Origin of the sequence: Streptomyces sp. NPDC059832, from assembly GCF_042731715.1 — a bacterium.
Taxonomy (GTDB): domain Bacteria; phylum Actinomycetota; class Actinomycetes; order Streptomycetales; family Streptomycetaceae; genus Streptomyces.
Genome location: NZ_JBHWIY010000019.1, coordinates 80,581 through 138,251 on the forward strand (window position 1 = coordinate 80,581; position 57,671 = coordinate 138,251).

A 57,671-nucleotide genomic window follows, 5' to 3' on the forward strand; every position below is an offset into this window, starting at 1 on the left:
GCGACGGAGCACACCTTCAAGCCGCCCGCGCCGTCGTCCACGGTCAGGGCCAGTTCTGTGGCGGTGCCGGAGGCGAAGGTGCTCCGGGCCACCCACTGGGGTGCCCCGCTGGTGGCGGGGACCGGGGGAGTGGCGGTGAAGCCGCCTCCCGCGACGGCGCGGAGTCCGTCGATGGATGCGTAGGCGGACGGCTCGGTGTCACCAGGCAGGTACTTGAAGCCGCCACCGGGGTTGAACTGCTGAGCGATGAGGAAGTCCACGGGTGTCCTGCCCGCGGAGGTGAGGAAATCGCCGGTCTGCGGGTTGATGCCGCAGGCGTTGAGCCCCGAGACGGCCCAGCCGTTGGAGTCGGTGTTGACGCCGAACATGGCGTTGAACGCACCACTGCCCGGCACCAGCTTGCTCTTGAGGAACGCCTTGGCCTGGACGATGTCCGCATCGGTGTTCGGGACGCCGGAGACACAGAGCGCGGCCATCGCGGCGCCGGTCATGTCGACATCGCCGGCCGAGCCGAGCTGTCCCGGATCACCTTCGGCCTTGCCGTAGTTCCAGCCGCCGTCGTTGTGCTGGTTGGCGCGGATGCGGGTGATCAGGGAGTCGCGCAGGGACTTGGGTATCCGCTGCGTTCCCGCCTGCGTCCGGGCGCCGCCGAGGGCGAGCGCGGCGAACACGGTCCCGTTGAAGTTCGCCGAGGGGCCGAAGTATCCGGGCTCGGCCTTCTGCCAGTAGCTGTAGATGTCGCCGATGAGATTGCGTGAGGCGGAGACGCGGGCCGGGTCGATGCCCGCCGCGTAGGAGTTGAGGGTGGCGCGTTCGTAGTCGGTGACCACCGGCGTCGCGGACGGCCAGCTGGCCGTCGACAGCAGGGTTCGGTACACGGATCTCGCGTTCTTCGTGGTGTCGCCGCCAGGTGTGACGTCGACGGCCGCGGTGCCGGCGGAGGCGAGCGCGCTGAACGCCCACTCGTTCGACAGTCCGGCCCCGGCGTAGGAACCATCCGACGACTGAAGGGACTTGAGGTACGTGACACCGTTCGTCCTCGACGTGGCGATCTGGACCGGTGTGGCAGTGGCAGCGGCCGGCAGGACGCTCAGACAGAGCGCCCCGACGGAGGCGGTCGCCGTGAACGCAAGACGACGTGGGATCAAAGGACGGGACATGGCCTGCTCCTGGGATGAGGGGCGCGCCGCCCTGGGCCCACGGCCTTCCCGGGCGGGAGACAACAGCAGGCAGGGCCGCCGCCCGAACGCGTGGACCGGCTTCCTGTGGTGCGTCGCCGCCTGGGCATTCGGGCTCGGAACGGCCCCAGCCGTCCCACACCGCTGCGCGTCAGCCCCGGACTCTCACCGGGTTCCCCCACGTGGCAGCGCAGGACGCTACCGGACGCGCTGCCGTCCCGCCAGATGCCCCTCAGGCGGCCCTTCCACGTCCCTGGCCGGTGTCTTGACGAGGTATCACTCTGCGTGCTCCAATCCGGCTCATACGCACTGAGTTCCAGGGGAAGCCGGTCAGAATCCGGCGCTGACCCGCAACCGTAGGCCCGGTAGCACCGGGCGAGCCGGAATGCCTGGAGCCTGATCTTCAGCGAGAAGCGCCGTCGTGGACTACGGCGTGGTCGACCAGCCCTGCCATGCGGTGAACCACGCGTGGCCGAGGCCGCCTCAGCCACGTTCATGTCCCCACGGAGACAGAGGCGAGGGGGCTGCGGTGGGGACCGCACAACGAAGAGACCGACAGGCGGGGAGCAGGGCATGCCTGTCCCTGAAACCAGTGGCATTCCTGTTGCTTGCCATGTGCGTGACACTCATCACCATCACCCCGGCCGCGGCCGACCCGCTCGGCGACTGCACAGCCACCAAGGGCGCGATCGTCGCTGTCGACTTCGGCCCCTTCGCAGGCAAGGTCGAGCGCGGCTGCGACACGACGCCGACGACCGGATACGAACTCCTCCACGAGGCGGGATTCACCACCGAGGGCACTCAGCACGACGGCCCGGCGTTCATCTGCCGCATCGGCCTCGGCTCCGGTACGCAGTACCCGACCACGGACCAGGAGTCCTGCGTACTCACCCCGCCGGCCACGGCCTACTGGTCGTACTGGATCGCTTCGCCGGGCCAGCACACGTGGACGTACAGCCAGTACGGAGCCATGGACCGCAAGCCGAAGGACGGCGACGTCGACGCCTGGGTGTTCGGCGGCACCGACATCGGCGGCACCACCGGCAAGCCGACGTTCACCCCCGACGAGGTGCGCGCCGGTGGCGGCACCGGGACTCCTGACCCCGGGGGCACGCCCACGGTCCCGGCCGGGGAGATCGACGTGGCGGCGGCGGCGACCTGGGTCGCCGGCACGCTCAAGGACGGCGAACGCGTCGTTGACGACGGCGCCGACACCCCCGCCTACCTCCTGACCACCGAGGCGGCCTACGCGCTGGCCGCGGCGGACGGCGACAGCGCGACTCTCGACAAGATCACCGCCTTCCTCGCCTCCCACACCGACGACTACACCTATCCGTCGGGCAAGGACCAGGCCCCCGACGCGGCGGCCGCGGCACGCCTGGCCCTTCTCGCCGAGGTCACGGGCGCCGACCCGCACCGCTTCGGCGGCCACGACCTGATCGCCGACCTCGTGGACAACATCTGTGCCGCGGGCCCCGACTCGGGCAGTCCCACCCCCGGTTGTACCGGCAAGGGCGATTTCAGGAACGCAACCTACGCGGACGGACAGGCACTTGCCGTGCTCGCCCTGCTCCGGGACGGCACCGAACCTCCGGCCGAGACCGTCGAGCGGCTGACCCAGTTGCAGTGCGACGACGGCGGGGTCACCAGCATCCTGATCCGCCCCGGCGAGAACTGCGACGGCGATCCCGCCACCACCGGCCTTGTGGCCCTCGCGCTGCATGAGGCGCACGGCCAGGACACGGCGGTGACGAAGGCCCGGACCTATCTCAAGAAGGCGCAGCGCGAGGACGGCTCCTTCCCCGGCTACACCGGGGCCACGTCCGGCAGCGTCTACGCCACCGGGTACGCCGCGCAGTCTCTCCGCGCTCTCGGCGACACCGCGCAGGCCGATGCGGCCGTCTCCTGGCTCTCGCGCGAACAGCTGGACGGCGGCGGGTTCGGCTTCGACGAGGGCGCCACCGTCGCGGCCCTCTACCCGACCGGCCCGGCGGTCCTGGCCGGGGCGGACACCGACCTCACCCGGCTCACGGCGAAGAAGCCGGACCCGACGGACCCGCCGACGACCGGACCGCCCGGCGGCCCGACCCTCCCGGCCAGCGAAGGCCCCGACCTGAAGAAGGGCGTGGGCTACCTCACCAGCGCGGCCAACCTCAAGCAGGGCCGGTACTACGCGGCCGGCCCAGGTGCCTCCCGCGCCGACTTCGGCCTCACCATCGACGGCGCCTACGCACTCGCGGCCACCGGACTGGACAACGACAAGCTCCGCGGCATCGTCGACTTCCTCGACGACGGCGGCAAGGACGGCGACGGCAGGACCCTCCAGGACTGGACCGGGACAGGTACGAAGTACGCACTCGGCGGCTCCATCGGCAAGGTCGCTCTGCTGGCCGAGGCCGTCGGCCGGGACCCGCGCTCCTTCGGCGGCAAGGACCTCGTCGCCGCTCTCGACAAGGCGGTGTGCACCGGGCCGAGCAAGGCTCCGGACCGCAGCTGTGCCGCCAAGGGGGCCTACACCTATGCCCCTTCCGTCTTCGCCCAGTCGCTGGCGATCATGGCCCAGTTGCGAGCCGACGAGAAGACAGCCGCCCAGAAGCCGATCGCGTACCTGGCGAGCCTTCAGCACGGCAGTGGTGCCTGGCCCAGCCTGATTCCCGCCACGGGGGACGCCGATGTCGACTCCACCGCCATCGCGGCCATGGCGCTGGACCTTGTGGGTGGTGAAAAGGCCGACAAGGCCGTCGACAAGGCGCTGACCTGGATCGCGAGCAAGCAGCTGTCCGACGGCGGCTTCCCGGGCGCGGCCGGCGACTCCGTCAACTCCGCCGCCCTCGCCGTCCAGGGGCTCGCCCTGGAAGGGAAGCGGTATGCCACCGAGATCGCCAAGGCCCGGAAGTTCCTCGCGGGCCAGCAGAACAACGACGGCGGGTTCAACGTGGCGAAGGAAGGGCAGCGCGGATCCGACCTGCGCGCCTCCACCCAGGCGGTCGGAGGGGCGACGGGTGTCTCGTTCGGCACCCTGGAGCGCAGCCTGACCGGCACCACGCCGCAGCCCACGCCCAGCCCCGGTGCCGCCACCCCGCAGATCGTCACCCCCGGGGACACGACAGGAGGGGCGGGCGGCATCGTCGACACCGACGCGGGCGGCTCCGGCGGGGGAGCGCTGGCCTCGACCGGCACGGGGATCGGTGCGCTCGTCGGTCTCGCGGCCGTGCTCGTCGGTGCCGGGTGGCGCGTGGTCGTCGTGGCCCGCCGCCGGGCAGCCACCGGGGGGCGGATATGACTGCCCCCGTGCGACGCAGGACCGTACAGGCGTCGGCAGCGCTCCTGCTGTCGACCGCCGTACTGACGGCCAACGCGCCGTCAGCGGCGGCGGATCCGCAGCCCATGGGCCGGTGCACCACCACATCCGGAGCCGTCCTCGCCGTCGACTTCAGCCACTGGGGCGGCCCGGTCTACCGCTCCTGCGGTACCACACCCACGACCGGCTACGAGCTGCTCAACCAGGGCGGCTGGCGCACCACCGGCACCGGCCACGACGGCCCCGCGTTCATCTGCCGCATCGGGTACAGCGGACACCGGGGCGGCAAGCAGTACCCGACACCCGAGCAGGACGACTGCGTCCTGACGCCACCCGCCTCCGCCTACTGGTCGTACTGGCACGCCGACCCGGGCGCGAACACCTGGGAGTACAGCCGGCTCGGCGCCATGCTCTACAAGCCGAAGCCCGGCAGCGTCGATCTGTGGATCTTCGGCGGCACCGACATCGGTGGCACCACGGGCCGGCCCGAGCTCACTCCCGACCAACTGCGCGCCCACAACACCCGGCCGAACGGCAACGCCGGGAAGCCCGCAGCGACCGACCGGGCTCCCGGGCTGCCACCGGGCACCGACACCGGACCCGAGCCGTCCGGGGACAAGAAGCCCTCACCGTCGAAGTCCGGTTCCGCCTCGGCGAATCCGTCGAGAAGCCCGTCGCCCAGCGCGTCGGCGTCCGTGTCGCCCAGCCCCTCCCCGAGCATCACCACACCCGTCACGGAGTCCGCGGGCCCCGGAACCAGGGTTGTCGACGCGGCCCCGACACCGGAGGCCGGGCACGACGCGGGTCCCCGCCTGCCGGTGGTGGTGGGCGGCTCGCTGATCGTGCTCGTCGGCGGAGCGGCCGTCCTGGCCGCCGGACGCCGACGCCGTACGGAGTAGCCGGGGTGTCGCACACCACTCCCGCAGCGACGACGCCCGCGTCCGGACGAGCACCGGACACGGGCGGCCGCCGCCTGCCCAGAACGCTTCATCCGGTCGCCTGGTGGATCTGGGCACTCGCCCTGGCCACCGCCGTCAGCCGCACCAACAACCCCCTGCTGCTGTTCCTCGTGCTCGCCGTTCTCGGTTACGTCGTCACCGCGCGCCGCACCGAGGCCCCCTGGGCCCGCGGTTTCAAGTACTACCTCTACCTCGCCCTCACCGTGGTCGCGATCCGCGTCCTGTTCCGGGCCGTCTTCGCCACCGGCATCACCCCTCACGACCACTTGCTCTTCTCGCTCCCGCACATCCCCACCCCCGACTGGTACGCGGGCATCCGGCTCGGGGGACCCGTCTCCCTGGAAGCCCTCCTCTCGGCCGCCACCGACGGGCTGCGCCTGGCCTGCATGCTCTGCTGCATCGGCGCGGCCAATACCCTCGCCAACCCCAAACGGGCCCTGAAGGTCCTGCCCGGTGCCCTCCACGAACTCGGCGTCGCCGTCACCGTCGCCATCAGCGTCGCCCCCCAACTCGTGCAGAGTGTGCAACGAGTGGCCCGCGCCCGCAGACTCCGGGCCGGGCGCGGCAAGGGGCCCAAGGCGCTGCGCGGCATCGTCGTCCCGGTCCTGGAGGACGCCCTCGAACGCTCGCTGCGCCTGGCCGCCGGAATGGACTCCCGGGGCTACGGACGCGCCGGGACCGCGACGCGCCGGTCCCGCCGTACCACCGGGGCACTCATGCTTCTCGGCATGTGCGGTCTGTGTACGGGGGCGTACGGGCTCCTCGACGCGACCACGCCCACCTTCCTCGGTCTTCCGGCCATGGTGGTCGGGGCTGTGCTGTGCATGGCGGGCCTACGTCTGGGGGGACGCAGGGTGAGCCGTACGACCTACCGGCCCGACCCGTGGCGGCTGCCCGAATGGGCTGTCACCGGAGCGGGTGTGTTCTCCGCCGTCCTGCTGTTCAGCAATGCGGGATACGACGCGTCCGAGCTCAATCCCTCCATCTACCCGCTCAGCTGGCCCTCGCTGCCGTTCGTGCCGACCTTCGCGATCCTGCTCGCCGGGACCGCCGGGTTCCTCGCACCGCCGCCGGCCCCGCCCCACCCGGTCGTTCCCCCGCAGCGCACCGAGAAAGCCGGAGCCACGTGATCACTTTCGATCAGGTCACCGTCCACTACGACGACGCGGCCGAACCCGCCCTGCGTGAGGTCGACCTCACCATCGAGGAGGGCGAGCTCTGCCTCGTCGTCGGTCACACCGGCGTCGGCAAGTCCACTCTCCTGGGTGCCGTCAACGGGCTCGTACCGCACTTCACCGGCGGCACGCTCCACGGCCGCGTCACCGTCGACGGCCGGGACACCGCCACCCATCCGCCCCGGGAGCTCGCCGACGTGGTCGGCGTGGTCGGGCAGGACCCGCTCGACGGCTTCGTCACCGACACCGTCGAGGAAGAACTCGCCTACGCGATGGAACAGTTGGCGATTGCTCCGGCGGTCATGCGCAAGCGCGTCGAGGAGACCCTCGATCTGCTGGGCCTGGCCGACCTCCGCCACCGCGCGCTGCACGAACTGTCCGGCGGACAGCAACAGCGGGTGGCGATCGGGTCGGTCCTCACCGCGCACCCCCGGGTCCTCGTCCTGGACGAGCCCACCTCCGCCCTGGACCCGACCGCCGCGGACGAGGTACTCGCGGCTGTCACCCGGCTCGTCCACGACCTCGGTGTCACCGTTCTCATGGCCGAGCACCGCCTCGAACGCGTCGTCCAGTACGCCGACCGCGTGGTCCACCTGCCGGGCGACGGGCGTGTCGTGCACGGTGCCCCCGCCGAGATCCTCAGGTCCTCCTCCATCGCTCCGCCGATCGTCGAACTCGCGCGTGCCGCCCACTGGCACCCGCTACCGCTGTCCATCCGCGACGCCCGCCGTGCCGCCGCCCCGCTCCGTGCCGCGCTGACCGGTGCGACGCCCGCCCCGGTACGTCCCGCCCCGGCTGCCGGCCGTCCAGAGCTGCTGATGGCCCACGGCATCACCGTCAGCTATCACGGCGTCCCCGCCGTCCGCGAGGTCGACCTCGCCCTGCGCGGCGGCGAGATCACGGCCCTGATGGGACGCAACGGTTCCGGGAAGTCCTCCCTGCTCTGGGCGTTGCAGGGATCCGGGCCTCGCAGAGCCGGGAGCGTGCGCGTCATCGGCGAGGGGAAACCGCGCGATCCGCACACCCGGTCCGCGGCAGAAGCGCGGCGGCTCGTCGGGCTCGTTCCGCAGACGCCCGCCGACCTGCTCTACCTGGAAAGCGTCAAGCAGGAACTCGGCCAGGCCGACAGCGAGTCGGCCGGCGGGAGCGGGAGCGGGAGCCCCGGGGCGCGGGACATCCTCGACCGCCTGGCCCCGGGCATCGACGACGAAACCCACCCCCGGGACCTGTCCGAAGGACAGAAGCTGGCCCTCGTCCTCGCGATCCAGCTCACCGCGACGCCCCAGGTGCTGCTCCTCGACGAACCGACCCGCGGGCTCGACTACCGGGCCAAGGCGGAGCTGACACGGATCGTCGCCGCACTCGCCGAGGAAGGCCGCTCGGTCGTCATCTCCACGCACGACGTCGAGTTCGCGGCCCGGACGGCCGACCGGGTCGTCGTCATGGCCGAGGGCGACATCGTCGCCGACGGGCCCACCGCCGAAGTCATCGTCGCCTCACCGGTGTTCGCGCCGCAGACCGCCAAGATCCTGGCGCCGCTGTCCTTCCTCACCGTCGACCAGGTGACCTCGGCATTCGGCACGGGCGGTGCCCCACTTCCTGACCGCGAGGACCGGCCATGAGCGCCGAAGGCACGACGGCCATCCGGCTCGGCCCCCGGGTCTCGCTGGTCATCGCCCTGGCCGCCTTCCTCGGCGTGGTGGCCTTTTTCTGGCCCTTCGTCGTCGCGCCCGGAAAATTCGGCTCGAACTACACCCCCACGCTCATCTTCGGCGTCCTCCTGGTCCTCGTGCTCTGCGTGGTGCTCTCCGAGATAGCCGAAGGCGGCATCAACTCCAAGGCCCTGGCCATGCTGGGCGTACTGTCCGCCGTCAACGCGGCCCTGCGCCCCCTGGGCGCCGGAACGGCCGGCATCGAAACGGTCTTCTTCGTCCTGGTCCTGGCGGGGCGCGTCTACGGGCCGGGCTTCGGGTTCACCCTCGGCTGCACCTCGCTCTTCACCTCCGCGCTGATCACGGGCGGTGTCGGACCGTGGATGCCGTACCAGATGTTCGGCTGCGCCTTCGTGGGCATGCTCGCCGGATTCCTGCCCCGCGCCGCCGGCCGTCGCGAGGTCCTGATGCTCGCCGCCTACGGATCGGTCTCGGGCTACCTCTTCGGATTCCTGCTGAACCTTTCCTTCTGGCCGTTCTCCCTCGACCCGAACAGCTCCATCGCCTACCTCCCAGGACTGCCGTTCACGGAGCAGTGGCACCGCTACCTGGCCTTCGACCTCGCCACCTCGCTCGGCTGGGACACCGGGCGCGCGGTCACCAACTTCGTCTGCATCACGCTGGCCGGCCCGGCCGTACTCACCACCTTCCGCCGAGCCGCCCGCCGCGCCCGCTTCCGGGCTCCGGTCCGCTTCGCGCCCTCCCGCCCGGCCGCACCCGACAGGAACCGGGGCCGACGGCGCGGAGAGCACGACCGGGGATGGCGACGGCGCTAAGGCGTGCTTCAGAAGTCCGGTCTGTCTCGCGGGGTCTGGCGCGCACGCTCGCCGCGTTGCCGAAATGCCCTGGTAGCTCCGCTACGAGGGCACCCCGGCGCCTTGTGATCGCACGCGCCGGACCCCGCGAGACCCGCCCTTTGGGCGGACGACGCTACTTCTGAAACAGGCCCTGGCCCGTCCCGCCTGCCCGCGAACGGTCCAGCCAAGGGCCGAACTCGCTCTCCCGGACCAGGCGGCCGAGCTTGCGGTACTCCTGGAGCACGGCCGAGACGATCTGCTCCATGCCGAGCGGACTGCCCGATTCCGCTGCCAGATAGGCGGCGGTCACCGCACAGGCACGGATCGATCCACCCGCCAGCTCGAAGCGTCCCGCGCAGAATTCCAGGTCGAGCCCGGCTTCGCGGGGGATCGCCGTCCCGAGGCAGCGGTCCCACAGGGCCAGTCGCTGCCGGGCGTCCGGCATGGGGAACTCCGCGATCACATCGAGGCGCCGGGTGAAGGCCTCGTCGAGATTGCCCCGCAGATTGGTGGTGAGCACCGCGATCCCGTCGAAGGACTCCATCCGCTGCAGCAGATAGGCCGACTCCACGTTGGCGTGGCGGTCGTGCGCGTCCTTGACCTGCGAGCGCTTCCCGAAGATGGCGTCCGCCTCGTCGAACAGCAGGATGCCGTTGACGTCGGACGCCTCGACGAAGATCCTTTCGAGGTTCTTCTCGGTCTCGCCGATGTACTTGTCCACCACGGTGGACAGATCCACGACGTAGAGTTCCATGCCGAGCTCCGACGCCACCACCTCGGCGGACATGGTCTTGCCGGTGCCGGACTCGCCCGCGAACAACGCGATGATCCCGCGCCCCCGGCCACCGCCGGGACGCATCCGCCACTGCCCGAGCACCTGCTCGCGGTGGCGTGCCCGCAGGGCGAGTTCGGACAGCTCGTGGCGGGTCGCGACGGGCAGCACGAGGTCGTCCCAGCCGACCGCCGGCTCGATGCGACGGGCGAGCCGTTCGAGCCCCGCGCCGTTCTGTGCCCGGACCGCCGTGCGCAGATCCTGCGCGTCCACCGGACGGTCCTCCAGAACAGCCAGCCGGGAGGCGACAACGGCGGCCTTGCGCACCTGCTCGGAGTCGAGCCGGTAGGAGGCGGTGGCCTCGATGAGTTCCTCGCCGGCCGCCACGCTCCCGGCGGGCAGCCCGACCGACGTGCCGGCCTCGGCGAGCGCCCGGCGCCACTGCCGTGCCACGCCTGCGGGGCCGGGGGACAGGACGTGGACCGGAACCGGGCTCTCCCCGGTCCACAGGGGATCCCAGTTCTTCTTCCCGTACGCGACCAGAGGAGCACCGCCGACCGCCGCACAGAGGCCGCCGAGCAGCCGGGCTCTCTCGGGCCGCTCTGGGGCGAGCGCTTCCAGTGGCCCGAGGACGACCCCGCCGCCGCTCAGCCGGGCCTCGGCCGCCAGGGTCCGTACGACCTCCGCCGGTTCGGGAAGGGCGGCGAGGGCCGCGATGTCGACCACCAGCGCACGACGTCCCGCGGCGAGAAGCGCCTCGACCGCCAGTCTGCCGGGGTCGCCTCCCCGGTCGAGCAGATGCACCAGGCCGCTGCCCGTGCCCAGTGCCGCCGCGACCCGCAGGGCCTCCGGTCCGGTGTCCGGCTCCGCCGCGTGCGCGACCGCCCGGACGAGGCCGCGCAGCCTCCCGTCGATCTCGTCGTCGCCGAGCAGGTGGGCGGTGATCCGGTCCGGCACGCGCAGCACCCGTGAGAGCAGCGGGCGGTCGGCCTCCAGGACCTCCAGCAGTCCGCCCGCGACCAGTGGGGCGGACGGCGAGAACCGGAAGCGGCCGGAGCTCGCGGCGGGCAGCCCGCAGAGGTCGAGCGCCAGGCCGATGGTGGGCCTGCGCCGGGTGAGGTCGTCGTTGAGGTAGCCGTAGAGCCGCTCGAACCGGTTGTCGATGTCCGGGGCCATCGCGACCAGCAGCAGGTCGATGTCCAGCGGCACCAGACCGAAGTCCTCGGCGAGTCGCCGGATCCGGCTCCCGGGCGGTGACTGCGGCGAAGGGTCGGAGCCGTGCGCCGGTACGGGTGCGAACGCGTCGCGGGACTCCACGATCCGCGCGGCCGCCTCGGGGGTGAGGTACTGCCCCCGGTACGGATCGTCCGGTTGCGGGTCGGCGGCACGCCGGAGAGCCACGGCGTTCCTGACCCGCTGCTCGACGTGGACCAACTGCTCCCAGAGGTCCTCGATGACCGCCGTCGGGGTGTCGGCCGGTTCGCGGACGGCACGGGTGCCCTGTGTCGTGGTCATCGGGCCGCGCCCCCGCGCCTGCGCCGGCCGGGCGGCAACTGCCGTTCCCGTTCCGCGGCGAAGCCCTGCGCGCCGGGGTCGGACGCCCCGTCGTAGCGCAGCCGGCGCCCCGGTCCCGCACCGTCGCCGTCCCGTCCGGGCGCGGTCCTCACCACCAGCCCCTCGGTGACCGGCGGGCCGGCGTCGGTCCGTTCACCGGCCAGCGGTGCCCACACGCGCAGGTCGATCGCGGCCTTCAGCTCACCGCCGAGCGCGGACCAGACGTCCGAGGCGGACGGCCCGTCGGTGCCCGGACCCGCCGCCTCGATCTCCACGGCCAGCCCGAGCTCGGCGAGGCTGCCCGTGTGCATGCGGGAGGGCAGGACGTCCGACCGCACGAGGCAGCGCAACACCTCGGCGAGCAGGCGGTGTTCGTCCTGCGGGCGATTGGTCCAGGCGGTCACCAGATAGGTCAGCTCGAACCAGCGCGGCGGGGTCCGCCAGCCGATGACCATTCCCTGGTCGTCGTGCTCCTCGGCCGTGCCGGTGCGGCGGCGGGCCGCGTCCTCACGGATGCGGTGGAGGAAGACACTGATCGTGGGAGCGTTGCGCCGGGCGGACCAGTCCTTCGTCGGTGCGTCGAAGACCAGGTCGACGCCGCTCTCCTGGAGGCCGGCGTCGACCAGCAGCAGCCGCAGCCCCTCGTCCACTTCGTGGATCATCGGCGCCCCACCTCGTCCGGCGGGACGATGGTGCCGGCGACCACCAGGAAGGGCGTGGTGACCGGGCTGAACCCCGGTCCGCTTGCGGTGATCGTGCGCGGCCCCGTCTGGTCCTTCGCCAGGATCAGCAGCTGCGCGATGAACGTACGGTCCCGGCGCGGGAAGGTGGGCGTTGCGGCTGCCGTGATCCCGGGCTTCCAGCTGAGCTTCACCGGTGCCCCGGGCGGGAAGTCCTTGCCCCGTACGGAGGTGACGAACCCGGGTTTGCCGACGGCGGGCACCGCGACGATCCGGGGCTGGAGGATGCGCAGCGGTTTCCTGGAGACGTTGTCGCCGGTGTCGGCGTCGGTGCCGGTCGTGGTGAGCGTTCCGGTGATGGTCGTCCTCAGCGCCCGGTCCGGCTTGAGCACGACACGGACGACCGTGGAGGCGCCCGGTGCCAGGTCGGGCAGCGTGCACACACCGGCGGCGCAGCCCGCCGGAAGCGGACCCGCCGGGATCCGCGCGGGCAGTCCGAGTCTCAGCCGCAGACCGGTGGCGAGCGCGTTCCGGCCGTTGCGCACGGTGTACGTCACCACCACCCGGCCGCCGACGAAGCCGGGGCTGGGCTGTGCCCGCACCGTGACGCCGGGCCCCGCCTTCGGCTCGGGCTCGGGCGCCGGAGGCCGGGGCGGCGAGGTCGTGGGAGAAGGGGTCGGCGTGGGTGTCGGAGGCACGTCCTGGACCGGCACGGTCGTCTCGGTGGCATTGTCCGTGGGGTTCGGGTCGACCACGGCCCCGGTCACCGACCAGCCGATCCGCTGGTCTCCCGTCGTCACGCCGGTCAGCCGAGCGGTGACCTCCACACTGGCCCCGGGCGGGAGCACGCCGAGGTCGCACTGGGGCGACTCGGTGGCACAGGGCCCGTCCGGGGTGGTGAGCTCCTCCAGACGGACGCCGGGCGGGGCGTCGACGGTGAGCACGGTGCCGGGCGAGGGCGCCGGACCCCTGTTGGTGACGGTGACCGTCACCGACACGGAGGAACCGACCTCCACCGCGGGTCCGGTGGGCGGTGCGGTCAGGGTCAGGTCGACCGACTGCTGGAAGGCGGGCTCCTTCTGCCGCCCGGTGAGTCTTTCGCCGAACGGCGTCAGCGTGCCGGAGGAGAGGTCGAGCATGGACAGCTGCTCCGGGGAGTTCGGCGCGAGCGCCCTGCGTGAACTCAGTACCAGCCGTCCCGCGTCCGGCGACCAGGCCACGTCGCGGGGCTGGAAGGGCCCGGTCCGCGAGGTGTCGGGGATGTCCTGGTGGCATGCGTCGGGGTTGTTCCGCTGGACGGACGGAAGCACGACCCGGCACTCGCCGCCGGTCAGCGAGGTCACGATGATTCCGGCGCGCTCGTTGACCTGGCCGCCGCCGTCCTTCCGGTTGAAGGCGATCGAGCTGCCGTCGGGGGAGAAGGCGGGGCTGTCGTCGATCTTCTTGCATTCACCGGGGCAGATGGTGACGCTGAGGTCCCGCTGCTGGTCGAGCGCCGCCACCGGCACGGTCCAGACGTGCTTGATGCCGCCCAGCCCCCGGATCACGTGGTTGCGGGTGAACGCGAGGGTGGTGCCGTCGGACGACCAGGACGGCTGCGCGTCACCTCCTGCCAACTGGCCTTCCGGCGGAACTATCCTGCCTTCGATCGCCCCTGTTGCGACGTCCGCGATGAGAATGCTGCTCGGCCCCGGCTGCCCGTCGACCCTGCCGGGAGAGGTCCTGGTGAACGCCAGCTTGGTGCCGTCGGGCGAGAACGTGGGGTCGGTGTCCCAGTCACGGGGACCGCGCCCGTCGAGCGGCATCGCTGCCTCATGGGTCCCGTCGGCGTCGGCCAGCCAGATCCGCTCGACGCGCTCCTTCTCCGGACCCTCGAAGCGGGTCAGGACGATGCGCCTGCCGTCCGGTGTGTAGTTCTGCCGCTCGGTCCAAGGGTCGTAGGCGTCCGCCGGATTGAACAGCGGGTCCTTGGCGGGGTCGGTGTTCGTATTGGCCTCCGGGTCCTCCTTCAGGATGGGGAGCCCGAGATCCCGCGGGTCCGAACCGTCCTGCCTGACGTCCTGGAGCGTCACGTCGTTCGCCTCGCGAGGGGTCCGCCGTGCCACGACGGTGGTCCCGGAGTCCGCGGGCCCCATCCAGGTGGGCGATTCGACCGCACGGTCCTCGCCGAGCGTCAGGCCCGGCTCGTTCCCGTCGAAGGCGGTCGTCCGGTAGACGTGGTCGTAGTCCTTGCACCCGCAGGTCGTGTCGGGGCTGAGGAAGAGCAGGCCGTTCCCGTCCGGCAGCCAGGCGGCCGAGCGGGTGCGCCAGTTCGCCTGGACACCGGCCAGCAGGGGACGGTCGGTCCCGATTCCCTCGGTCACCCGGAGCCGGGGTCCCGTCTCCTCGTCCGCGGTGAGGGTGTACGCCACAAGGGCGCGGTGGGAGTCGTCGTCCACCGGGTTCCACTCCGGCTCGGTCGCGTCGCCGGGCGGGCCGTCACTGATCACCCGCGCCGCGCCGCCGGCCACGGCCTGTTCGTAGATCAGGCCGGTCCGCCCGGGACCGGAGTCGCAGGAGTACGCGATCCGCGAGCCGTCCGGGGAGAAGGTCGGAGAGGTCTCGTTGTTGGGGGTGTCCGTCAGCCGCCGCAGGCCCGAGCCGTCGATCCCGACGGTCCACAGTTCACGCTGGACCACACCGTCCGGCCCCCGCTCCGCGGAGTCGAACACCACGGTCCGCCCGTCCGGGGAGAGTTCGGGGTGTGCGGCGTCCCGGCCGGTGGTGAGCTTGCGCACCGCTCCGCCCGCGTCGCGCACGTACACCTGCGGGCGCACGCTGTCGCGCAGGCTGGTGAAGACCAGTAACTCGCCGCGTGCGGAGGGGTCCTGGTCGTAGTGGACCGGTCCCGAGCCGAACAGCGGGGCGCTGGTGGCCGGGTCGGTGACCCGGCCGAGGCTGCGGTGTTCGGTGCCGGCGTAGGCGATGCGCCCCGCGTCCGCCGGCGTTTCGTCCGCCGCCGCGGCGAGCCTCGGCGCACCCTGCGGGGCGGACGCTGAACCCGCCACCAGCAACGGCGCCAGCAGCATCAAAGCGCCCGTCAGTCGGCCCAGCCGGGTATGCCTCGCAGGGCCAGCAGTGCCGGTCACGGCCCACCTCACAGTCCTGTTGATGACTCTCCAAGACAAGCATCGTGCCCCTGCGGCGCCAAGGACAGGTCCCAAGTACCCGGAGCGGGGGAAGCGGCTGTTGCCCTTTGCGGCGCCCTCCCGGCCCCTCGCCCGGCCGCTCCGGCCACGAACCCCGGCGGCCCCCCGCGCGGCCGCGTCCGCGACGCCGTCCGCACGGGAGCCCGGGGCAGGACTCAGATGAGTCCGTGTCGCATGGTGTAGCCGACGGCGTGGGCCCGATTGCGCAGTTCGAGCCGTGTCACCACCTCATGCAGAACGTTCTTGACGGTGCGTTCGGAGTACGAGGTCTTCTGCGCGATCTCCGCGGTGCCGTAGCCCTCCGACACCAGCCTGATCATCTCCGCCTCGCGCGTCGTGAGGGTGGAGAGCGAGAGTCCCCGGGGGTCGAGGACCGTGCGCTGGAGGCTGCTGACGTGGTCGAGGAGCTTTCCGAGCAGGTCGCCCGGCAGGACACCTTCACCGTTCGCCATCGCCGTCACCAGGTGGACGAGACTGTCCTGGTCGGCCTCCCCGCGCCTCAGTACGGCGGCGACGCCGCACTCGATCATGGTCTGGAGCGCGCCCGATTCGAAGAACCCGACGACGAGTCCGGTGCGGGTCGAGGTATTGCGCTGGAGACGCTGCAGGAGCTGGACGGTGCGCTCGTCCACCATGTCCACTACTACTAAGGAGACTTGGGCCCGGTCCGCCTCGGACTCCGATACGAGCTCTATCTCGGGCCGTGGGCGCATCTGGTGCACCACACCGGTCCGCAGGATCAGGTCCTCCGCGTACACGGCTACGGAGACTCTGCTCCCGGGAGCCTCCTTGGCCCCGCTCCCGGCGGAGCGCTCCGAAGCGGTGGGCCTGCGGAACTGACCGCGCTCCACTGCCCTGTTCTGCGTGTCTGCTGTCGTCGTCATTCGATTGTGTGCCTGTCTTTCTCAGATGCTTCTGTCCGATACGCCTGTTGCCGCACTCGACCGCGTCGGCCTCCCGCACGGTGAACGGGCCCGGGGAAGGGTCGCCGGGACATCGCGGCGTTGTGCCGTCAGGGCACCACCCCTGCCCGATCGTTGCCCTCGCGTCTCTGCTGCACGGCCGCGGGGACGGCCTAACGTCGCATCGTGACCACATCTGCCGAACTCGAAACGCCTACGGTGACGGTGTCGCCCGGCACCGAAGCGACGACGACACTGACCGTGCGCAACGACGGCGACATCGTCGAGGCGTACACCCTCGAAGTGGTCGGGGACTGCGCCGCTTGGAGCACCGTCGAGCCGGCGCGCGTGTCCCTCTACCCGGGCACCTCCGAGGTGGTGACCGTACGGCTCGCGCCGCCGCGGTCCCACGAGGTACGGGCCGGCGAGATGCCCCTGGGTGTCCGCGTGCTGCCCACGGAGCACCCCGAGTCGGTGGCGGTCCCCGAGGCCACGGTGATCGTCGGGCCCTTTCACGAGCTCCGGGCGGAGCTCGACCCGCGCCGGCGCTCCGGCTGGCTGGGCGCCCGGTACCGGACCTCGGTGCAGAACAAGGGGAACACGGCGGTCGATGTCGCTCTCAGCGGCAAACAGGCCGGGGAGGAACTCCGCCTGGCCTTCACCCCGGCCCAACGGCGTCTGGAACCGGGCGAGTCCGCCGAGGTGGGCCTGCGGATACGGGCCCGGAAGCTGATCTGGTTCGGCAAGCCGGTCGTCTGGCCGTTCGAGGTCGAGGCCGCCGAAAGCACCGAACGGGACACCGACAGCGAGCAGTCCGGCCGGTCCGAGGCACTGTCCGGTGAGTTCGCGCAACTGCCCGTACTGCCCAGGTGGCTGCTGATCGTCCTGGCCGCGCTGCTCGCGCTGCTGCTCGCGTGGTTCGCGCTGGTCCGGCCCGCGGTGCGGAGCACCGCGAAGCAGGCGGCGCACGAGGCCGCGCAGGAGAAGACGCCCCCCGGCGGGCAACAGGGTTCGGCGACAGGGGGCGGCACGGGCGACCCGACCGGGGGTCAGGGAGATGACAAGGGGCAGGGCAAGCCGAACGCGTCCGGAGGCTCCGGCTCGGGCGGTTCCAGTTCGGGAACGGGCGGGGGAACGGGCGGCACACAGCAGAGCTCGGCGACGATCGATGTGCAGACCGGCTCCGGGGCCAAGAAGAACGGGACGTACCGGGTTCCGAAGGGGAAGGTATTCGGCATCACGGACATCGTGGTGGCGAACTTCCAGGGCGACGAAGGAGTGCTGACCATCTCCTTCGGGGAGCGGAAGATCACCACCATCGCTCTGGAGACCTTCCGGAACCAGGACTACCACTGGGTCACCCCCATCGAGATTCAGGAGAACGACACGGTCACCGCGTCCGTGACCTGTGCCAAACCCGGCACGCCGGCAACCGGAACTCAGGCCTCCGGTTGCCATCAAGTACTCAATGTCAGCGGTGTACTGAGCGATCTCGCACCGTAGAAACAAAGTGCCCGGCCTCCTGCTTCCCCCACAGGGGATGAGAACAGCAGAAATCCCGACCGAGGGAAACCCGGCTTGCCGGTCTTTGGCAGCTTCCTTCTCCTGTGCACATGAGAGGCCATCCGGGCCGTCCGGGTTCCGCGATGTCGGCAGTGGGTGAGGAGCTTTCGGCCACCGGCCTCTCGGAGACCTCCGGAAGGGCACATGGCCCGGTCAGGGATCAGATTCGGTCGCCCGGTCCCGAGCGGATGGCCGGTGCTCGCGAATTCTGGCTGATTCCTGTCCGTTCCCCTGCCGGTGGACGTCTTCCGGAGATCCGCAGTACACCTTGCTGTCACACGATCGGAACGGGAAATGCGGCGGTCGCCGCGACCGGTCCGCAAGGGGAAGAATTTCCTGTCCCACGGGTGCCCGGGAAGGCAGCACCCTTGCCCCGTGCCCAGGACCTTGAGACCTACTGTCCGCCACAACCGCCGAGGAAGACTCGGCGGCGAACGAACGACCACGCGAAGGAGCGAGCATGCCGTCGTACCTCACCCCCGGTGTATACGTGGAGGAGGTGCAGTCCGGAGCGCGGCCCATCGAGGGAGTCGGCACCGCGGTCGCAGCCTTCGTCGGTTTCGCGGAGTCCGGCCCCTTCCACCAGCCGACGCTGGTGACGAACTGGGACCAGTACGTCCAGACCTTCGGTACCTTCACCGCCGACACGTACCTGACGCCCGCGGTCTACGGCTTCTTCGCCAACGGTGGCGGCGCGGCCTACATCGTGCGCATCGGGGGCCCCGCGCAGGACTCGGAGCAGGGATCGGCCGCCGAAGTGGCCCCGCCCGCCGCCATCGGGGGATTCCTGGTCTCCGCACGGCCCGGAACGAGCGGAGACCTCTCTGTCGAGGTCGCCGACGCCGAGGGCGAGAACGTTCCGGAGGACCGGTTCCGGCTGCTGGTGCGGCAGGCCGGCAAGGTGGTGGAGACCTACGACGTCTCCACCCGCAAGAACGTCAAGGGCTATCTGGTCGCCCAGACCCGCCAGTCCAAGCTCATCCAGGTCACCGAGCAGCCCGGCGCGGCCCAGACCCGCCCCGAGAACCAGACCCTCGCACTCGCGGCCACCGCCGCCGCTCCCGGATCCGGTGTCGCACGGCTCGACCCGGCCGAGTACGTCGGTGACGCCGCCGCCCGTACGGGCTTCGCGGGCCTCGAAGCGATCGACGAGATCACCATGGTCGCCGTTCCGGACCTGATGAGCGCCTTCCAGCGCGGCGACATCGACGCCGAGGGCGTCAAGGCCGTTCAGCTGGCGGTGATTTCGCACTGCGAGCAGATGGGCGACCGGGTCGCCATCCTGGACACCCCGCCGGGCATGAACGCCCAGCGCGTCCGTACCTGGCGCAACGACGACGCCGGATACGACTCGCGCTACGCGACCGTGTACTACCCGTGGGTCAAGGTCTTCGACCCGGCGACCGGCCAGAACTCCCTGGTGCCGCCGAGCGGCCATGTGGCCGGCGTCTGGGCGCGCAGCGACGGCGAGCGCGGTGTGCACAAGGCCCCCGCCAACGAGGTCATCCGCGGTGCGCTGGACCTGGAGATCCGCCTCAGCAAGGGCGAGCAGGACCTGCTCAACCCGATCGGTGTCAACTGCGTGCGCGCCTTCCCCGGGCGCGGTATCCGGATCTGGGGCGCGCGCACCCTCTCGTCCGACCCGGCCTGGCGCTACCTCAACGTACGCCGCCTCTTCAACTACCTGGAGGAGTCGATCCTCCTGGGCACCCAGTGGGTGGTGTTCGAGCCGAACGACGACCGCTTGTGGTCGAGCATCCGGCGCAACGTCACCGCCTTCCTCACCGAGGAGTGGCGCCGGGGCGCCCTCTTCGGCCGCACGGCCGAGGAAGCGTTCTACGTCAAGTGCGACCGCGACAACAATCCGCAGGAGTCGATCGACCTCGGCCAGGTCGTGTGCGAGATCGGCGTGGCCCCGGTGAAGCCCGCGGAGTTCGTGATCTTCCGCCTCGCACAGTTCTCCGACAGCACCAGCCTCGTCAACGAGTGACCCAGCAGGGTCCGCAAACGGAACAGGTGACACAGAGTCATGGCAGAGGGCGACGCTCTTTCCACCCACGTCTTCGGCGTGCAGCTCGGCGGCTATCTCGTCGAGTCGATCCAAGAGATCAGCGGCCTGACCGTCGAGGAGGAAGTCGTCGAGGTCCGTCAAGTGACCGCCGAGGGCAAGCAGATCATCCGCAAGCAGCCCGGCGCACGCCAGGCGGGCGAGGTGACGATCACCCGCGGACTCGACAAGAGCAGTGAGTTCACCAAATGGATCAAGGAGACGCTCAACAACGGGGCCGTCGACACCGCGCGCCAGAACCTGACCATCGAGATCAAGGACTCGAAGGGTGAGACGGTCCGGCGCATCCAGTTGATGCAGGGCTGGGCCAGCAAGTGGGAGGGGCCCTCGCTGAAGGCCGGCGAGTCCAGTGCGGCCACCGAGTCGGTGACCATCACCTTCGAGGAGATCGTGGTCGAATGAGGCGTAGGACCGTTACGTCGGGCGGGCTCGACGAAGTCCTCGACAGCCTCGCGTCCGCCCCGCCCGCCGCACGCGAGGAGGCGGCTCCCGCACCGCCTTCGGCCCGGGACCGCGACCGTGACCAGATGGATCTGCGTACGGAGTTCGAGTTCGAGCTCCCGCGCGGTTACGTCGACGACGAGGGCCGGGTCCATCGGAGCGGCTCGATGCGGCTCGCGACGGCACGGGACGAGCTGCGCCCGCAGATCGACCTGCGGGTGAAGGAGAACCCGGCGTACCTGTCCGTGGTGCTGCTGAGCCAGGTGATCACCCAGCTCGGCACCATCACCGATGTGCACGCCGGGGTCGTCGAGCGGATGTACGCGACGGATGTGGCGTTCCTCCAGGACTTCTACCGCCGGATCAACAGCGAGGGCCACACGCACGCCGCGGTGACCTGCCCGCTGTGCCACGGGGCGTTCGAGGTGGACCTCTCGGGTGGGCGCCTGGGGGAATCGTGACGTACGCGCTTCCCCGATTGCGGGAGGAGATCGCGTACGTCGCCTACCACTTCCATTGGCAGCGAGAGGACATTCTCGACCTCACCCACGGCGAGCGTCAGGAATGGGTGCGGGAGATAGCGCGGATCAACACCCGCGTCAACGAAGGCGGGTGATCGTGTGGGGATCGGAAACTGGCTCCGCCGGGGGGACCGGCAGCAGCCCGGAACGCCGCCCCGGGGCGGGGCCGGAACCGACACCGGGCACGCTCCGGAACCGGAGGCCGACCGGAGCGACAGCGGGGCCGGTCAGCGGAACGGCGTCCGGGGCGGGGACTGGGACGGCGGCTGGCGGCAGGTCGCGCCCCCGACGGTGACCGTCGCCCGGTCTTCGATCGGGGTGAGCGACGGACTGCGGTTCAGGGACGGCCTCGCCTCGTGGCAGGACCTCGCCTTCGGGAGCGAACTCGGCCATGCCGTACTGCCGTCCGCGCCGGTGGGCCTCATCCATGGCGTCGCCCGTCCGGGCGGCGCGCGTTCCGAGTCTCCCGGTGGACCGCTGCTGTTGCGTGCCGCCCGGACCGGAACGGACGAGGAAGCGGAACCTGCTGCGGGCCTGCCGTCCGCCGCAGCGGGCACCGCGGCCGGCAGGGGCAGGGCGGGCGGGAAGCCGGCCCCGGCGACTGCAACCGTCCAGCGGGCGAGCCGGACGGTGTCCTCCCGTCCTTCGTCCGCCCCTGCCTCGTCCGCCCCTACCTCGTTCTCCCGCTCCTCGTCCTCCCGTTCCTCCGGGAGCGGGGCACCGGAGCAGCGGACGGGCGGTGGCCGCACAACCGCTCCGGAAGCCACGGCGGAGGCGGCCCCGGCGAAGGGCACGGCGCCCGCCGCGGCTTCGAGTCCGGCCGCCGCGTCGGCGTCGCGGCATCCTGTGGGCGCCCCGTCGGCACCGGTTTCGCTTCAGCGGGCCCGGCCCGTGGCCGTACGTCCGCGGCGGACCGCCCCACCCCTGATCATCGCCAGGCGTCCGGCGATGGCACTGCGGCACATCGCCGGGATCCTGCCGGCCACGACCTCCGCATCGGCCACTCCCGTCACCACCACCGCCGCTGTGCAGCAGGGCGCGTCGCAACAGACCGCGCCCGCCGGGCCGGACGCCGGCACCGACCGTCCCACCGCCGCACCGGTGCGTCCCGCCCTGGGCAAGCCCCTGAAGGAACTGCCCACCGGGGCCCTACCGTCAGGTCCGGCAGCGCGGAGCGAGGTCGTACCGTCCGCCCCGGAGGGGCAACAGACAGCGGCCATGCCCGTACTTCAACGCCAGACAGCGGAGACGGAAACCTCTCCGGCAACCCCTTCGGCGACCTCTCCGGCAACCTTTCCGGCAGCCCCTCCGGTGACCGCGCGTCCGCCAGAGGCGGCGAAGCCGTCGGCGCGTCAGCCGTCGTCTCCGGAGCTTCGGTCCGCGGAAGCCAGGTCTGCAGAGGTTCGGGCCCCACAGCCGCCACAGCCCGACCGGTCCGGCTCTCCGGCTCGTGCCCGGGGCGGGATCGGTACCCCCCTTCCCTCGCTTCCGCCGACGGCCAGGCTCCGTAACGACGCTCCGCTGCTCGGCGACCGTCGTGGGCCTCAGCCGGGAACCACGGGCCCGCGGCAAGGCGCGACGCCGACGGGGGAGCCCGGGGCGCCCCCGCCCTCCGTGCCTGCCAAGCCGATGTCGAAGCTCCCTGACGAGCCTTCCGCGATGCCGGTGCGGACGCCCCCCGTGCCTGCCCGGCCCGATACGTCCGCACCGCAACCCGCAGTTGTCCAGCGCGCGGCGGACACCACGCGTCCGAGCACCCCCATCAGCACCCTTGCCCCCGCCGCTGCCGTTGCGCCGGTACGTGTCCGGAGGATCACCCCGGAGCGGGGGACGGGACGGACATCCGGCCCCGCCGCGTCGGCGGCGGGGCAGATGCCCGCCGTCCAGCGGTCGCGTGGCCTGCTCGCGGGCAGGGCCCTGAAGGTGAGCACCGGCTCCGGCGAGGGCTTCTCGGCGCCTGCGTCAGGCAGCGCGGCCCGGCCGGTCGTGGCAGCCACCTGGCGCCGTGATGGCCGGCAGCCGGCGTCCGGCGTGCCGTCGCCGGGTACCGGGAGCACGCGGACCGGGGAGCACCGGACGCCGCCGGGTACCGCACCCGGGCCGGCACTTCCTCACCCGAGCACCCGCCCCTCCGAACCCGCTGCGCCGCACCGGACACGTGCGACCGGCCAGGGGCTGACGCCCGGTGGGCCGACGCCTGGGACTACGGCGCCCGGGGCTACGGTGTCTCGGACCACGGCGCCTGGGACTACGGTGTCTCGGACCACGGCGCCTGGGACTACGGCGCCTGGGACTACGGCGCCTGGGACTACGGCGCCCGGGACTACGGCGCCTGGCGGAACCGTCCAACGTCTCGTGCCCGGGAGCCCGTCGCCCGGCACCACGCGGAGCGGGACGCAGTCCGGCCGGACGCCTGCCGGTGACCCCACTCGCGTTCCGGGGACCGGGGCCGGAGCCGGGGCCGGACCAGTGAGCGGGGCCCGCGTCGGCGCCGACCGGCCGGGTCGCGGACCGGGGGTCGGCGGCTCGCTCCTGCGGCTCGTGCAGCGCTCGGTACGCGGCGGCGCGACCACGCCGCCGTCCCGTCCCGACGCACACCTGCCGGAGCGGAGCCCCGTGGAGTCGGGCTCCGCCCGCCGCCCCGGAACGCTGCCCCTGCCACCACGACCCACACCCCCGACCGTGTACGTGGCCCCCTCCGCACCCCCGTCCGCACCGTCCGCCGCACAGCCGGTTCCGGTCGTGCGTCCGCATCCGCCCGCAACGGACCGGCCGGGAACAGCAGCTGTGCCCGTGCAGCGGATGGCGTTTCCGGTAGTGGCGGATTCCGGCGCTGCCATGGCCACCGGACCGGCGGCCGGAGCCGGTACCCCCCTTCCCGGACCACCGGGCCTTTCGGTACGGGTTCCGCAACGCCCACCTGCTCCGGGCGCCGGAGCGGGCGCCTCCGGGGCCACGGCCGAGGTGCTCCAGCGCGCGGCGGCCGACGCCGGAATCACCGGTGTTCCGGTGAGGGCGGCCCCGGTGAAGCCCGCCGCGCCGTCGGGAAGGACCGGCCCGGCCGGATCGGCCGACTCGGCCACCGCGGACGCTCCGCCCGCGAACCGGGTCACCGCGGCGGACATCGAGGAACTGGCCCGTCGTCTGCTCGATCCGGTGAGCCGGCTGATCCGCGCGGACATGCGCAGAGGACGGGAACGTACCGGACGGTTGTACGACGGGCGCCGCTGACAGCGGCCCGAACAGCTGGACACGGCACGGCACTTGGAAACAGCAGAGAAGAAGAGAAGCACATGACGGACAACATCTTCGCGACGAGCGTCTTCTTCAAGCTCGTCATCGGCGGCAGCGACCTGGGGGCCTTCCACACCTGCTCGGGCCTGGGCGCCGAGGTGGAGATGGAGCAGTACGCCGAGGGCGGCAACAACGGGTTCACCTGGCAGCTGCCGGGGCGGATCACCTGGACCAACATCACGCTGACCCGCCCCGTCACCGCCGACACGCTCAAGATCGCACGGTGGCTGAACGAGACGATCCAGCGGGTCGAACCCAAGGACGGCGAGATCGTCGCGCTCCGTCCGGACCTCAGCCGCATCATCAGCTGGCAGGTGCAGGGCATCGTGCCGGTCCGCTGGCAGGGGCCGTCCTTCGACCCCGCCAGTTCCCAGGCGGCGATCGAGACGCTGGAGATCGCACACGAGGGCCTGGAACCGTCCTGATGGGTCGTCACATTCCTTAGCAGGTACAGGTAGCAGAGAAGATCGGGAAGGAGGAGCGCAATGTCACCCGCTGTCCGTACGAGCCGTGCTCGCGCCCAGCTGACCATCATGGAACCGCCGGCGACCGTCGGTGCCAAACCGGGCGGGACCCTCGCCCGGCTCACCTTGCAGTTCAACCCCGCCAAGCTGTCGCTGAGCAAGAGCACCGAGTGGCGGCGCACGCCGTCCCGGATGGCCGGGCAGTCCGCGCTGCCCGAATTCGTGGGCAGCGGGCCCCGGGCGCTGTCCCTGGAGGTCTTCCTGGACTCCACGGCCACCCACGACAACTCGGTGGAGAAGGCCGTGGAGCAGCTGATGACGGCGTGTGTGCCCACACCGAGCAGCCTGGCCCGCAAGACACCCGCGAGCCCCTGGGTCCGCTTCGACTGGGGCACGTCGAAGACCACCTCGTTCGACGGTGTGCTGTCCAACCTCTCCGTCTCGTACACCCTCTTCGACGTCGACGGGAAGCCGCTGCGCGCCACCTGCGCCCTGTCCATCGAGGAGGCGAGCGTGGATCCGGCGGGCCAGAACCCCACGTCCGGCTCGCGGGAGGCGCGTCGTACGCACCGGGTCGTCGCCGGGGACAGCCTGCCGCTGCTCGCCTGGCGGGAGTACGGCGACGCCACCGCCTGGCGCACGATCGCGGAGGCCAACGACGTGGACGACCCGATGCAGTTGATTCCCGGCAGGGAGCTGGTCGTGCCCGGACTGGAAGACCACGCTCCGGAGGGCAGCCGATGACCGCCGCCGGCCGCTCCTTCGCCGCGGATCCGATCGTCGAGGCCCCCGGCGAGCTGCCACCCGCCTGGGCGGCCCAGCTGGTGAGCTGCGTGGTGGACGAGAACGTCGGCCTGCCGGACACCGCCGTGCTGACGTACCGGGACCCCGATCACAAGCTGCTCACCGCCACCGGGATGACCATCGGCACCCCGCTGAAGATATCCGTGGTCACCGTGCAGGAGCGGGTGCGCGAGCGGCTGTTCACCGGTGAGGTCACCGCGGTCGAGCTGGACAGTGACACCACCGGTTCGTTCACGGTGGTCCGAGCCTTCTCCAAGGCCCACCGGCTCCAGCGCGGACGGAAGGTGGTGGCGTTCCGCAACATGAAGACCGCGGACATCGTCCGCAAGGTCGCCGCGGGCGCCGGGCTGGCCTGCGGAAGGATCGAGGCCGCGCCCATCACGTACAAGCAGCTGACCCAGCCCAATGTCTCGGACTGGGAGTTCCTCCAGTACCTCGCGGGCGAGAGCGGTGCGCACGTGCGGGTGGACGACAAGGGCCTGTTGCAGTTCGTGAAGCCCAAACCCGCCGCGTCGGCCCCCTCGCCGGCCACCTCCGCCACCCGCCACCCGATGGTCCTGGAGTACGGACGCAACCTGCTGGCCCTGCGGGCCGTGCTGACCGGTGCGGACGGGGCGGACAGTGTGGAGGTGCGCGGCTGGAACGTCGACACCAAGACACGGCTGGTGGCCCGCGAGCAGTCCGTCCGCAGCGACACGGTGTCCCCCGGGATGAGCCCGTCGCTGGCGGCCGGGGCGTTCGGCCCGAACGCCCGGATGACGGTCACCGACACTCCGTACCGGACCCAGGCCGAGGCCAGGGCCGTGGCCGGTTCGGTGGCCGCCTCGGTGAGCTCCGGGTTCGGTGAGATCGAGGCGGTCGCCGAGGGCAATCCCCAGCTGCGGGCGGGGGAGCCGGTGGCCCTCGGCAACGTCGGACCGGCGTTCGCCGGGCGCTACACGGCGACCGCCGCGCACCACGTACTCGAACCGAACGGCGGCTACCGCACCACCGTGCTGGTCAGCGCGGCGCCCGACCGCTCGCTGGCGGGACTGACCAGCGGCTCGAACGCACCCTCGCGCGGCCCGCGCATGCCGGGTCTCGCGATCGGCGTGGTCACCGACATCCGCGAGGGCAAGGCCGAACGCGGCTGGGTCCGGCTGAAGTTCCCCTGGCTCGACGACACCTATGTGACCGACTGGGTCCGTACGGTGCAGTGGGGCGGTCAGGGCGGCGGCGGGGTATTCAGTCCCGAGGTCAACGACGAGGTGCTGGTCGGGTTCGAGCAGGGGCTGCTGGACAGCCCCTATGTGCTCGGAGGCCTCTACAACGGAGTGGACAAGCCCTCGCCCCACGACGTCCCGCTGGTCGACCCGACCAGCGGCAAGGTCAACCGCCGTTCCCTGGTGTCCCGCTCGGGAAACCGGCTGGAGCTTCTGGACGCCCCGCGCGGACCGTCCGGTGTCCGGTTGGCCACCGGCGACAAACGGCTCGAAGTCACCCTGGACGAGCGGCGGAACGAGATCGCGTTGACGGTGTACGCCCCCGGCGGCAACCGGGCACTGAGTTCCGTGAAGCTCTCCGCGTCCGGGATCACCCTCGACGCCGGAACGGGCGACGTGAACATCAAGGGCAGCTCGGTGACCGTCAACGGCAAGACGGGGGTCACCATCGACGGCGGGCTGCTCGGGGTGCTCAAGGCCAGACTCATCAAGATCAACTGACGGTCCGCCATCCATCCGATGCCTCCAGAAGTCCCTTTCCCAGCAAGGAGAACCCCGGCCATGCCCCCCGCAGCCCGCACGGGCGACAGCACCGCCCACGGCGGCCTCATCGGTACCCCGCCCCCGGGCGCGGTGGCCGTCGCCACCGTGCTGATCGGCGGCCGGCCCGCGGCCGTCACCGGGAGCCTGCACGTGTGCGTCGTCCCCCCGCACGCCGCACTCGGGCCGGGGAACGTGATCATGCCCAACCCGGCCGCCGCGGTCACCGGACAGGTCCTGATCGGCGGGCTGCCCGCCGCCCGGATGCGGGACAACACCTCCTGCGGCGCACCCATCATCAGCGGAGCGCTGAACGTACTGATCGGGGGCCCGGTGTGAGCGGCGGCGGATTCATCGGACGCGGCTGGGGCTTCCCGCTGCGGGTCGGCGCCACGGGCGGCATCGGCATGGTCGAGCGGGACCGGGAGATCGAAGAGGCGATCGGGCTGGTGCTCGGCACGGCGCCGGGCGAGCGGCCGATGCGCCCGGAGTTCGGCTGCGGCATCCACGACTACGTCTTCGCACCCGGTGACGGCGCCACCGCCGGGCGCATCGCGCACGAGGTCCGCACCTCGCTGGAGCGGTGGGAGCCGCGCATCGAGGTGACCGACGTGGTGATCGCGTTCGACGCCATCGAGGAGGGCACCCTGTACATCGACGTGCACTACACCGTGCGGGCCACGAACGACCTGCGCAACCTCGTCTTCCCCTTCTACACCATCCCGTCATCCGAGGGATCCGAAGAACCGGGAGTGCGCTGATGGCCCTGCCCTCACCCAACCTGGACGACCGGCGTTTCCAGCAACTCGTCGACGAGGCCAAGCGGTACGTCCAGCAGCGTTCTCCCGAGTGGACCGACCACAACGTGTCGGACCCCGGGGTCACGCTCATCGAGACGTTCGCGTACATGGTCGACCAGCTGCTGTACCGGCTGAACCGGGTACCGGACAAGAACTACTCGGCCTTCCTCGACCTGCTGGGCGTCACGTTGTTCCCGCCGTCGGTGGCACGGGCGGAGGTCGACTTCTGGCTGTCCGCGCCGCAGCCGGAGACCGTGCGGCTCCCGGCGGGCACGGAGGTCGCCACTTCACGCGGCGAGGCCGAGGAGGCAGTGGTGTTCTCCACCTCCGACGACCTGTCGATCGTGCCGAGTTCGCTGGTCCGGCTGGTCACCGCACCAGTGTCGGGCGACCAGACCGACCGCACCGCACCGCTCGGCGCCGGCAAGGACATCCCGTGCTTCCAGCCCCGGCCGGAGCCCGGAGACGCCCTGCTGTTCGGGCTGCCCACGGCCGTGCCCCGGTGCATCGTCGCCGTACGCCTGGACAGCCGGGTGGAGGGCGTGGGCGTCGACCCGCGGCAGCCGCCACTGGTGTGGGAGGCGTGGGACGGTGCCCGCTGGGTCACCTGCCAGACCGGCACCGACAGCACCGGCGGGCTGAACAGGCCCGGCGAGGTGATCGTGTTCGTCCCCGCCGGACACACCGCGTCGGTGACCGCGGGGACCCGGGCGGGATGGCTGCGCTGCCGGGTCACCGCGCCGGAACCGGGGCAGCCGTTCTACTCGGAGTCGCCGACGATCCGGGAGGCCGAGGTGTTCACCGTCGGCGGCACGATGGGCGTCGAACACGCGGAGACCGTCCTCGACGTTCCGCTCGGCAGCTCCGAGGGCGTCGCCGGGCAGAGGTTCTCCGTGAGCAGGGCGCCGCTGCTGCTGGACGGGGAGCCGCCGGTCGTCCAGGTGTCCTCCGCGGAGGGCTGGCAGGTCTGGACCGCGGTGGAGCATTTCGGCGCCTCCGCCCCGCACGACCGGCATGTGCGGATCGACGCCGTCTCCGGCGAGTTCGCGTTCCCGCCGGAGGTGCGCGAGCCGGACGGGACGATGCGCGCCTACGGTGCGGTGCCCGAGAAGGGCGCGCAGCTGAGGGTTCCCCGCTACCGCACGGGCGGCGGGGCGGCCGGCAACGTCGCCCGGGGAGCCATCTGCGTGCTGCGCAGCTCGGTGCCGTACGTGGCGGGCGTGGACAACCGCGAGGCGGCCCGGGGCGGGGTCGACGGCGAGACCGTGGAGAACGCGAAGGTCCGGGCGCCCAACATTCTGCGGGTGCAGGAGCGGGCGGTCACGGCCGGGGACTACGAGGCCATCGCCCGCGAGGCCGCACCTTCCCTGCGCAGGGTCCGGTGCCTGCCGGCCGTCGCGGGCGAGGGCGGAGCGGTACGGGTCCTGGTGGTGCCCGACGCGGTCGCCGACGAGGGCGGGCAACTGCGGTTCGAGCAGCTGATCCCGTCGGACTCCGTGCTCTCGACGGTCACGGCGCGACTCGACGAACGCCGCCTGGTCGGCACCCGGCTGTTGGTGGAACCGCCCGCGTACCAGGGCGTCACCGTGGTCGCCAGGCTCGTGACGGCCGGTGCTGACGTGGACCGGGTCCGCGCGGAGGCGGTCGCCGCGCTGTTCCGCCACATCGACCCGCTGCGGGGCGGAGCGGAGGGCACCGGGTGGCCGTTCGGCAGGCCGGTGCAGTACGGCGAGATCTTCGCCGTGCTCCAGGGCGTGCGGGGGGTGGGCCTGGTGGAGGAGGTACGGATGTTCCCCGCGGACCCGATCACCGGCAGGCGCGGGGCGGCGGTGCAGCGGATCGACGTCGCCCCGGGCGCCCTGGTCTTCTCGCACCAGCACCAGGTCGAGGTCACCGCGAGCGTGGCCGGTGACGGCTCATGACCAGAGCCGCGGTACCCGGGCTTCCCAGCCGCTACCCGATCGGCGGGCTGCTGCCCGCGCTGTACGCGGACGACGACCTGGCCCAGCGGTTCACGGCGGGCCTCGACACCGTCCTGGCGCCCGTCCTGTCCACCCTGGACAACCTTCCCGCCTACTTCGATCCGTCGCTGGCTCCGGCCGACTTCCTGCCCTGGCTGTCGTCCTGGGTGGCGGCCGATGTCGATCCGGCGTGGCCCGAGGAGCTGCGGCGGGCCGTGGTCGCCCGCGCCGTCGAACTGCACCGGTGGCGCGGCACCCGCCGCGGCCTGATCGAACACCTCCGGCTCTGCTTCGGCGTGCATGCCGATATCCAGGACGGCGGCGGCGCCACGTGGTCGTCCGAGCCGGGCGCGGCGCTGCCTCCGCCGCCGACCGGGGAACTGCTGGTGCGCGTCTGGGCGTTGCACGGAGGACCGGTGGACGCGAGCCGCGTCCGGGACGTCGTCGCCGCCTCGTGCCCCGTACACCTCACCTGCCGGGTGGAGATCCTGCCGGGCCCGCCAGACGAGACAGGAGACTGACGCGATGCGCTCGTGTCCGGCGTGCGGTACGGCCAACCGCGAGGACGACGAATTCTGCGGGAACTGCGGTTCCTACCTGGGCTGGTCCTCCCGGGCATCGCGGAACGCTCCCGCCGCCGCGGAACCGGTCGGCTCCGCGGAACCGGCGGCCCCGGCAGCCGAGCCCGCGACCCGAGTTCCGGCCGAGCCGGCGACCGGTCCCGCCCCGGAGACCGAAGCTCCCTCGGCCGGGGCCCCGCCCGCCCCGCGCCCCGAACCGCCGGCGGAACCGGCGCGGTCGCGCGCACCGGAACCTGCCGCGCCGCCGGTGGCGCCCGCACCGGCACCAGCACCGGCACAGCCTGCCCCCGTACGGCTGGAACCACCGGCACAGCCCGCCCCCGTTCGGCCGGAGCCGTCGGCACCGGAGGCGCCCGTGGTCGCGGTGCAGCCGGCCAAGCCGATCGCCCGGCGGCCCGTCGTGCGGCCCGTGGCTGCGGACGAGGAGCCGGACGGGCCACCGTGCCCGGCATGCGGCACCCCGAACCTGCCGGGACGCCGGTTCTGCCGCCGCTGCGCGGCGCCGTTGCAGACCAGGGAACAGCCGGCGCCGCTGCCGTGGTGGCGCACGGTGTGGCCGTTCCGCCGCCGGGTGAGGAGCGGATCGGGCCGGGCACTGCGGCGGACCCTGCTGGTGCTGGCGGTCGTCGGGCTGCTGTGCGCGGGCTTCCTGCTCCTGCCCGCCGGGCGCTATGTCTTCGAGGACGTACGGGACAAGCTCGGCGGCACGGCGGAGATCAGCCCGTCCGACGTCACCGCGAGCGCCCACGCTCCAGGCCATCCGGCGTCCGCCGCCACCGACGGACTGACCAACAAGTACTGGGCGGCACCCACGCTCGGCTCGTCGCTGACGTGCACCTTCGACAAGCCGTTCCGGCTGGTCGGCGTCGTGGTGTACCCCGGCGTGTCCACGGAGCCCGAAGAATTCCGGCAGGGGGCCAGGCCCACCCGGGCCGAACTGATCATCACCAAGGCGGACGGCGAGGTCCAGGAGAAGACGGTGACGCTCACCGACAAACCCGGCAAACAGACGGTACGGACCGGCATCAGCGACGTCGTCTCCGTCCGGCTCGTCCTGAAGGCCGCGTCCGGCCAGGGTGAGGGGCGGCCGATCGCGGTCGGCGAGGTCGAGTTCTTCAAGCGCACCTGAGGCCGGACACAACCCGGCGACAGGCCGGGCAGCGCCCTCGGTCCGCGGCAATCCGCTCGCCGCCGTCGGGGCGCAGCCGCAGCCTGCCGTCCGTGGCTACCCCAGGTGCCCATCCAGCAGTTGCTCGGGCACGAACCCGGCCTCCGCCAGCCGCTGCCAGAGCTCGTCCGGGACCGGGAAGCGGGCGGCCGCCGCGTTCGCGGTCACCTCGGCCGCCGAACGGCAGCCGAGGACGACCGAGGTGACCGCGGCGTGCAGCAGCGGGAACTGGATCGCGGCCGCGGGGAGCGGCACGGCGTACGCGTCGCACAGCGCCCGGCACTGCCGCGCCCGCTCCAGGGCCTCCGTGGGAACCGGCCGGTAGTTGAACATGGCGCCGGGAGACGGGTCGGCCAGCAGGCCGGTGTTGAAGACACCGCCGACGACCACCGCGGTACCCGTTCTGGCGCACAGCGGCAACAGGGTGGTGAGCGCCTCGTGGTCGAGGAGCGAGAAACGGCCGGCGACGAGCACGACGTCGACCTCGAACTCCGCCACGTACGAGGCGAGCGGGCCGCTGTGGTTCATGCCGAATCCGATCGCCCGGACCAGCCCCTCGTCACGCAGCTTGCGCACCGCCGGATAGGCCGTGCGGCGTATCTCGTCCGGGTAGTCGTCCGGGTCGTGCAGATACAGGATGTCGACGCTGGAGCGGCCCAGGCGGGTCAGGCTCGCCTCCAGGGACTCGCGGATGCCGCGCTCCGTCCAGTCGGTGATCACCTCACCGGGAGAGCCGTCCGGCCGTGGGCGCAGCAGCCAGCCCGTCTTTGTGGAGATCACCGGATCGGTGACCCCGGACGGGGCCAGCAGGCGGCCCAGGCGCTGTTCGGCGAGGCCGTGTCCGTAGCGGGGCGCGGTGTCGAAGTACGTGATCCCGGCCTCGGCCGCGGCCTCGACGGTCGCGGCGGCGTCCTGCTCGGTGACCTCTTCGAAGAGCCCGCCCAGGGGAGCGGTGCCGATGCCGAGGCGGGGCAGGGCGAAGGGCAGCCGGTTCGCTGCGGCGGCGTCGGTCATTCCGTCTCCCACGGGGAGGCACAGGCCGCGCGGCCCGCGCGCAGCGTCATGGTCAGGGTCAGCCGGATCCGTGAGTTCCCGGGGAGGCCGACGCGGCAGTACGGTCCGTCGACCGGCTGCTCGGGGCCGTCGTCCACGCGGACGGTGGCGACGTGGTGCTCGGCGAACGAACCCGCCTGCACCAGCAGGGCGCGCGCCGCACCGCCGAGGTTGACCAGCTCCACCACCGTGTGGTCCGGGCGGATGTCGGACACGAGCGCGGCGACGTCCGGCGGAAGGCCGGGACGGCGGGCGTCCGTGTCGTGGTAGCGCACGTGCAGTTGGTGGAGGCCGCCGTTGTAGAGCACCTGCGGGGAGCCCGTGGTCAGCTGCAGCAGGGCTTCCGTCATCACGGGGTTGAGGTGCTGCCAGTGGTGGATGTCCAGGGCGTCGGGGCCGACGGCCGGGTCGACGGTGTCGTTCCCGATGGCCTCGACCCGCTCGGCGCAACTCGCCAGGGCGCTGCGCAGCATCCGCTCGGGGAAGTGAGGGTTCCGCCCGTGCAGGAACTCGTACCAGGGCTCCTCGTGCCCGGCCTCGTCCTTGATGCGCTGGGTGTGCACGGTGGTCCAGTCCCACCGGGACTCGGTGCGCAGGTGCTCGATCCGGTCCCGGTCGGCCTCCTCGCGGCTGAAGTGCCACAGTGCGAGCGGGAGCTGGCCCGGCATGACGGTGAAGTCGAACCAGCCGGAGTCGTTGTGCCGCTGGGGCACCATGAGGGTGCGCTCGGCCGGCATCGCGCGCAGGTGCGGCTCCCAGCGCTCGCCGAGCGTGCCCATCCCGTCGGCGCCGCGCTGTTCGGCGTGGCGCAGCACCGCATCGAGGGGATTGCGGGCGAGGTCCAGGAAGCCCCGGTCCCCGGTGAGGAGTGTCGCGTTGGCCGCACCTATGACGGTGGCGCTGCCGACGGGGGACAGGCCGTGCGGCCACGACCATCCGTAGTGGCCGCCGTACCAGCGGCCGTCCAGGTATTCGCCCACCACACCGCTCAGGCCCACGTTGTCGGGCACGACGTCGCGACCCGCCAGCCGCTCCTGCCACACGCCGACGTACTCGGCCACCCAGTCCGCGTAGCGCTGCTCTCCACCGAGCAGGAAGGCGTTGGTGGCGAGGCCGGTGGCGGCCAGGTTCACGATCGTGTCACCGCGGCCCATCCGGTCCCACATCGCGCGGCCGTACGCGCGGGCACGCTCGGGCGAAGCGGCCAGGTCGTCGAAGGACGTGACGTCGTCGATCCCGTCCAGCGGCAGACCGTACGGGCGCAGGGCCAGGCTCCACGGGAAGTACGCCTCCTCGTCGCTGAAGCCGAAACGCGGCCCCGCCGAGCCGTTGTGCGGGGCACGGACGACATGGTGGGCGGGGTCGTAGTTGGGGCCGCCGGGCAGGTAGAAGTCGGCGAAACGGCACGCCAGTTCGCGCAGCTCCGCGTCGTCCGGGTCCGCGAGGCACAGGCCGTAGAAGAGGAGCAGGCCCTCGCCCTGGTGGAACCAGTCGTAGCCGCGCTCCAGACCGTCGGCGAGCATGCCCATCCCGGTGAGCTGCGCGGTGACTCCGCGCCAGTGCCGCCGCGCGGCGGTCAGCAACTCCGCGCTGCCCCCGAGCAGATAGAGCGTCGGCCAGTTGAAGAACGGCTCGTAGAAGTCGTCCACGCCGTCCCGGCCGTCCATTCCCTGCCCGAGCGTGTCGCGGAAGACGAGGCGGCCGTCGCCTTCGGTGTAGCGGTCGGCGAAGAGCCGCCAGGCCTTGTCCTGTGTGGCGAACAACTCCCTTTCCAAGTAAGCCCATTCGGGGACCTCGGTGACACGCCGGGTCGCGGTCAGCAGAGGTCCGTGCGCCTCGCCCATGGCGCGCGCACCGCCGGTTCGTTCAGGCCTGAGCATCGAGAACACCTGCACCCTCGTCATGTACGGATTGAACAATCGCCCATCGATAGCCGATAGTTAGACTCACGGGCGGGGAGCCGACGTGTCAATACTCCGGAGCATCCCCGGCCAACCCGAGGAGGAGGCGCACCGTGATCGACTGCCATGTCCACCTGTGGGATCCGGCCGAGGGATTCCCCTGGATCCGGCCGGGCGACGAGCACCACCGGGCCTTCGGCGAGGACGACCTGGAGCAGTCGGGCGCGGGCCTCGACCTGGCCGGGGCGGTACTGGTCGAGGCGTCGCGCGGTGATGCGGGAGAGACGCTCGCCCTGCGTGGACTGCGCCTGCGCCGACCGGATCTGGTCATCGGGTACGTGGCCAACCTGCACGTCCACGGCGCGGGCGGCCCGGACCCGTTCCGTGCCTTTCTGGACGAGCTGGGCGACTCCCGCCCCAACGGGATGCGGCTCGGCGGCGCCTCGTGGACGGGCACCCCCGAGTCGGCCCGCGCGCTCGTCCCCGTACTGGCCGAGGCGGGATCGGTGCTCGAACTCAACCTGCATCAAGGTGCGTTGACGGCGGCGGCCGATGTCGCCGCACAGCATCCCGGGCTGACCGTCGTCGTCGACCACCTGGGCAACGCGCCGGACCCGCGCACGCCGGCGGCGGGGGAGTGGTACCGCGACGTCGAGCGCGCCGCCGCGAGCCCGAACGTGGTGGTGAAGATCTCCGGGCTGCTCACCCAGCAGCACGGGGTGCCGCCGCGGCGCATCGCGCACATGGTGCGACACGTCGTGGACGCGCTGGGGGCGGACCGCTGCCTTCTCGGCTCCGACTGGCCGATCTGCCTGCCCCGCGGCTCACGGGCCGATTCGCTCGCCACGTCCCGGCTCGGACTCGCCCATCTGACGGCCGATCATCGACATCGCGTACTGCACGCGACCGCCGTCCGCGTGTACGGACTCGGTGGCTGACCGACCGCGTGGTTGACAGTGCTCGAATGCCCCTGCTTCGATTCCCTCGATGATCGATAGGCGATGAACAGTGACCGGCTCCGCCTCGCCGGGAGTCGGTCCCGACCTGCGCGGAGATGCCCCATGGCACATTTCGACCTTCCCCTGGACGAGTTGGAGGGATATCGCCCCGCCTTCCCCGAACCGGACGACTTCGACGCGTTCTGGCAGGAGGCCCTCGCGCAGCAGGAGGAATTCGACCTCGCCACGACGTTCGAGCCGGTGCACAACGGTCTCGCCACGATCGACCTGGGCTACGGCAGCGGGCGCGGCGCCCGCACGAGAGGCGGCTGTGGGCGGACGCCGGCTACGCGCACCTCGTCATGGACACCCGCGGCCAGGGCGCCGGGACCCCTGACCCCGACCCGGCCGGCGGCGACATCGCCGCTCCCGGCTTCCTCACCCGCGGCGTGCTCGTCGAGGTCACCAAGTTCGTGAAGCTGCACCGTGAGCACGCGGCCACGGTTACCCGTACCATGTCCTACTTCGACGGCGCCACCCTGGCCCGCAGGGCGAATGCGCCGACGCTGTTCTCGGTCGGCCTGATGGACCGTACCTGCCCGCCCTCCACGGTGTACCCGGCGTTCAACCATTACGGCGCCCAACGGAATGTGGATCAGGCCGACAAGCAGATACGGGCCTATCCGTTCAGTGATCACGAAGGCGGCGGGCCCGCCCACGAGGTCGTCGAATTGGAATGGCTGGCCAAGCGGTTGGAAACCTCGGTGTGATTCCATCGAGAGAAGATGGGTGCGTATTATGTCAAAACTGACGTGCCCCAGTGCAGGATTGGGAATTCATGGCATCTAACGCGTCGGGTGGATTCGTCTCCACGCTGGCCACCAACAAGGACCGGTTCCGCAAGACCCTGATCTCGGACCAGGTGTACGAACTTCTCCGCCAGGCCGTTGTCGAGGGCGATCTCGCGCCGAACGACCGCGTGGTCGAATCGGAGATCGCACGGCGGCTCGGCGTGAGCCAGGCCCCGGTGCGCGAGGCGGTCAAGCGGCTCGCCCGGGAGGGCCTGTTCACGCACGTGCCGCGCCGCGGCCACTTCGTCGTCGAGATCTCCTCGCAGGACGCGGAGTACGCCCGTCAGGTACGCGAGCCGCTGGAGGGTCTCGCCGCGCGGCTCGCCACCGAGCACATCACCGGGGACCAGCTCGACGAGCTCGACGCGCTGGTCGAGCGGATGCACGAGGCGGTCGCCGCGGGCGACGTCAGCGGCTTCCGTGACGCCGACATAGAGTTCCACACCCTGGTCAGCCAGTTCGCGGGCAATCCGTTCCTGGCGCGGATGTGGGAGGTCATCGAACCGAGCCTGCGCACCCTGCGGGCCATTTCCGACCCGCTCTTCGACGGCGACCGGTGCGCGATGGCCGACGAACACGGCCGTCTCGTCGGCCTCTTGCGGTCCGGGGACCCCGAGAAGGCGGCCGAGGCATTCGCTGACCACGCCGCCGGCCGCGGGCCCGTGCCGGACGCGCGGGAGGCGAAGAAGCCCCGCAAGAAGGCAGCCGCGACGAAGAGGACGGCGGCCGGGAAGACCGCGGCGAAGCCGAATTGATCGCACGGCCATGGGCCCGATCCGGAATTCCGGGTCGGGCCCATGGCCATGTCGCGAGCGGGCTACCGACGGGCGCCCGCAGTCCACTTGGGTGCCCCGTACTGATAGGCACCCAGACTCGGCGTCGCATCCGTGGATCCGTCATTGATCCCCGGAAGCGGAATCGCCTGATTGCGCGCCGGGGAATCGGCGGTCAGCCGATAGTCGCGGTTCGCCGCATCGACGAACAGCGGATCGACATCCGAGGGAAGGTTGTCGGAGAGAACGAGGCCGCCGTCGGTGGCACCGTCCAGGCCCCGGATCGTACCGACGTTGTTGTAGATCTTGGTGCCGGTCGACTGCCCCGGCTCCTTCACATAGAACAGCGTCATTCCGCCGGTGTTGTTGTAGACGCCGTTGTCGTGCGATCCGGTGCCCAGACCGTTGAGCATCACCGTGCCCTCCCGGTTGCCCCAGCCCACATTGTTCGCGATCACCAGATCGCTCTGGCCGTTGTCCGCGTAGATTCCCGAGATCCCGAACGTGGTGGAGGTCGTGGTCGGCGCCGGATCGTGCAGCATGTTGTGGTCGATGTTCGTGCCCATCATCCAGGCGCTGCAGCAGGTGTAGATCGCGGCCACATCGAGGCTCAGCCGGGCGTACCCGGAGATGTCGTTGTACGCGATCAGGTCCTTGCCCGGGGTGAGGCCGGCCACTTCGTTCCACTGGAGGTTGATACCGCTGCGGCCGACGCGGGAGATCGTGTTGTGCGTGACCGTCTGGCTGTTGCCCTGCACGGCGATGCCCGCCGCGTAGGTGCCCATGTAGTCGACGTCGTGGATCACATTGTCCGTGGCGGTGTTGTTCTGCCCGCGCAGCGCGATGCCGTTCCCGGCGCTCAGCGACAGATCGCTGTTCACGATCTTGTTCTGGGTGCCGTCGAGGATGATGCCGCTGTCGCCGACGCCCCGCGTCACCGTGCTGCCGCAGTCCGTCGCGCCCCGGGTGATGTCCGTGTAGTGCGACAGGTACTGGCCGTCGATGCCGTCGAGGGTGACGCCGGTGCTGGTGGCGCCCGTTCTGATCGTCGTGGCGAACAGGCCGATGCCGTCGATCGTCGTGTGACCGGTGTTCGTCAGGTCGAAGCCGAGGGTGCGGCGCTTGGCCTCGACGGTGTGGGTGTCCGGGTCGTCGGTGCCGTACACGTACAGGCGCTTCGCGGTCGGGTCGTAGAACCACTCGCCGGGATGCGCGAGTTCACCGATCTTCCCGGAGAGTGCGTACCGGGTCTCCTTGGGCACGACCTTGTGGACGCATGGCGGCGCCGCGTCCAGTGTCACCGAGCCGACGGCGGAGCTCTTCACCGTGGTGGTGGCCGAGACGTACCAGTAGCCGGTGAGGGCACGCGCGCCGTCCCAGTACCCCGCCGGGCGGGTCAGGTCCGCGTCGGCGACGGTGGCGTCCGCGCTGCCCTCACCGGCGTACTGGAGCGAGGGGTCGAGCAGATCGAGGCCGGGATACGGCCACTGGGCCTCGATGCCCATCCTCTTGTCGGTGAACACCTGCACGGTGCTCACGTCGGAGCCGAGGTCGACGTCCGTGCTGTAGATGTGCCCGGCCGCCACCGCGTCGCCGAACTGCGAGTCCGCGGCGAACGGGTCGGTCTTGGCGATCTCGGTGACATCGGCGGCGGTGACCGGCTCGAAACCGCCGATCCCGGAGGCACCGCTGACCGTCACCTTCGCGCCCGGGGCGGCGCGATAGGTGATCGGCAGCCCGGCGGTGCCGGACCGGGCCGGCACGACGGTCTCCTCGTACGTGCCGGACAGGACCAGACACGTATCGCCCGGCACCATCACGTCGGCGCACTTCTGGATGTGCCGGAACGGGGTCCTGTCGCTCCTGCCGTCGGCAGCGTCCTGGCCGGACACCGCGACGTAATAGGTCCGTCCCGCGTGGGGCCTGACCGGATGGGCGGTGGCGGGTTGGCCGGCCGCCACCACGGTCAGGGAAGCGAGCAGGGCGGCTGCGGACCACGGTCCTCTGCGGGACCGTGGCATCCATCTCCTCAGCACTCGGAGTTCCTTTCTCTTCTCTCGGCTCTTTCTCGGACGGGGTACGTCGGGCCCGGTCGTCCCGCCGGGGCTCATCCCTTCACCGCGCCGACGGTGAGACCGCTGATGATGTGGCGCTGCATGTAGATGAAGAAGATGACGACGGGCGCGACGGCGAGCAGAAGGTTGGGGAACACCTTCGTCAGGTCGGTCGAGTACTGGCTGATGCCGGCGTAGATCGCAGTCGTGACCGTGTAGTGCCCGGAGGACGGACTGAGCAGGATCTGCGGGGAGACGAAGTCGTTCCAGATCCCGATGGAGTTGAGGATCAGCACCGTGACGACCGCGGGACGCATCAGCGGGAAGATGATGGACCAGAACGTCCGGTACCGGCCCGCGCCGTCGATCGTCGCCGCGTGATCGATGTCCACCGGGACGGTGCGGATGAAGCCGACGAACAAGAAGATGCTCACCGGCAGTGTGGACGCCACGTCGTGCGCGACCAGACCGGTCACGGTGTTGGCCAGGCCGACCTCGCGCAGCACATAGATCACCGGGATGATCACGGCGGCGCCCGGGATGAACGTGCCGGCCAGGAAGTACAGCAGCACCAGCTGCGTACGCCGCTTGAGGCTGCGCGCTATCGCGTACGCGGCGGGGCCCGCGAGCAGGATGCACAGCACGTCCACGACCACGACGAGGAACAGCGTGAAGCCGTAGCCGCCGATGACGTTGAACTGCGGACTGTTGATCGCGACCGACATGTGCTCGAAGGTCAGCCCGCTCAGCGGGATCGAGAACGGGTTGTCGAGGATGTCCTGCTGCGACTTGAAAGCGTTCACCACGAGCAGGTAGATCGGCACGATCATGACGACGACGAGCACACCGAGCAGTCCCCACCGCACGGGCGAGCGGGGCTCCTTGCGTTCCGTGCGCCGCGTGTCGTCACTCTTGGCCGGCACAGCCTTCGGCCTGTCGCGGACCTCTGCCTCTAGTACGACCACCAATGGCTCCTGACTAACCTGTCGCGGCTTGGTCTTGACGGTTGCGCAGCGCCGTCACGAGGAGGGCGAGCACGGCGGACACCACCATCAGGAACACCGCCTGCGCGGTCGCGTAACCGACCTTGGTGCCCTCGAAGGACCGGGCGAGAATGAGGTACGTGAACGTCTGCGTCGAGCCGGCCGGACCGCCGCCGGTGAGGCTGACCACGATGTCGTACGCCCGGATGAGCCCCACCAGGTTCAGTACCGTCGCCACGGTCACCACGGGCGCGATCATGGGGATCACGATCCGCAGATTGATCTGCCGCTTGGACGCGCCGTCGATCGCCGCGGCCTCGAGCAGTTCGGCGGGCACCGTCTGCAGGGCGGCCACGAACAGAACGACGTTGAAGCCGAATCCGGCCCACACGATCACGGCGATCAGCGAGATCAGCGCGAACTGCTCGTCGAAGAGGAAGCCGAGCGGTTCGATGCCGAACTTGGCGAGTGTGTTGTTGATGGCACCGTTGGTGCCGAGGATCGCCGCCCACAGGTATCCGAGGATCAGCGCGCTGATGACGTGCGGGAAGTAGGCGACGGCCCGGAAGAAGGAGTTCGTGCGCGATCGGCCCTTGAGGGCCAGCGCGTACACGAGCCCCAGGCCCACCATGAGGACGGTGCCGGCCACGGCGATCAGCGCTGTCACGTACCAGGCATCCGAAGAACTCGGATCGTCGAACAGGTGCTTGTAGTTGTCGAGCCCGGTGAACGTGGCGGTGGAGAAGCCGTCCCAGTCGGTCAGGCTGAGATACACCGCGACACCCACCGGCACGACGGTCATCACCGTGTACAGCAGGACGGCCGGGGCCATCATCCCGAGGGAGACGGCCGAGTCCCGAAGCCGTGCCCGGCGCCGCTGTTTCAGCCCTTCGTTCAGCCCTGCGAGTTCCACCACTTGTCCAATCCGTCGGCGGCGCCCGCGGGGGACGAGCCCGTGTACAGGGACTGGACCTGCTTGTTGAGCTCGTCGCTGAACCCGGCGATCGGCTGGCTCCTGCCGGACTTCACGAGCACCGACGGTGCCTTGTCCAGGATCTGCTGCACGGACGAACCGAGGCCGGACATCGGGTAGGTGAAGCCTTCGCGCAGATTGCCGTCGGAGGCGAGCTGGCTCCTGATGGCCTCCGGGTCGGTGGTCGCCCACTTCACGAACTCGATCGCCTCGGCCTTGTGGCGCGACTTGTTCACCACGACGTACGGGTTGGAGATGTTGCCGAACTGGCCGGAGGGGTAGGCCCCGTCGGTCGGCATGGTGAACACACCGATGTCGTCGCTCTTCTTCGCGGCGTCCGCCGCGGGCACGAAGAACGAACCCATGATGTACATCGCGGACTTGCCGTTCAGGAAGGCCGTCTGGCCGTCCGCGTAGGTGAGGCCGAGCGCGCTCTTGTCCAGGTAGCCCTTGTCGATCCAGCTCTTGTAGTGCTGGAGGTAGGGCAGGTAGCCGCTCCGGGCGAAGGAGACCTTGCCGTCGTTGCGCCTGGCCGTCCACTTGGGGTCGGCGGTGAGCACACCCGCGTCGGCCATCATCGAGAACTGGGAGCCGGTGACCCACTGGCCGGCGGCCTGCAGCGGCTTGTAGCCCGCGTCCTTCAAGCTGCCCATGGCCACGGTGAACTGATCCATCGTACGGATCCGGGCGGGGTCGATCCGCGCCTTCTTGAAGGCCGCCTTGTTGTAGAAGACGAGCGACTGGATCTGCTCACCCACACCGACCACGTAGTGTTTGCCGTCGACGGCGTACTGGTCGGCCAGCGGGGTCTTGGCGGTCCAGGGCTGGTCGGACAGGTCGGCGAAGAGCGACGCGGTGTCGGCGTTGGGCGTGATCTGCTGGGCGACATCCGGCGGATCGCCCGCGGCCAGGTCCTGCCTGAGCTTGGCGTCCGCCGAGATCGTGCCGGTGAGTTCGAGCTTGACCGTCACGCCGGGGTGAGCTTTCTCGTACGTGTCGAAAAGGTCGTTCCAGTACTTCTCCGTCAGATTCGGCGTGATGTTCACGATGACGCGGAGGGTCGTGCCCTCCGCGGCCTGGTCGGACCCGCCGCCGCAGGCGACGGCCGACGCCATCACCAGGGGAGCCACGGCGAGCCCGCAGGCACGGCGCCACATTGTTCTCATGGGACACGCTCCGTTGCGTAGTCGTGAATAATCGATAGCTGATGTTCGGCCGCAGCGTTCCCGGTGGATCAGCGGTGGGAGGGGCCGCGGACGGTCATCGGTGCGGATCGCTCGCGGGGGTGGTGCGATGCGGTGGAGGCGGGGCGGGGCCCTCGCCTTCGTGACTATCGTCTATCGATTGCTGATGCTAGGGGTGGCACCTCGCTTCTTCAAGAGTGCTGCGGCAAACCTCTGAGTTCCTTCTTCCGGGCACCGGTCGGCGGCGTCGGCGAGCAACCACCGCACGACTACGCTGCCTTGGGCGCCGGGGGCGCGGACCGTCAGCGTCAGTCGGGTGAGGTGGTCTCCCCAACTCCTGGTCAGCTGCGGGTCGTCGAGCTCTCTGCGTACGACGGAGGCGACTGCGACGCGGGGATCCCAGTGCATCACCAGTCCCTCCCCGCCAGGAGCGGCGACCGTGGCCCAGCCGGCCCCGTGCTCGACGTGTCCGGCCAGCACGTGATGCAAGGCCACACTCTCCGTGCGCCCTTCCCACCGGTCCGAGACGCTCACGTGCGGGGGAGCGGTCCCGTCGGCCCGGACGAGGCGCACCGTCCGGTCCCATCGGGTGAGTGTGCCGGGTGGATAGGCACCGCTCAGGTCGGCGGTCATCCCCGTGGCGTCGGGGCCGAGCTCGACGTGTACGTCCCGGGCCCGGTGGGCGGGGCCGGGCTGTTGCGCGGTGCCGGGCTCGGGCACGTTGTGCCAGCCGCTCCGGAACGGCCAGGCCTCGTAACGGTCCGGGCCGAAGGTCTGCGTGGTGTACGTGGGCCGGCCGATGTCCACCACCAGCGGCCGCCCGTGCGCCGCCACCCAGTACGAGCCGACGTCGAGGTGATTGTGGTGCTCGCCGTTGTGGCCCGCCTTCACCGCGAGGGCGAGACCGTCCGTGCACGCCGCCGTCTCGCGGGCCACCAGGACCTGCAGGCGTGGCAGCCACGATTCGCGGGCCAGCCAGGACGCGACGGGTTCCGGCTCGTCGGCCGTGACCGCCCGGCACCACTGTTCGTCGGCCAGCGCGGTCAGCGCACGCCCGAGCCCCGCGCGCGGCGGTGCGGCACTGTGCTGCCGCCGCGCTCCGGCCAACGCGTGCGCCACCGTCTCCGGCTGCCCGAGCCGCGCGCCCCAGCGGAACGGCACCTGCCAGGGCTGCTCGGCGGTCAGCCGGGCGGGCGCGTCGCCCACGTTCACGTACCAGTCGTCGCCGAAGTGCATGCGCTGCGGGTACCTCAGCAGCTTGCTGAGAAGAGGTGTCCGGCGGGCGTCGAGTGCGGGCCCGCCGACCCCGGCGAGCAGGTCGAGGATCTCCAGCAACCGGCACGCCCCCACCCACCAGTAGGCGATGCCCTCGTCGATCCCGCCGTCGTCGGGGAGCGTGGCCACGTAGTGGTCGAGGCCCCGGACGACCAGCCGGACGAGGCGGGCGCGTCGGGCGTCGTCCTCGCACAGCAGCAGCGCGGCGGCGAGCACAGCACCATGGATCCACGGGTTCCAGTTGTTGGCACCGCCGTCGGCGCCGATCCAGCGCCAGTCCCGGCGGCGTTCGAAGGGCAGCAGCACCCGCCGCTCCACCTCGCGGCGCAGCCGTCGCCGAAGTCCCGGCATCCGGCGGTCGAGATGCGGTCCCAGGGCATGGTCCGCCCAGGCGAACAGCGAGGCGACCTCGGCGGCGCCCAGGTCGAGGCAGGGGTCGTCCGGATCGGGCACGAGGTCGCCGCGCTCCGCCGCGAAGCGCTCGTGCGGCGCCCAGCACCAGGTGCTGGCCTCGGCGAACGCCACGAGCCCGTCGATCGCGGCGTCCAGATGCGGGCAGGCCCCGGGGACCTCCGTGGCGTCCGCGGACTCGCCGGTGAGGACGGCCGCCAGCGTCAGCAGGGACACCCGCTCCTGGAGCCCCCAGGCCGCGTCCTCGTACGCACCGCGGTCGCCGTCGCGGAAGGCACGGGCCCATGCCCCGGCGAGCAGGAGCGGTGCCGGTCGCTTCAACTCCCGTGACGCGTCGGTCAGTACCCGCTCCCGTACGGCTTCCGGGACCGCGTCCCACACGGCGCGACAGGTGGCATCGGGCACCCCCACCCGCCCGGCGGGATCGACGAGCAACCGCTCCAGCTCCCGGCCGCCGTCCGGACCCGGCACCGCCGACAGGCGCGCGCTCAATGACTCCACCACAGGATCACTCCTCCCCGTCCAGCTCCAGCTCGATCACCGGGAGCAGCACGTCGGGCCGGGCGATCGGCAGGGTCAGGGTCAGGGTGCCCGCAGGCTGGCTCGGCGGCGCGAGGTTGTTGTGCTCGTGCCGCGCGCCGTCCATCACGTGGAAGCGGATCTCCGAACCGTCGTGCAGCAGTTGGGCGTAGCGCACGCGTCCGGCGAGTCCCGGCAGGTGGAGGTGCTTGAGCGGCCAGGCCGGCAGGTGCAGATACAGACGTCGGCCCGACTGCGTGTACAGGGCGTTCGCCGGCGCCTCGAACGCGCTCGGCCCCGCGCCGTGCACGGACCGTGCGTGCGGCCCGGTCCACTCGCCGATGGCGCGGAGCGTGGCGCGGGCCCGCGGGTCCAGGGCGCCGCGGCCGGTGGGACCGACGTTCAGGATGAGGTTGCCGCCACAGGCGACGGACTGCACCAGCATCCGGACCAGCAGCGCAGGGTCCTTGTAGTCGTGGTTGTCGCGGTCGTACCCCCACGAGCCGTTGAGCGTGTGGCAGGCCTCCCACATCACCCGCTCGCTGCCGCGCTCCAGCGGCCGGTCGGGCTGGTACTGCTCGGGTGTCACGTAGTCGCCGGGTACGCCCAGCCGGTCGTTGATGAGGGTGTCCGGCTGCAACGAACGTACGACGGAGAGGAGTTGCTCCGAACCCCACTCCTCGGGGCCCTTCTCCGGATACGTGAAGTCGAAGAAGAGCAGGTTGATCGGGCCGTAGGCGGTGAGGAGTTCGCGTATCTGCCCCTCCATGTACGCGCGGTAGCGTGCCATGTCACGGGGCTCCTGCTCGGCCGCGGTGCCGCGCAGCGGGTGGTGCTCGTCCACCGTGAAGTCGGGGTGGTGCCAGTCGAGCAGCGAGTAGTACAGGCCGACGCGCAGGCCCTCGGCGCGCATCGCCTCGACGAACTCGCGCACCAGGTCACGGCCTGTCGCGCGCACCGAGGTGTAATCGGACAGCGCCGAGTCGAACAGGCAGAAGCCGTCGTGGTGCTTGGCGGTCAGTACCGCGTAGCGCATCCCCGACTCGCGTGCGGTACGCGCCAGTTGTGCGGCGTCGAACAGATCGGGATCGAACCGGTGCAGGTAACGGTCGTACTCCTGCTGCGGCATGGCCTCCCGGCTGCGCACCCACTCGTGCCGCGCCGCCAGGCTGTACAGACCGAAGTGGACGAAGAACCCGAAGCGTGCTGCCTCGAACCACCCGGTGGAATCAGCGGAATCGGTGGAAGCATCGGTCACGGACGGCTCCTGACGCATTGACATCACTAATCGATTGGCTGTTACCTACCATCGATAGGCGATGATGTCACTGGCGTGGCGCGCGACGAGCGCGCGGAGAGGCAAGTGCATGCACCCGACAGGGGATCAGGAAACGCCGTCGACGGGGGAGACCCGCATCAGTGGGACGGAGGAGGCCCGTACCTATGAATCGATGCGAGCGCCGGTCCACACCTCGTCCTACGCACGGCCCACCTCACAGATGGTGGGAGCCCTCAAGGACGTGAGCGCGGCGACGGCCTGCGCGAAGCTGCATCAGATGGGCATCACCCGCACGTTCATCGACGGTCCTGTGCCGCTGCACCGCGAACCGGACGTCAAGATCACCGGCGGTGCCGTGACGCTGCAGTTCCTGCCGCAGCGCGAGGACGTCTTCAACGGGGCGGAGCAGGAGGACATCGAGCGCAAGACCGCGCTGTGGGGGGTCCTCGAATCCATCCAACCCGGCGACGTGCTCGTCGTCTCGGCCCACGGCAGCCACTTCACCGGCTGCCTCGGCGACATGCTGGTGCGCTACTTCAAGCTGCGCGGCGGCGCCGGGATCGTGGTGGATGGACGGATACGGGACGCGGCCCGGGTCCGCGCGCTCGGCGTGCCCATCTGGTGCACCGGCGTCACCCCGCACTACGCCTCGCAGACCGAGCTGTTCCCGTCCGCGTTCAACGTGCCCGTCGGCGTCGGCGGCTCCCTGGTGACGCCCGGCGACCTGATCGTCGCCGACGAGGACGGCGCCGTCGTCGTGCCGCAGCGGAACGCGATCCCGCTCGCCGAGGACTCCCTGCTGCACCAGGACCGCGAGGCGTTCGCGCGCCGCCGCCTCGACGAGGGCGGACGCCTCTCCGACTACTACCCGCTCACCGGCGAGGGCATGACCGAGTACCTGGCCGGCCGGTCCGCCACCTGAGTTCCGGCGGACCGCTCGGACGCGAGCCGGCGGCTTTCGACGTGGGCCCGCCGGCAGTGCGTTCGGCCGCTCGATGCGCGGGCCCTAACGGGAGAGGGATGCGAGGCTCGCCAGCAGGTGGGCGGATTCGGGGTGGTGGAAGTCGGAGTGGGCCCCCGCCGGAGACAGCCGGCTCACCCGACCGCCCCGGAAGCGCCAGCCCGCGTCGATGTCGACGATGCGGTGGTCGAGCAGTTCGCGCGTGTACGGCTCGTCGACGGTGAGCATCCGTGTGGGGTAGTGGGGCACCGGTGTCGTGCCCACTCCGGAGTGGCCGATGCCGGGAGCCCCCTCCGCCCTCAGATGCCAGAAACCGGTGGCGCGGTCCCAACGGGAGTGGGTCAGGGCAAGCGGGCCCTGCAGGGGAGCGGCGGGCCGGTCGTCAGTGGCGAAGAGTGTGGGGAACATCGTGTCGAGGCTGTTGCGTGGCGCGGCCATCTGGAAGACAAGGGCGCTGTCCACCGTGAACGGCCGGCGGGGGTCGGCCGGGTGGGACCAGCCGAGGACGCGAGGGCGTTCCGGTGCCTCGGCCGCCCACTGGACCGCCTCGCACAGGAACCGCCCACCGAAGGAATGTCCGAGCAGGTGCAGATACTGCCCGTTGCGGTTTCTCAGCACCGCCGGGTCACCGGGGTCCGTCCGATGGGTGTCCAGGTAGCCCAGCAGGTGCCCCAGGACATGGGCGGCCTGTCCGGTTCCCGGGGCGCTCATCGCGTGCGCGCGTTCACGGATGCGACGGTAGCCGGCGGGGCCGGGCAGGCTGGAGGACGGCCAGCAGATGACCACACACCAAGGCCGGTACCCGCCCTCCAGCCCGGCATACAGGTCGGGACGTGCGGTGGTCAGTTCCTGGGCCTGCCGGAGCAGCCGGCTCGCGCTGCGCACGGCCACGCTCGGAGAGGTCTGCCAGCCGTGCGCGTACACGTACAGATCCGTCGCCTGCTCCGGGACGCGCAACTCGCGGGCGAGATGCTCCGCCAGCCGGTCGGGGCGGATGGGAGCCGAGGAAGCGGACGAGCGGAGTCTGCCCTTCTCGTCCAGGTGGACGACAGCCGGCGCCACCACCGGTCCGCCGCTGTGGCCGAGCCCGCCGGCTGCTTGTCGGGACCGTTTCACCGGGTCTTCTCCAGTCTGCTGTCGATGCCGCAGTACACCGAGTACGCCAGGCCCAGCGGGTTGTGGAACCGGTTGGCGTACCAGCGGACCAGTCCCATCGCGATCTCGCCCGCCGTGCTGTCCCCGCTGAGATACCGGCCCAGGAACTCCAAGGCGTACTCGGACGCGAAGAGCTGGGGTATGTCGAACTGTGGCCCGATCACCCCGTCCGCTCCCAGGTTGACCAGCGCCGCTCCCAGGTGCTTGATACCGGGCTCAGGCGCTGTCTGTCCCGTGTAGCAGGCGTTGAGCAGTACGAAGGGGCGGAAGAGCGCATCGCCGGAGCTTGTGTGCCGGCGACGTTTCCTCAGGACGAGATCGGCGTCGATGGGCTGGCTGTCGGTGAGCTTGACCGCCAGATGGGGGTGCGGTGATCCGTTTTCCACGAATGCGCCGTGGCACCAGAAGTACATGACGTCGTCGTGCAGCACCGGGGCGGCGAGATCGCCGAGCAGCTCCTCCGAGTCGGTCCGTACGGTGAGCTGGGAGCGTTCCTCCAGCAGTTTGCGCACTTCCGGTGCCCGGCCGACGGTGTCGAGCGTGACGTCGGTGTTGAGGCTGGTGACGGGAAGGGGACGTGCCAGGGCCTCCCGCTGGGTGCTGGGGAATGCCTGCGCACCGGTCTGTTCGATCTGGTGCCGGTAGCCGAGGAATCCGTGCAGGAGCGGGGCGCCGTCGGGCGGTTCGACGGCCAGCATCGGCCAGGGCAGGTGCAGGTCCGAGTCGAACGAGACGCGCAGGCCCTCCTGTCCCGCGAGCGTGTCCAGCAGGAAGGCACGCAGCTCGGTCATCCGGTGGTCCGCTCCCTCCAGCAGGCGTTCCAGGAGGTGCTGACCTTCATCGGCGAGATCTTCCGTCAGGCCGTGGGAGAGTTCGGCGTGCGCGGAGAGGTCCACCTCGTCGCTGAAGAGGTGCCCGCCCAGGGGCATGCCGTCCGCGTCCCGGGGCTGGTAGTGCACCAGCCGACTGCTCCACACGGTGCGGAGCCGGGCCGCTGCCTGGAGAAGCTCGCTCGCGGAGATGTTGAGGTAGGTATTCGGGGTCCCGCGCTGTGGCGTACGGCTGTTGGTGAGGAGAGCCGACAGATGCAGCCGCTCGGGACTGTGCTGACGGAGCATCACCACGAGGTCGAGGGGCTGCTTGGCACGGACCGGGCTGCCGGGACGCCGCTGTCGCGGGGGCAGCGCCGTGAAATCGAGCGAAGGATTGTGGAGGACGTCCACGGTGAGTTCCTTGACCACCTGCTCAATTCCTCCCAGGGATGTCGGAAGCGGAACGAGAACATGGGTCGCCCGTCACGTCGATGCCGGTCTCGACGTCCTGGAGCACGACGCCCATGTCACGGTCGTAGACGGTGAGGCGCAGGCGGTGCTCGCCGGGTTCGGACGCGGTGAACACGAAGACGGCGGGCCGGCCCCCGGACACGTACTCGGCGATCGGGGGCTCCACCGTGGCGGCCGAGCGCGTCGCGGCCACCAGGAGCAGCAGAGGCAGCGGCTGTGCCGATGACGGCTCCTCCTGCCCCGAAGGCTCCTCGGACGGCTGGACGTCCGCCTCGTCGGATCCCGGCTGCTCGATGTCCGTCTCGCCGGTACGTTCCAGACGGACCTCCACGTCGACCGCTTCTCCGACGTTCACCTCACCGGCCAGGAGCCTCAGTTTGATCGTCCACGAAGGGTAGGCCGCGGCCAGCCGTTCCCGTACCTCCTGGACCTTGGGGTGGCCGTGTCCCAGTACCCGCTCCCAGTCGGCCGTGAGGCGCCTACCGGCGACGGGTCCGTCGCCGGCACCGGCGGCCACACGGGCGAAGTAGGCGCCGGTGCGACTTTCGAGGGTATCGGGGTGGTTCTGCCCGAGGACCTGCGCACGCCCGGAGGAGACCGCCGTGAGGAGCACTGCCGCCCGCTCCCGGTCTCCCGCCTCTCCGTATGCCCTGGCGAGCGCGTCGATGGCGGTGGGATGGCCGGCATCCTGCATGGGCTTCCGGCAGGCGAGCACGGTCGGCAGCGCGTCCCGGCCCATCGAGTGGGCGTGACCGACACCGTCCGGTGTATCGGGATACCCGAGGCCGAGGACCCTTGAGCGGTCGGCGATCACGGCCTCGAAGAGGGTGATCGCGCGACCGGTGTCGCCGGCCAGCAGACGGACGTAGGCGAGCCGTTCGCGGCTGGCGAGGGTCCTGTCGTGGTCGACGCCGAGGGCCCGGACATGGTCGGCGACCAACTGCTCGCACAAGGAGACGGCGTGGTCCGGGGAACTGCCGGGCAGTGAGACCAGGATCAGGGCAAGAGCGCTGCGGGCGTGCAGGGTGCAGTGGTGGTCGGGGCCGTGCACCCGGTGGGAGTCCTCGACCAGCTCCTCGTACAGTGCGGCCGCACGGGCGTGGTCACCGGCTTCCCGGCAGGCAAGAGCGAGGTCGGCGCGTCCCGTCAGGGTCTCCGGGTGGTCCTCCCCCTGCAGCCGGGTACGGTCCGAGACCAGGACCTCCATCTCCCGCACCGCTGTCGCGTACTGACCCACCAGCCGACGTGTGATCGCCAGTCCACGCCGGCACCCCAGTGTGTCGACATGGTCCGCGCCCTGCACCCGTTCGACGTCCGCCAGCAGCTCCACGTACGACCTGAGGGCCTGCGGACGGTGACCGGCACGGCGGTGAGAGATGGCGAGCCACTTCCGCGTGGCGAGCGTGTCGGGGTGGTCCGCGCCGAGGACCCTGCGGCGATCCGCCACCAGGTCCTCGTACAGGGCCAGACAGCGGTGGTGGTCACCGGCCAGGCGGTGGGCGTCCGCCAGCAGTTCCCGCCGTGCGAACGTGGCGGGGTGGTCGGGGCCGTACACCCGGCGGGAGTCGGCGACCAGCTCCTCGTAGAGCGCGACCGCACGGGCGTGGTCACCGGCGTCCTGACACGCATAGGCGAGATTCGCACGGCTCGCCAATGTCGCCGGGTGATCGGCGCCCTGGATCCGGGTGCGGTCCGTGACCAGGGCCTCCATCTGCCGCACCGCCGCCCCGTGGCGCCCCGCCCTCTGCAGGGAGAAGCCCAGCCCGTTGCGGCAGAGCAAGGTATCGAAGTGATCCTCGCCCTGCACCCGTACGAGGTCCGCCAACACCTCCTGCCAGAGCTCCACCGCCCGCCGGTGGTCACCGGCCGCGTTGACGGCACCGGCCAGATCCCTGCGTGTGTTGAGCACCTTCGGGTGCAGAGGTCCATGGATCCGGGTCAGATCGGTGACGAGTCGCCGGTACTCGGCGACCGCGCTGCGGGGTGCGTCCGCACGCCGGCAGGTGTAGGCGAAGTTGGAGCGGCTGATCAGAGTGCTCGGATGGTCCGCGCCCTGGATCCGCGTTCGGTCGGCGACCAGCGCCTCGTACGCACGAAGGGCTTCGGCGTACCGTCGCGCGGACAGCCATGCCCCGGCCAGGAGCTCCCGGGTGAGCACCGTATCGGCGTGATCCGGGCGCGCCACGCGGAGTTGGTCACGCAGCAACTCCTCCAGGAGGCGGGCCGCACGTGCGTGATCCTCGGCTGCGCCGCAGGAGAGAGCCAGCTCCTGCCGCATCCGGAGTGTGGTGGGGTGGTCGGGGCCGTACACCCGGCGGGAGTCGGCGGCCAGCTCCTCGTAGAGCGCGACCGCACGGGCGTGGTCACCGGCGTCCCGGTACGCATAGGCGAGATTCGCGCGGCTCGTCAGCGTCGCCGGGTGATCGGCGCCCTGGATCCGGGTGCGGTCCGTGACCAGGGCCTCCATCTCCCGCACCGCCGCCCCGTAGCGACCCGCCTTCTGAAGGGAGAAGCCGAGCTCGTTGCGGCACGACAAGGTGTCGATGTGGTCGGTGCCTCGCACACGGGCGGAGTCCTCGACGAGCCCCTCGAACATGCTGACGGCCTGGCGGTGGTCACCCGCTTTCCGGTGGGCCACGGCGAGGAATCCGCGAGTCTGGAGCGTGCGTGAGTGGTCCTGTCCGAGGACCCGCTTGTGCTCTTCGGCCAGCTCGCCGAGCAGTTCCGCGGCGCGGCGGGCGTCCCCTTCGTCGTACCACGTCAGCGCCAGCGATTCCCGGGCACTGAGCACGTCGGGATGCCGAGGGCCCTGGACGCGGATCCGGTCCTCTATGAGCCGCTCGTCCAGGGCGGCCGCCCGCCTGTGGTCGCCGGCGCGTCGGTGGGAGAGGGCGAGCCAGGCGCGGATGTTCAGTACGTCGGGGTGGTCAGGACCCTGTACACGGGTGTAGTCCGAGAGCAGTTCCTCGAAGCCGGCGACGGCGCCGGTGGTGTCTCCGGCCAGGTCGCGCGCGTGGCTGAGGCCGATCCGTGCGCCGAGCGTGTCCGCGTGGTCGGGGCCCAGGACGCGGGCGCGGTCGGCCACGAGGGCGGCGAACTCGGCCACGGCGGCGTCGAACCGTCCTGCGAGCCGCAGGGTGTACGCCAGTGTGCTGCGGCTCTCCAGGGTGTCGGGGTGGTCCGCGCCGAGCACCCGGACGCGGTCCGCGATGACCGTCTCGCACCAGGCCATGGCTTCGGCGTGATCACCCGCCTTCCGGTACGTGTACGCCACGCTGTCACGCGCTTCGAGGGTGGCGGGGTGGTCGGCCCCCTGCGTACGTGTGCGGTGCGACACCAGCGCCTTGAACAGCCGCGCGGCCTGGTCGTACTCCCCGGCCTCCACGTGCGCGAAGGCGAGGCCGTCGCGCGTGTCCAGGGTGGCCGGATGGCTCGCCCCCTGGACGCGGGAGCGGTCGGCCACGAGACTGCGGTATGCGCTGATCGCACGCCGGTGATCGCCCTGGGCCCGGTACCCGGAGGCGAGTTTCCTGCGGTCGTCGAGTGTCGCCGGGTGGTCCGGGCCCTGGACACGCGTCCGGTCCGCGACGACGCCTTCGAGCTCCCGCACCGCCCGGCCGGCATCGCCGGCCCTTTGCCGTGTGACGGCGAGATCGGCCCGGGTCCCGATCGTGTCGGGGTGATCGGCGCCCAGGAGCCTGGTGCGGTCCGCCGCGATGGATTCGAGGCCGGCGATGGCCGACCGGTAGTCCTTCGCCCCCCGCTGCGCATGCGCGAGCCAGCCACGGCTGGTCAGGGTGTCCGGATGGTCGGCGCCGAGTACCCGGGCCCGGTCGGTGATCGCTTCCTTGTACAGCAGGATGGCCCGAGGATGGTCGCCGGCATCCGAACACGCGTAGGCAAGGCTGTTTCGGCTGTCGAGCGTCGAGGTGTGGTCGGCGCCGAAGAACGCCGTTCGGTCCTCGACCACGGCTTCGTAGTCCATGACCGCACGCCGGTGGTCGCCCGCCATCTGACGGGCATAGGCGAGCCCGTCACGGCTGTCGAGCGTGTCGGCGTGTTCCCGGCCGAGGACACGGGTGCGGTCGGCGACGACCGCCTCGAACTCCCGGACCGCCGTCTGGTGGTCGCCGGCCTTGCGAAGCGCGTACGCGTAGGTGTGACGGCTGGCGAGGGTCGCCGGATCGTCGAGGCCGAACAGGCGGACCCGATCGGCGATCAGGCCGCGGCACAGCAGCACCGCCTTCTGGGGATCGCCGTCCGCGCTCTGTACGTCGGCGAGGGTGTCCCGGCTGTCGAGGGTCGCGCGGGCATCGGGTCCCCGCAGCTGGGTGAGGCCGTCGACGACGGCCTCCATCAGCGTGACGGAGAGCATCTTCTGATCGCGCTCGATCAGCTCCCGTGCCGCCCGCTCGTAGAGCTGAACGGTGCTCTCGCGAGGCCGCCGGCCGGTCGGCCGGTTGGCGGCCAGTGCCTGGATGTGCGGGAGGATCTCCTGCCAGCGAGCCTGCACCGTCCGCTCGGTGCGCGGGCCGTCGGGTACGGACCGCAGGAGGGCCGCCTCCGCCCAGTCACGGCCCGTCTCCAGCAGGGAGTGGTCGGATTCGTGCCTCGGGCCGGACAGGAGCGGGCTGCGCAGTGTGGTCTGGACGAGCCGGTGCACGGTGATGTCCTGATCGGTGAGCGTGATCAGGTTGTATCCGGCGAGCAGGCTCAGAGCATCGTCGATCGCCGACGGTCCGATGGCCGCCGGCTCCGTCTCCATCGGCACCGAGAGTGCGGCACGCGGTACGGCCTCGGGCGCGTACCAGGCAAGAGTGTGGAGCAGTCTCGCGGCCAGGGGCGCGCTCCGCTCCAAGGTCCGGAGCGTCGTACGCCAGATACGGGCGATGGTCCGGTCGGCGTCGTGACCCGCGCCGGCGGCGTCCAGCACCGCGGTGGGCGTCTGTGCGAGAAGGGCTCGGTACGTGGCGAAGGACATGCCGGTCTGCCGGAGATAGGCACCTGCCTGCGCGAGTGCCAGAGGCAGGTGGCCGAGCTCCGTGGCCAGGGCGTCGGCCTCCCGGACCTCGTCCCCGGTCGGCTCCCTTCGGGGCACGGCCAGACGGCACAGCAGGCTCACCGAAGGCCCCGCGGCCAGCACGTCGATACGCAGCGGCTGTGCGCTGGGGCGCCAACCGTCCGCGCGGCGGCTGGTGACGAGTTGGTGCCCGTGGCCGTGGAGTCGTCCGAGGTAGGGGTTGAGGTCCGCGGGGCTCTCGGCGTTGTCGAAGACGAGGAGCCAGCCGTCGTGGGACTGGAGCCAGAGGATCGCCCACTCGGTCTGCTGGTCCGGTAACGCGCCGAGGGCCCAGCTCGGGTGGAGGAAGACCGCGAGATCGGCGAGGGCCGCGTCCACCTGCTCGCAGCTCTCGGCAACGATCCACCAGACAAGGGTGTAGTCGGAACGATGCTCACGGGCGTACCGCAGTGCGAGCGACGTCTTGCCCACTCCGCCCAGGCCGTGCAGCGTCTGCGGCTGAGTGATGATCCCCTCGCCGAAGGCGAGGGCCCGCCGGATGCCCGCCACGTCGCCGGTCCGGCCCACGAAGGTCTCGGTCATGCTCAGTGGCAGGTTGTCCATACCGGGCGGGGCGTCGATGGTGGCGGCGGCGGAGACCGCCTCGGGCGGCACACTGGCCCGGCGCTCGGTGTGTGGGTTGCCACTGGCTTCGGCCGGCGTCTGCGAGCGGCGCACCACAAGGATGTCCGAATAGGGCTGCTCGGCCACTCGCCACTGGTGCAACCGCTCAGCCGTGATCACATCGCCCCCTTGCTTGCCCGCATCCGGGAAGCCGCACAAAGTTCCCCGAACTCACCGTCTCGTCATGCTAGCTAAGCCCCTGACACCGTGTCATGTGATCGGTGGCGGGATGCCCGCACGACTCGCGCGCCGAATTCCACCGGCCCCGGGCTCGGTCAAGAGCCGCGCGGCTCCCGGCTGTCGGAGTCACCAGCCGATGTGCCCGTCCCCGTGGTGGCCGGGGCCGCCTGCGCCGCCCTCGGACCAACTGCCCGGGTCCAGGTCGTGGCCGAGACCGTGGCCGCCGGTGGTGAAGTCGGCGTAGAGGTCACTGAGTTCGCCGAGGAGTTGGCGGGTGAGGACATCGGCGCCGGTGGTCAGTGCCGCAGCCAGTTCCTCGTCGGCGACCGGGGCCGCTCCGGCGGTTGCGGGGGTGAGACGGTGCGCTGCGGCGAGGGCGGCCATACGGCGGCGGTCGGTGCTGCCGCGCAGTCCAGGGTAGGCGGCAGGGGCGAGGCGCGCGGCCTGGGCGAGCACGGCGAGGGTGAGGTCGCGGTCGGCGGTGGACCTTGCGGAGCCGGAGCGGACCACGCTGTCGAGGCGGGTCAGCAGCGCCCGGCGGCGCGGCAGGTCCACGGAGAGAATGTCGTGGCGGGTACGGCCGCTGGGATCGCGCCACCGACGGACCCGGACCGCCTTCTGGTCCTGCAGCCGGGAGAGGTACTCGACGGTCAGGGAGCGCGGTGTCCGGCGCAGCCAGTCCATGAGGCCGGGCGGGGGAGCAGCCGCGCCGAGACTGTGCAGGACATTGCTCAGGCGGCGGTCCTCGACGGGCCGGGTGTCCAACACCTCGATCCGCCGGCGCCCGACGGCGATCCGTCCGGCCAGGCCCAGATCCGCCAACTCCGAGGCCCGCAGGGCGAACCGGAGCCGTTCCTCGCCCCGTATCCGTATGCGCTGCCTGCCCGGAACTATCGCGAGCAGGAGCAGTTCATCCCCCGTGGTCATACGTGTCAGGGTAGGCGCGGCGGTTCGGCGGAGGGGAGCACTCCGCGCTTCGAGGGAGCTACCGCGCCGGCTTCCCCGACCGGCTTTGCCCTGCGTCCGCCGAGCCCGGGGAAGCAGGGATTCCCAGCCTGCCGGCTGTACCGGAGCGTCTGCTTCTGGGAGGCCGAGCCCGGATGCACAGGTCTTTCCGGCAGGACCTGCATGGGCCGTCACGGCCTGCTGACATGGTTGAACTGCCCAGGGCCTGGCGGGCGAGGAGATGGGCATGCACACGTCTTGACTGGTGGCCGCTGCCGCACGCACCGTTGCTGGGCCGTTCTTTCCAAGGGGGGTACGTGAACAGCAAATGGCTCGGTGCGTGTACGGGGCTGGCACTCTTCGCCGTGGTGGGCGCCTTGCCGGCGCCCGCCTCCTCCGAGCCGCGGCCGGGGCCGACGCGTGCCCTGCCGCTGGGCGCCGTCGGCTTGACCGAGACCCGCAGCACGCGGACGTTGCAGCCGGGTGTCACCCTCACACGGATCGTGCGCGGTGCCGACGCCCCGGCGCTTGCGTGGACGGTCGAGGTCTCCATACCCGGCGGCGCCACCTCGCCGGACCCCGACGCGCCGCCGACGGCGCTGAAGGACCGGGCGAGCGCCGACGAGCTGGCTGCCGACTTGCAGGACGACGGCTTCGACGCCCGGGTCGAGGAGGTCACGACTCCGGCGGTCGCCGACTACGCGGGAGGAACGCTTGGATGGCGGGTCCGGGTCGGGCAGTTCGACTCGCAGTCCACCGGGACGGCGGAGCGCACCCGGCTGAGAGGGTCCGGGTACGCAGGGTCCGTCGTGTACACCGGCTGGGACGGGAACCCGGCGGACCGTGGCCCGTGGCGCATCGACGTGCTCACCATCGACCCGGACCGCTTCCGCGGCGGGCTCAGGGCATCGTACGGTTCCGATCTGGAGAACCGGGAGAAGACCAGCGAGCTGGCAGCCGCCGCCGGCGCGACCGCGGCGGTCAACGGCGGGTTCTTCGTCCTCGACCCGAGCGCCGGAGCACCGGGCGATCCGGCCGGCATCGGCGTCTACGGCGGCCGGCTGCTGAGCGAGCCGGTGAACGGCCGCCCCGGCCTGGTGATACGCGACTCCGGCCGGCACAGCGGGGTCGCCCGGCTCACCTGGAAGGGACGGGTCGTCGGCCGGCACGCGTCGCAACCCCTGGACGGCGTCGACCGGGTACCGGGCTTGATCAGGAACTGCGGCGGCACCGCCGACGACACACCGACCTCGCTGCCCCTGCACGACGTGACCTGCACCGACCGCGACGAACTCGTGGCGTTCACGCCGGACTACGGGCGGCGGACGCCGCAGGGCGACGGCCTGGAGGCCGTACTGGACGCCCGCGGGCGGGTCCTCGAACTCCGCTCACCGCGCGGCGGATCGCTGCCGGCCGGCGGCAGCTCCGTGCAGGCGACCGGCGCGCGCGTCGCCGGGCTGCACGCCCTGGCGCAGATCGGCTGCCCCCTGCGCATCGAGGGGACGTTGCGGGACGGCAGCGGTCGCAAGGTCTCCCCGTCACCGGCGACCAGCATCTTCAACGGCGGCCCCGAACTGGTCCGCGACGGGCGGCTGCACGTGACGCCTGCCACCGACGGAATGGTGCAGCCCGGCAACGCGAGCTT

General features: G+C 71.2%; 41 protein-coding genes, 2 pseudogenes and 2 riboswitches (2 of these 45 only partly in view). Of the genes and pseudogenes, 26 read left to right on the top strand and 17 right to left on the bottom strand.

Features of this window, described 5'->3' with window-relative positions:
* Positions 1-1,160: the 5' portion of a hypothetical protein gene (locus ACFV8T_RS28745; protein WP_385333010.1), read on the bottom strand. 253 nt of this gene lie to the left of the window's left edge; the window shows 1,160 of its 1,413 coding nt (coding positions 1-1,160); the start codon lies at positions 1,158-1,160; its stop codon lies beyond the left edge, outside the window.
* A 122-nt stretch (positions 1,161-1,282) separates the two neighbouring features.
* Positions 1,283-1,357: riboswitch (cobalamin riboswitch) on the bottom strand.
* A gap of 92 nt (positions 1,358-1,449) precedes the next feature.
* Positions 1,450-1,590: riboswitch (cobalamin riboswitch) on the top strand.
* 201 nt (positions 1,591-1,791) lie between these two features.
* Here ACFV8T_RS28745 and ACFV8T_RS28750 point away from each other — a divergent pair.
* From ACFV8T_RS28750 to ACFV8T_RS28770, 5 genes are read left to right on the top strand one after another with little or no spacing between them, the layout of a single operon-like run.
* Positions 1,792-4,461: a prenyltransferase/squalene oxidase repeat-containing protein gene (locus ACFV8T_RS28750; protein WP_385333012.1), complete on the top strand. Its 2,670-nt coding sequence runs from the start codon at positions 1,792-1,794 to the stop codon at positions 4,459-4,461.
* Complete coding sequence (locus tag ACFV8T_RS28755) at positions 4,458-5,378, top strand: hypothetical protein (protein ID WP_385333015.1); 921 nt, start codon at positions 4,458-4,460, stop codon at positions 5,376-5,378. The genes ACFV8T_RS28750 and ACFV8T_RS28755 overlap by 4 nt, the downstream gene beginning before the upstream one ends.
* A 5-nt stretch (positions 5,379-5,383) precedes the next feature.
* Positions 5,384-6,568, top strand: a complete 1,185-nt coding sequence (locus tag ACFV8T_RS28760) for a CbiQ family ECF transporter T component (RefSeq protein WP_385333018.1) — start codon at positions 5,384-5,386, stop codon at positions 6,566-6,568.
* Positions 6,565-8,235 (top strand): ABC transporter ATP-binding protein, encoded by a 1,671-nt coding sequence (locus ACFV8T_RS28765; RefSeq protein ID WP_385333021.1) that lies wholly within the window; start codon positions 6,565-6,567, stop codon positions 8,233-8,235. Before ACFV8T_RS28760 ends, ACFV8T_RS28765 begins: the two co-directional genes overlap by 4 nt.
* Positions 8,232-9,101, top strand: coding sequence for an ECF transporter S component (locus ACFV8T_RS28770; protein ID WP_385333024.1), 870 nt, complete (start codon positions 8,232-8,234; stop codon positions 9,099-9,101). Before ACFV8T_RS28765 ends, ACFV8T_RS28770 begins: the two co-directional genes overlap by 4 nt.
* Positions 9,102-9,255: 154 nt before the next feature.
* Here the strand turns inward: ACFV8T_RS28770 and ACFV8T_RS28775 are convergent, their stop codons facing one another.
* From ACFV8T_RS28775 to ACFV8T_RS28790, 4 genes are all read right to left on the bottom strand, one after another.
* Positions 9,256-11,409 carry an AAA family ATPase gene (locus ACFV8T_RS28775; RefSeq protein ID WP_385333027.1) on the bottom strand — a complete coding sequence of 718 codons (2,154 nt, stop codon included), beginning with the start codon at positions 11,407-11,409 and terminating at the stop codon, positions 9,256-9,258.
* A complete protein-coding gene (locus ACFV8T_RS28780; RefSeq protein WP_385333031.1) occupies positions 11,406-12,110 on the bottom strand; it encodes a DUF4255 domain-containing protein in 705 nt (234 codons plus the stop codon). Before ACFV8T_RS28780 ends, ACFV8T_RS28775 begins: the two co-directional genes overlap by 4 nt.
* Entirely contained in the window at positions 12,107-15,196 is a 3,090-nt protein-coding gene (locus ACFV8T_RS28785; protein ID WP_385333135.1) for a hypothetical protein, read from the bottom strand. The genes ACFV8T_RS28780 and ACFV8T_RS28785 overlap by 4 nt, the downstream gene beginning before the upstream one ends.
* Before the next feature lie 275 nt (positions 15,197-15,471).
* On the bottom strand, positions 15,472-16,200 hold the full coding sequence (locus ACFV8T_RS28790; protein ID WP_385333034.1) for a LuxR C-terminal-related transcriptional regulator: 729 nt from the start codon (positions 16,198-16,200) through the stop codon (positions 15,472-15,474).
* A 204-nt stretch (positions 16,201-16,404) separates the two neighbouring features.
* Here ACFV8T_RS28790 and ACFV8T_RS28795 point away from each other — a divergent pair, with 204 nt between their 5' ends.
* The 15 genes and pseudogenes from ACFV8T_RS28795 to ACFV8T_RS28865 all read left to right on the top strand — a co-directional run bounded on the left by ACFV8T_RS28795 (position 16,405) and on the right by ACFV8T_RS28865 (position 31,586).
* A complete protein-coding gene (locus ACFV8T_RS28795; RefSeq protein WP_385333037.1) occupies positions 16,405-17,721 on the top strand; it encodes a hydrolytic protein in 1,317 nt (438 codons plus the stop codon).
* 520 nt (positions 17,722-18,241) lie between these two features.
* Entirely contained in the window at positions 18,242-19,771 is a 1,530-nt protein-coding gene (locus ACFV8T_RS28800) for a phage tail sheath family protein (protein WP_385333040.1), read from the top strand.
* 39 nt (positions 19,772-19,810) lie between these two features.
* Positions 19,811-20,251 (top strand): phage tail protein, encoded by a 441-nt coding sequence (locus ACFV8T_RS28805; protein ID WP_072486912.1) that lies wholly within the window; start codon positions 19,811-19,813, stop codon positions 20,249-20,251.
* Positions 20,248-20,751 (top strand): hypothetical protein, encoded by a 504-nt coding sequence (locus ACFV8T_RS28810; RefSeq protein WP_385333043.1) that lies wholly within the window; start codon positions 20,248-20,250, stop codon positions 20,749-20,751. The genes ACFV8T_RS28805 and ACFV8T_RS28810 overlap by 4 nt, the downstream gene beginning before the upstream one ends.
* Complete coding sequence (locus ACFV8T_RS28815) at positions 20,748-20,906, top strand: DUF6760 family protein (protein ID WP_266430796.1); 159 nt, start codon at positions 20,748-20,750, stop codon at positions 20,904-20,906. Before ACFV8T_RS28810 ends, ACFV8T_RS28815 begins: the two co-directional genes overlap by 4 nt.
* Positions 20,907-23,649: 2,743 nt before the next feature.
* Positions 23,650-24,042 (top strand): hypothetical protein, encoded by a 393-nt coding sequence (locus tag ACFV8T_RS28820; protein ID WP_385333046.1) that lies wholly within the window; start codon positions 23,650-23,652, stop codon positions 24,040-24,042.
* A 62-nt stretch (positions 24,043-24,104) separates the two neighbouring features.
* Entirely contained in the window at positions 24,105-24,530 is a 426-nt protein-coding gene (locus tag ACFV8T_RS28825) for a phage tail protein (protein ID WP_383960069.1), read from the top strand.
* Positions 24,531-24,590: 60 nt separating this feature from the next.
* Positions 24,591-25,313: a LysM peptidoglycan-binding domain-containing protein gene (locus ACFV8T_RS28830; RefSeq protein WP_385333050.1), complete on the top strand. Its 723-nt coding sequence runs from the start codon at positions 24,591-24,593 to the stop codon at positions 25,311-25,313.
* On the top strand, positions 25,310-27,076 hold the full coding sequence (locus ACFV8T_RS28835) for a VgrG-related protein (RefSeq protein WP_385333053.1): 1,767 nt from the start codon (positions 25,310-25,312) through the stop codon (positions 27,074-27,076). Before ACFV8T_RS28830 ends, ACFV8T_RS28835 begins: the two co-directional genes overlap by 4 nt.
* 60 nt (positions 27,077-27,136) lie before the next feature.
* Positions 27,137-27,454 (top strand): PAAR domain-containing protein, encoded by a 318-nt coding sequence (locus ACFV8T_RS28840; RefSeq protein ID WP_266430811.1) that lies wholly within the window; start codon positions 27,137-27,139, stop codon positions 27,452-27,454.
* Complete coding sequence (locus ACFV8T_RS28845) at positions 27,451-27,876, top strand: GPW/gp25 family protein (protein WP_385333057.1); 426 nt, start codon at positions 27,451-27,453, stop codon at positions 27,874-27,876. Before ACFV8T_RS28840 ends, ACFV8T_RS28845 begins: the two co-directional genes overlap by 4 nt.
* A complete protein-coding gene (locus ACFV8T_RS28850) occupies positions 27,876-29,837 on the top strand; it encodes a putative baseplate assembly protein (RefSeq protein ID WP_385333060.1) in 1,962 nt (653 codons plus the stop codon). The genes ACFV8T_RS28845 and ACFV8T_RS28850 overlap by 1 nt, the downstream gene beginning before the upstream one ends.
* Positions 29,834-30,397 (top strand): phage tail protein I, encoded by a 564-nt coding sequence (locus tag ACFV8T_RS28855; RefSeq protein ID WP_385333063.1) that lies wholly within the window; start codon positions 29,834-29,836, stop codon positions 30,395-30,397. Before ACFV8T_RS28850 ends, ACFV8T_RS28855 begins: the two co-directional genes overlap by 4 nt.
* A gap of 4 nt (positions 30,398-30,401) precedes the next feature.
* Positions 30,402-30,464, top strand: a pseudogene (locus ACFV8T_RS28860) (zinc ribbon domain-containing protein); the annotation flags it as partial.
* A gap of 348 nt (positions 30,465-30,812) precedes the next feature.
* Positions 30,813-31,586 carry an NADase-type glycan-binding domain-containing protein gene (locus ACFV8T_RS28865; protein ID WP_385333138.1) on the top strand — a complete coding sequence of 258 codons (774 nt, stop codon included), beginning with the start codon at positions 30,813-30,815 and terminating at the stop codon, positions 31,584-31,586.
* A 96-nt stretch (positions 31,587-31,682) separates the two neighbouring features.
* Here ACFV8T_RS28865 and ACFV8T_RS28870 read toward each other — a convergent pair whose 3' ends face one another.
* Together ACFV8T_RS28870 and ACFV8T_RS28875 are read right to left on the bottom strand one after the other, a co-directional pair.
* Positions 31,683-32,639 (bottom strand): aldo/keto reductase, encoded by a 957-nt coding sequence (locus tag ACFV8T_RS28870; protein WP_385333066.1) that lies wholly within the window; start codon positions 32,637-32,639, stop codon positions 31,683-31,685.
* On the bottom strand, positions 32,636-34,582 hold the full coding sequence (locus ACFV8T_RS28875) for a hypothetical protein (protein ID WP_385333069.1): 1,947 nt from the start codon (positions 34,580-34,582) through the stop codon (positions 32,636-32,638). Before ACFV8T_RS28875 ends, ACFV8T_RS28870 begins: the two co-directional genes overlap by 4 nt.
* A 110-nt stretch (positions 34,583-34,692) precedes the next feature.
* Between ACFV8T_RS28875 and ACFV8T_RS28880 the strand changes: the two genes are divergently transcribed.
* From ACFV8T_RS28880 to ACFV8T_RS28895, 4 genes and pseudogenes are all read left to right on the top strand, one after another.
* Positions 34,693-35,517, top strand: coding sequence for an amidohydrolase family protein (locus ACFV8T_RS28880; protein ID WP_385333072.1), 825 nt, complete (start codon positions 34,693-34,695; stop codon positions 35,515-35,517).
* A gap of 123 nt (positions 35,518-35,640) precedes the next feature.
* Positions 35,641-35,912, top strand: a pseudogene (locus tag ACFV8T_RS28885) (acetylxylan esterase); the annotation flags it as partial.
* Between the two features lie 120 nt (positions 35,913-36,032).
* A complete protein-coding gene (locus ACFV8T_RS28890) occupies positions 36,033-36,287 on the top strand; it encodes an acetylxylan esterase (protein WP_385333140.1) in 255 nt (84 codons plus the stop codon).
* 68 nt (positions 36,288-36,355) lie between these two features.
* The gene (locus ACFV8T_RS28895) at positions 36,356-37,123 is read left to right on the top strand and encodes a GntR family transcriptional regulator (protein ID WP_385333075.1); all 768 of its coding nucleotides are present in this window, start codon (positions 36,356-36,358) and stop codon (positions 37,121-37,123) included.
* A gap of 62 nt (positions 37,124-37,185) precedes the next feature.
* Here the strand turns inward: ACFV8T_RS28895 and ACFV8T_RS28900 are convergent, their stop codons facing one another.
* The 6 genes from ACFV8T_RS28900 to ACFV8T_RS28925 form a co-directional block, all read right to left on the bottom strand.
* Entirely contained in the window at positions 37,186-39,162 is a 1,977-nt protein-coding gene (locus ACFV8T_RS28900; protein ID WP_385333078.1) for a right-handed parallel beta-helix repeat-containing protein, read from the bottom strand.
* An 86-nt stretch (positions 39,163-39,248) separates the two neighbouring features.
* Positions 39,249-40,061, bottom strand: coding sequence for a carbohydrate ABC transporter permease (locus ACFV8T_RS28905; RefSeq protein WP_385333081.1), 813 nt, complete (start codon positions 40,059-40,061; stop codon positions 39,249-39,251).
* A gap of 112 nt (positions 40,062-40,173) precedes the next feature.
* Entirely contained in the window at positions 40,174-41,094 is a 921-nt protein-coding gene (locus ACFV8T_RS28910; protein ID WP_385333084.1) for a carbohydrate ABC transporter permease, read from the bottom strand.
* Entirely contained in the window at positions 41,073-42,317 is a 1,245-nt protein-coding gene (locus ACFV8T_RS28915) for an ABC transporter substrate-binding protein (protein WP_385333087.1), read from the bottom strand. Before ACFV8T_RS28915 ends, ACFV8T_RS28910 begins: the two co-directional genes overlap by 22 nt.
* A gap of 171 nt (positions 42,318-42,488) precedes the next feature.
* Positions 42,489-44,525: a heparinase gene (locus ACFV8T_RS28920; RefSeq protein WP_385333089.1), complete on the bottom strand. Its 2,037-nt coding sequence runs from the start codon at positions 44,523-44,525 to the stop codon at positions 42,489-42,491.
* 4 nt (positions 44,526-44,529) lie between these two features.
* The gene (locus tag ACFV8T_RS28925) at positions 44,530-45,798 is read right to left on the bottom strand and encodes an alpha-L-fucosidase (protein WP_385333092.1); all 1,269 of its coding nucleotides are present in this window, start codon (positions 45,796-45,798) and stop codon (positions 44,530-44,532) included.
* A 193-nt stretch (positions 45,799-45,991) separates the two neighbouring features.
* On the opposite strand from ACFV8T_RS28925, the gene ACFV8T_RS28930 reads away from it, so the two are divergent.
* Positions 45,992-46,741: a ribonuclease activity regulator RraA gene (locus ACFV8T_RS28930; protein WP_385333094.1), complete on the top strand. Its 750-nt coding sequence runs from the start codon at positions 45,992-45,994 to the stop codon at positions 46,739-46,741.
* 84 nt (positions 46,742-46,825) lie between these two features.
* On the opposite strand, the gene ACFV8T_RS28935 is transcribed toward ACFV8T_RS28930, so the two are convergent.
* From ACFV8T_RS28935 to ACFV8T_RS28950, 4 genes are all read right to left on the bottom strand, one after another.
* Positions 46,826-47,896, bottom strand: coding sequence for a hypothetical protein (locus tag ACFV8T_RS28935; protein WP_385333096.1), 1,071 nt, complete (start codon positions 47,894-47,896; stop codon positions 46,826-46,828).
* Complete coding sequence (locus ACFV8T_RS28940; protein WP_385333099.1) at positions 47,893-49,176, bottom strand: hypothetical protein; 1,284 nt, start codon at positions 49,174-49,176, stop codon at positions 47,893-47,895. The genes ACFV8T_RS28935 and ACFV8T_RS28940 overlap by 4 nt, the downstream gene beginning before the upstream one ends.
* A 4-nt stretch (positions 49,177-49,180) precedes the next feature.
* Positions 49,181-55,021, bottom strand: a complete 5,841-nt coding sequence (fxsT, locus tag ACFV8T_RS28945) for an FxSxx-COOH system tetratricopeptide repeat protein (RefSeq protein WP_385333101.1) — start codon at positions 55,019-55,021, stop codon at positions 49,181-49,183.
* Positions 55,022-55,207: 186 nt separating this feature from the next.
* On the bottom strand, positions 55,208-56,008 hold the full coding sequence (locus tag ACFV8T_RS28950; RefSeq protein ID WP_385333104.1) for a GPP34 family phosphoprotein: 801 nt from the start codon (positions 56,006-56,008) through the stop codon (positions 55,208-55,210).
* Between the two features lie 335 nt (positions 56,009-56,343).
* Between ACFV8T_RS28950 and ACFV8T_RS28955 the strand changes: the two genes are divergently transcribed.
* Positions 56,344-57,671, top strand: partial view of a phosphodiester glycosidase family protein gene (locus ACFV8T_RS28955; RefSeq protein WP_385333106.1) — the 5' portion only. It continues 289 nt past the right edge of the window; the window shows 1,328 of its 1,617 coding nt (coding positions 1-1,328); its start codon is at positions 56,344-56,346; its stop codon lies beyond the right edge, outside the window.

What these genes read in the sequence shown, in the direction of transcription:
- ACFV8T_RS28835 (WP_385333053.1), top strand. Translation starts at nt 25,310, where the DNA reads ATGACCGCCGCCGGCCGCTCCTTCGCCGCGGATCCGATCGTCGAGGCC.
- ACFV8T_RS28805 (WP_072486912.1), top strand. Translation starts at nt 19,811, where the DNA reads ATGGCAGAGGGCGACGCTCTTTCCACCCACGTCTTCGGCGTGCAGCTC.
- ACFV8T_RS28890 (WP_385333140.1), top strand. Translation starts at nt 36,033, where the DNA reads ATGTCCTACTTCGACGGCGCCACCCTGGCCCGCAGGGCGAATGCGCCG.
- ACFV8T_RS28810 (WP_385333043.1), top strand. Translation starts at nt 20,248, where the DNA reads ATGAGGCGTAGGACCGTTACGTCGGGCGGGCTCGACGAAGTCCTCGAC.
- ACFV8T_RS28850 (WP_385333060.1), top strand. Translation starts at nt 27,876, where the DNA reads ATGGCCCTGCCCTCACCCAACCTGGACGACCGGCGTTTCCAGCAACTC.
- ACFV8T_RS28775 (WP_385333027.1), bottom strand. Translation starts at nt 11,409, where the DNA reads ATGACCACGACACAGGGCACCCGTGCCGTCCGCGAACCGGCCGACACC.
- ACFV8T_RS28820 (WP_385333046.1), top strand. Translation starts at nt 23,650, where the DNA reads ATGGCCACCGGACCGGCGGCCGGAGCCGGTACCCCCCTTCCCGGACCA.
- ACFV8T_RS28855 (WP_385333063.1), top strand. Translation starts at nt 29,834, where the DNA reads ATGACCAGAGCCGCGGTACCCGGGCTTCCCAGCCGCTACCCGATCGGC.
- ACFV8T_RS28915 (WP_385333087.1), bottom strand. Translation starts at nt 42,317, where the DNA reads ATGAGAACAATGTGGCGCCGTGCCTGCGGGCTCGCCGTGGCTCCCCTG.
- ACFV8T_RS28785 (WP_385333135.1), bottom strand. Translation starts at nt 15,196, where the DNA reads ATGCTGCTGGCGCCGTTGCTGGTGGCGGGTTCAGCGTCCGCCCCGCAG.
- ACFV8T_RS28780 (WP_385333031.1), bottom strand. Translation starts at nt 12,110, where the DNA reads ATGATCCACGAAGTGGACGAGGGGCTGCGGCTGCTGCTGGTCGACGCC.
- ACFV8T_RS28840 (WP_266430811.1), top strand. Translation starts at nt 27,137, where the DNA reads ATGCCCCCCGCAGCCCGCACGGGCGACAGCACCGCCCACGGCGGCCTC.
- ACFV8T_RS28790 (WP_385333034.1), bottom strand. Translation starts at nt 16,200, where the DNA reads ATGACGACGACAGCAGACACGCAGAACAGGGCAGTGGAGCGCGGTCAG.
- ACFV8T_RS28800 (WP_385333040.1), top strand. Translation starts at nt 18,242, where the DNA reads ATGCCGTCGTACCTCACCCCCGGTGTATACGTGGAGGAGGTGCAGTCC.
- ACFV8T_RS28750 (WP_385333012.1), top strand. Translation starts at nt 1,792, where the DNA reads ATGTGCGTGACACTCATCACCATCACCCCGGCCGCGGCCGACCCGCTC.
- ACFV8T_RS28950 (WP_385333104.1), bottom strand. Translation starts at nt 56,008, where the DNA reads ATGACCACGGGGGATGAACTGCTCCTGCTCGCGATAGTTCCGGGCAGG.
- ACFV8T_RS28900 (WP_385333078.1), bottom strand. Translation starts at nt 39,162, where the DNA reads ATGCCACGGTCCCGCAGAGGACCGTGGTCCGCAGCCGCCCTGCTCGCT.
- ACFV8T_RS28930 (WP_385333094.1), top strand. Translation starts at nt 45,992, where the DNA reads ATGCGAGCGCCGGTCCACACCTCGTCCTACGCACGGCCCACCTCACAG.
- ACFV8T_RS28770 (WP_385333024.1), top strand. Translation starts at nt 8,232, where the DNA reads ATGAGCGCCGAAGGCACGACGGCCATCCGGCTCGGCCCCCGGGTCTCG.
- ACFV8T_RS28825 (WP_383960069.1), top strand. Translation starts at nt 24,105, where the DNA reads ATGACGGACAACATCTTCGCGACGAGCGTCTTCTTCAAGCTCGTCATC.
- ACFV8T_RS28895 (WP_385333075.1), top strand. Translation starts at nt 36,356, where the DNA reads ATGGCATCTAACGCGTCGGGTGGATTCGTCTCCACGCTGGCCACCAAC.
- ACFV8T_RS28870 (WP_385333066.1), bottom strand. Translation starts at nt 32,639, where the DNA reads ATGACCGACGCCGCCGCAGCGAACCGGCTGCCCTTCGCCCTGCCCCGC.
- ACFV8T_RS28875 (WP_385333069.1), bottom strand. Translation starts at nt 34,582, where the DNA reads ATGACGAGGGTGCAGGTGTTCTCGATGCTCAGGCCTGAACGAACCGGC.
- ACFV8T_RS28755 (WP_385333015.1), top strand. Translation starts at nt 4,458, where the DNA reads ATGACTGCCCCCGTGCGACGCAGGACCGTACAGGCGTCGGCAGCGCTC.
- ACFV8T_RS28830 (WP_385333050.1), top strand. Translation starts at nt 24,591, where the DNA reads ATGTCACCCGCTGTCCGTACGAGCCGTGCTCGCGCCCAGCTGACCATC.